Here is a 56576-nt window from a genome sequence, read left to right on the forward strand (position 1 = left end):
GCCGTCGCCAGCCTTTTCGACGAGCGGCTTCCAATCTTCCGGCAATTGCTGGGCAAGCACGCGGCCGAGGCTGCGAATCGACACGTCGCGATAGTTGGCTGCGAAGACCTTGGATGTCTCACAACCCGGGAACTCAGACCGCGAAGCGTTTGCTTCAGCCTGCCGTTTTGCCGTGATCGCGCCGCGCTTGGATTCCGGGATGACGAAGATGACCTGCTGGAGGAAATATTCCGTCGTCACAGGCTTGTTGCCGCCGCCCTCCATCATGCGCTTCACAAGGTCGCCGCCGGTCAGGCGATTGGCATTGCCGTAGCGGAAATTGACGACGCGAGGCCAACTCATCTGGACAGCGATATACTGCTTGAAATGATCGACGCCGACACCGGACTGGTCGAGGATCTTGCCGAGTTGCTCGGGCGACATCTTGTTTCCAGCGGCAAATCGCGCAAAGGCGGCGTCAACGTCCTGGGTACTGACCGACTGCTGGACGCGGGCGATCTCGCCGCGCTTCAGCACTTCGTCGATAAGCTGCTGCTTCGCTTCCTCTGCGCCGCCTCCTTGGCGTTGGAGGCGAAGGAAGGCCACGCGCTTTGCGATGTCGCCGGAAGTGATTACGACATTGTTGACGATCACCTTGACCCCGCTCGCGGCCTGTGCCGGTGCGCATACAGCGACGCTCAGCGTGCCGGCAAGCACCAGCGCCGACATCACCCTCAAGATCGATTTCCCGCCCATCATATTTCCTTGTCCGTCCCGCGCCCCAACCGCCTGTGGTCCGCGTCGGACCGCCAGCCTGCGCCTTCCCTGTGCCAGTTGGAGGAAATGCATAATACATGCGGCCAAACGATGACAAGACCACATGATCAACCTTTAAGTGCTGCGCGTCTTCGGGAGCCGCAGCAGACAGAATAAAGTTACAGGCGTCCGCCTAGAGCATCCCGCTTTCAAGTGGAATTGCTGAAAGCGGATAAGATGCTCTGGAATCAAGGTGCTCGAGCGTCCTTCGTGCGTTCATTTGAACCCACAGCGCTTAGGCCTGGACCTCAATAGAAGTCCAGTTCGTCGAACGTGGTGTCGCCGACGTCAATGTCGCCAAGCGTGCGGAAGCTGATGCGCGCACCGATCGACCAGTCGTTGGCGACCGAACTGTCGGTATCCCGCTCCTGCTGGTAGACGATCGAGAACAATGTATCCTGATCATCATAGGTGACACCGAAGCCGTTGCGGGAAATGACGTCATTGTTGATGTCATAGGTCAATGCGCCGAACACCGACCAATAATCGTGGAATCGGTAGGCAGCGGCCGTCTGGATTTCGTCCTGGTCTGAGGGCGAGCCGTAGACCGGCTGTGCCTCGATCCGCGTATAGGTCAGGGCCGCCTGCCATGTCAGGCCCAGATAACCGACCGTGGCGTCGGCGCGGCGCAGAGCAAGGTCGTCCTCGTCCAGCCGCCCGGAGAGACTTGCCATCAGGCCGTAGGGCGCGTCGATGCCGACCATCGCCACATAATCCGAACTCTTGGTTTCCAGTCCCGAATCCGCTCCGACCTTGACGAGATCGTCGGTTGCGAAGGAATTGAGCCCGCCGAGGTGGAACGACTGGCCCGCGATCGCGCGCAAGCCGTAACCATTGTCGAAGCTTCCGGTATAGCGGATGCCGAGATTGGCGCGCGTTCCACCTTCGATACGATCGAAGCCGGAGAACTTGTCGCGATCGAAAAGGTTGGTCGCATCGAAGACGAAGCTCTGCGCATCTTCGTTGGGCAGCCCGCCGGCATGCTGTTCGTCCGGCCGGACATAGATCTGGCCGATCGGCTCCAGCACGTGGCTGCTGTTCTCGCCGGCAAAGAGGATCGGGTAGCGCGCCTCGAGACCGGCGGTCAGCATGCGCCGCGTGACCGCGTCGCTGTTGGTGTAGTCGCCCGTGTAGGCGGGGCCTGGAGGGTCCATGTTGAGGCCCAAGGCATCCCCGCGTGCAGCGAGCAATGGCGTCAGCACGAGACCGCCGGGCGCAATGAACGTCCGCTTCCATTCGAGGTCCGCGGTCAGGCGGTGAGCGGTGCCTTCGAGGCCGCGGAAACGCTCGACGCCAAGGACGTTGATGCTGTCCAGCCGGTTGCGCTTGACGTTCGTGAAGTTCACGTCTGCGCTGAGCTCCCCGCCCAGCACGGATTCCGGCGCGAAGTAGGAGTAGTCGAGGACCTGAGCCGCAGGCTGCTGATTTTCCTCGATGCTGTCGAGGTCGGCGTCCTGGATGTCGAAATAGAAGGCGCGCAGGTCGAAGTAGTTGCGCTTGCCGAGGCCGGTCAGGTAGGCCTGATTGGTATAGGTCGTGCCGTCGAAGCTCTCCAGATCATAGGTCTTGGCAAAGTTGGCGTCCGATTGGACGAGCACGTTCCAGCCAAAGGTCCAGCGCGGATTGATCTGGAATTCGCCCTTCGACGCCACCATGCCGCGATTGGTTTCCTCGGCATCGACGGTGTCGGGCGTGAACTGGTCCCTGTCGAGCTGGCTGATGCCGGCCACGTTCAGCGTGTGCAAACCGTTATGGAACGATTGGCGGAACTCGCCCTCAAGCAAAAAGCCTTGCCGCGTCAGACCCGTCGCGGTGACAGTTGCGTCCATATAGGGGGAGATCGCCCAGTAGTAAGGGATGCCCACACCGGCGCCAAGTTTCTGCGCATAGCGGAACTTCGGAAACAGAAACCCGCTCTTGCGCTTGACCGTATGGTCCGGGATCTCGATTGCCGGAATATAGGCGATCGGCTTGCCGAAGAGCTCGAAATAGGCGTGTTCCAGCCGAATCGTGTGCGTCCTGCCGTTCTGGATCACACGCTCTGCCTTGATGTGCCACAGGGAACGGTGCTCCGGCTTGATATTGCAGGGCGTGCAAGCGGTGTAGACGGCCCTGTTGAGAATGAACTCCTCGCCGTTGCGGCGCTCACCGCTTTCCGCCGCCAGTCGTGTCAGATCGGTCGTCTCGATCCGCAGGGCCTGGACGAAACCGTTGCCGAAGTCGTCGGTGACATCCATCTTGTCGGCGTAGACAATATTGCCATCCGGTTCGACCAACTGGATCTCGCCGGTCGCGATGATGCGCCCCGACCTCTGGTCGTACACGACTTGACGGGCGACCATCCTGTAGCCGCCATATGCGATCTGAACGTTGCCGCGCACGGTGACGGTTTCCGCGTCGCGATTGTAGAGGAGCTCATTGGCCGACAGCAGCAGCTTTGCGTCAGCCGGAATGTTCGGCTGCAGCGAATCGATTCGCGCCGATGTGTCCTGCGCCTGGACAGGCGCATTCATTCCCATGGCAAGTGTATGCAATGCCACGCCTGCGAGCAGGGCAGCATTGGTCAGCTTGATGCGTTTGCGGTTGCCTGCCGCCACTAGCCATCCTCCTGATGCAGTAGAATCGTCGAGCCCAGCGCCATCGCTACAACAACTGGCAACCAGGCTGCAACGAACGGAGGCACAATACCGCTGCTCCCGAATGCTTTGACAAGCACGGTGACGACATAAAGCACGAAGCCCGAGAGGATTCCACCGAGAATTACGGAGCGCGATTGGTTGAACCGGCTAAATTTCAAAGAGACGCATGCCGCGATCAGAGTCATCGCGACAAGCAGCAACGGCAAGGAGAGCAGGGAGTGGAATTGCGTTTCCATGCCGGCGGTGGAAAAGCCGAAGGATCGGGCCACCTCGATCTTCCGTGGAAGGTCAAAAAACTGAATGGAATCAGCCTTTGCCAGACGCTCCTGAACGAATTCCGCCTTCAGGTTGGTGGGGATCTGTGCCGTTTCCTGACGACGAGGCAGCTGGCCGCCGCCGGTCTCTGTAACGTTATTAAGGAGCCAGTAACCATCTTCCAGTTTGGCGGACTTCGCGTCCTGCCTCTTGATGATGGTGCCCTGTGGATCAAAGTGGATGACGGTGACGTTGATCAGCTCCGTTCCGCCGTTCTGCACGGAGCGCGCTCCGATGATCGTATCGGTGCCGTCGTAGATCTGGCGGAGCCAGGGAATCGAGTTCGCTTGGGCGGAACGGGACGAGCCCCACTCGGCTTCGAGCGCCTCGGCCTTTTTCGTTCCCCAGGCGGCAAGCGGGTTGAGTACGGCCACGGCGAGCAGCCCGAAAATAAACGCGCCGAGCACGAAAGGTCGAAGGAACTGCCAGACGGAGATGCCGGCTGCCCGCGTGACGACCAATTCATAACGGCGGTTCAGCGAGATCAATGCGGCCATCGCCGAAAAGAGCGCGACGAAGGGGACCGTCTGCTGCATGATCGTCGGGATGCGAAACGTCGTCATCAGCAGCGCGCCGCTCACCGTGTAGTGCGGCAGTGCCGACATGCGGCTGGCAAGTTCGCTGAAATCGATGATGAAGATCAGCGCGAATATGCCGACCAGGAACCAGAAGGTCGTGATCGCGTAGCGCTTGAAAAAATAACGTCCGAGCGTGTTGAGGATCATGAAGCCTGTTCCCCGTCAGCGCCCGCCGGCCGCATGAAGCGGAGCCGGATCATGAGTTCGGACAGTTTTTCCCGCCATGTCATCGGTATGTCGAGCCGGCGGTTGCTGACCAGCTGATGGATCGCAAATGCGCCGGCTGCGAGCGGAACGAAATACATGAGCGGAACGAACCAGATGGAATCTTCGGCACTGTTTGCCGCATAGAACGTCATCCACCGGATCACAAGTGCCGCTCCGAGCGCGCTGATCATCGGGTGCACGCGCGCCTCGCGGTGAGAGCGCGCATCGCTGCTGACGACGAGCGCAATGAGGGCGAACAGCAGCGGGTAGGTCCATTCGGTGAAACGCTTGTGGAGCTCCGCCGTGAAGGCCAGCGGCGCCCGCTTGTAGGCCGGATCGTCGGGGTCCGGGTTCAGCAGGTAGAAAAGGTCGCGATCCTTGGCGCGGATGTTGGCCTCGCCCACAGCCTGGGTCATGTCGGTCAGGTCGAAGGCATAGGAGTCGAACTTGATGACGGAGACGCCGCCATCCGGCAGCTTGCGGTGGACCTCGCCGTCCTTCATCACCAGAGCCGAGCTTTCCTCGTCGACGGCGCCCTCGCGAGCGTAATAGACGAGTTCGAAGTTCGGATTGCGCGAATCGGCAACGAAGATGCCTTGCAGGACGCCGCCGCTGCGGCGAGCGCCAACCTGGACATAGAGCCCATCGGTGATCTTGCGGAAGGCGTTCTCCTGAACGACGGCGGAGAGCAGGTCGGCATGGGCCGTCGCGATCATCCGGCGCACGGCGACACGTGAATAGGGCTCGACGAAGTTGTCGATGGCAAAGGACAGCACGCTCAGTCCGGCGGCAAGGTAGATGACCGGCCGGATAATCGACATGCGGGAGCTGCCAGCTGCGTTCAGCACCGTCAGCTCCGAATCGGTATTCATTGCGCTAAGCGTCTGCGTCACGCCGATCACGAGCGCGAACGGGAGTATGATCGGAACGACCGACGGCAGAATCAGCGTCGCAAGTTTCAGGAAGGCGAAGATCGACTGACCGCTGTCCGTGACCAGGTTCACGTTCGTGAGCGCCTGCGTCGTCCAGACGATACCCATGAGCGGCAGGAGTGTTGCGAGGAACATGGTCGTGGCGCGTCGGAGGATGTAGCGTTCAATCAGCTTCATGTCCGTATCCGGTCCAAATCCTGCTCAAGTCTTCCATCCCGCGCTCCCGAGCCTGCTCAATGGCTCACTGCACGACCGATCGGGTCTCCGCCGACAGTGCCTCAAGAATCCAATTCTCGAACAACACGGATAATATAAGGCCAAGAACTGCGGTTAACCGCATGTAAACACGTGTGGGCATCTTGCCAAGCGGCTGAAAAGCGAGAAGGGTGCGCGCCACAGCTTTGACGGTGGCCGGCGTCGCGAATGTTTGCCACTGTAGCCGTCCGGTAACAGAGCGGGCGGATCAAAATCAGGAATGCCCGGAGTGCTAAATGCCGATGAAATTCGAATTCGCTTTCAGTAAGTCCCACCGCCCGGCCGGCGGGGTCGCCGTCCTTCTTCAGGTCGCCGGCGCCAAGGAAGCGGCCGGTGCGGCGGTCGCAGATCCGGAAGGCGTTTTGCCGAAAGCGGCCAAGGTCGGCAAGTTCACGGGCAAGGCGCTCAAGACGCTCGACATCGTCGCTCCTCACGGATCGCCGGCCGACCGGATTCTCCTTCTCGGGCTCGGCGACGGGTCCGCGCTGACGAATCATGACTGGCTGAAGGCCGGCGGCGCGGTTGCCGCGAAGCTGCGTTCCGCTGAAAAGGTCACGGTCTTTCTTGATGCTCCGGGTGTCGATGTCACGGGCAAGGCTGCTGCTGACTTCGCTCTCGGCATGGAGATGAACGCCTATTCCTTCGACAGCTACAAGACCAAGAAATCCGACGACGAGCCAAAGTCTCAGCAAAAACCGGTCAAGGTCACGATCGTCACCGGCATGGTGATCGCCGCCAAGAAGGCGTTCGCTGTCGCTCACGCGATCGGAGAAGGCGTCTTTCTCGCACGCGATCTCGTCAACGAGCCGGCCAACGTGCTCGGGCCGGTCGAATTCGCCGCCAAGGCGAAGGAGCTGGAAAAGCTCGGCGTCGAAGTCGAGGTCCTCACCGAGCGGGAGATGAAGAAACTCGGAATGGGCGCACTGCTCGGCGTTGCCCAGGGCTCATCACGGCCGCCGCGCCTTGTCGTCATGCAGTGGAAAGGCGGAAGGGCGAAGGAGAAGCCAATCGCCTTCGTCGGCAAGGGCGTCGTTTTCGACACGGGCGGCATCTCGATCAAGCCCGCGTCCGGCATGGAGGAAATGAAGGGTGATATGGGCGGCGCCGCGGCGGTCACCGGCCTTATGCACGTGCTCGCCGCGCGGCAGGCAAACGTCAACGCAATCGGCATCATCGGGCTCGTCGAAAACATGCCGGACGGCAGCGCCCAGAGGCCGGGTGACATCGTTACCTCGATGTCCGGCCAGACGATCGAGGTGATCAATACGGATGCTGAGGGCAGGCTCGTCCTGTGTGATGCGCTCTGGTACTGCAACGATCGCTTCAAGCCGCAGGCGATGATCGATCTGGCGACGCTCACCGGCGCCATAATGGTGGCGCTCAGCACCCACTATGCCGGTCTGTTCTCGAACGATGATCGTCTGGCCGAACGGTTGCTCGCGGCCGGCATCACGACGCAAGAGCGCCTCTGGCGGATGCCGCTCGGCAAAGAATACGACAAGATGATCGATAGCAAGTTCGCTGACATGAAGAACACGGGCGGTCGCCACGGCGGCTCTGTGACGGCTGCCCAGTTCCTGAAGCGCTTTGTTAAGGATACTCCCTGGGCGCATCTCGATATCGCCGGAACGGCGATGGGCTCGCCGACCGACGAGATCAACCAGTCCTGGGGGTCCGGTTTTGGTGTGCGCCTTCTCGACGAGCTGGTCCGCGCGAGCTACGAAGCCTGATTGCGTCACAGCCGGTGTCCGGGAGCGATCGGCATGACCGAGATCCTTTTCTACCACCTGACGGAATCGAAACTTGAGGATGCGCTGCCGCCGCTGCTCGACAAGAGTGTTGAGCGCGGCTGGCGGGTGGTCGTGCAAACGGTCGATGCGGAGCGGCGCGACGTGCTGGACACACACCTTTGGGTCTATCGCGACGACAGCTTTCTGCCGCACGGTACCGATGCCGGCGATTTCGCGGCAGACCAGCCGATCCTTATCGTTGCCAATGAAAGCAACCAGAACGCCGCGACGGTACGCTTCCTTGTGGACGGCGCGGAACCGCCGCCCGTTTCAGATTATGAACGGGTGGTGTTCATGTTCGACGGTTATGACCAGCAGCAGCTCGAGGCGGCTCGCGCCCAATGGAAACGATTGAAAGGGGAGGGGCACAACCTCACCTACTGGCAGCAGAACAGGGACGGAAGGTGGGAGAAGAAGGCGTAGACCTGTTTGGCACTGGCAATTCAGAAAGCCCGGCGTACGCCGGGCTTTCTGTTGGAGAAACATCAGTCGTGGAACGCCTCGACGAACTTGCGACGGCCGAGCATGAAGGCGTCGGCGACGTGCCGCAGGGGCGCGAGATCGACGTCCGACTTGCCCGCCTTGATGATCTCGGCAAAGCGCCGGTAAAGCATCGGATACTCCTGCTCGGGCTCCTCGTGGACGAGCTTGCCGTCGATGGCCAGTTTGGCGCCACCTTCGGAGAGAACCATTTCGCCGGCATCGGTTTCCGCGACGATGTCCCAGCTCTGCTTGCCGGTCTGGCGCCAGTCGAATTCAGCCGAAACGCCAAGCTTGCCTGCGTCACTGAAAGCGATCGTTGCAGCGATCGGCGCGTCGCGATTCTCCGGAAACTCCAGCGTCGCCGACGTGATGAAGATCGGGCGGGGGAGGATATGGGTGACGATCGAGAGCGCATTGATGCCCGGGTCGAAGACGCCGAGCCCGCCGGCCGCCCAGATCCATTCCTGATTCGGATGCCAGTGGCGGACATCCTCCTTCCAGATGATCTTGACGTTGCGGATCGCGGTCGACGCGAGAAACGCCTTGGCGGCTTCGACCGCCGGCGCGTAGCGCGAATGCCAGCTTGCAAAAAGCGAAACGCCCTTATCGGCCGCCAGCGCTTCGAGGTCGGCAACCTCGCTCAAGGTCGCGCCCGGCGGCTTCTCGAGGAAGACGTGCTTGCCGGCCTGGAGCGCCGCGTGTGCCGCCTCGTAGCGGTATTGCGGCGGCATGCACAGCGAGACGGCGTCGATCGCCGGCACTGCGTCCAGCATCGCCTCGATAGACTTGAAATTGTCGATGCCGTCGACCGTTCCGTGGCGGCTTGCCGCAGCAATCAGTCGGTAGTCGGCGTTTTTTGAAAGGGCCGGAAGGTGCTGGTCGCGCACGATCTTGCCGACGCCGACAATCGCAATTTGAATGGGGGTCATGGTGCTTCGCTCGAATTAGTATGATTTATTCTCGACCCTTGTAGCAGATTGGAAGCAGCGGGCAAGCGCGGTTCGGGCGCATCACGCTGTCATCCTGAATGCACGAGATGTCGGCGTCCTTGTCGTCGGCGAGGAAAAATCAGTTGTTCGCTGGCAGACGGTACCGGTACCGTAAAGCGGGTTGTTGAGGATTTGCAATGACACAAACCATTCGCCATGCAACGCGTGCCGAACTAGACACGATCATCGACTGGGCTGCGCGAGAGGGATGGAACCCGGGACTGGAGGATGCCAACGCGTTCTGGGCGGCCGACCCGGACGGCTACTGGGTCTCGACCGAGGACGACACGCTTGCTGCGGCGATCTCTCTCGTGCGCTACGGCGCTGGTTACGCGTTTCTTGGTTTTTACGTCGCTCACCCTGCGTATCGCGGCAGGGGCATTGGTCTGGCTCTGTGGAATCGGGCACTTGCTGAAGCAGGCGAGCGGACCATTGGGCTCGACGGTGTTGTGGCGCAGCAGGAGAACTATCGAAAATCGGGCTTCGTCCGGTCTCACGCGAATATTCGCTATGGCGGCGTTGTCGATGTGAAGGAACCGCCGGGCACGAACCTGATCGACGCAGCGCCGATCCATGCGCCTGCCTTGATCGAATACGATAGCGGCTTCAATCCGGCAAGCCGCGATGCTTTTCTGCGCGAATGGACGAAGCAGTTGAAGACGCGCCGAAGCGTCGTGCTGCTGCGGGATGGGACGCTTATCGGTTACGGGACGCTGCGGGCATGCCGGGAAGGCTTCAAGATCGGCCCGCTCTTCGCAGACACGGAGACCGGCGCCGATCTCATTTTTCGCAAGCTTGCGGCAGGTGCCAAAGGCGGTCGGATCTATCTCGACATCCCCGAGCCGAACGCGTCCGCAAAAGCACTTTGCGAACGCTACAACATGAAGCCGGTCTTCGAAACCGCCCGGATGTACCGCGGTCCGACACCGGATCTTCCGCTGAACCGGATCTACGGCATCACGACATTCGAGCTCGGGTGACTACAGCATCACGGTGTCAGAGGCGTGAAGGTGAGTAGCGCCTTGAATTTGCTGCCTGGTTCCTCAGGTCAATTCCGCTTTAAGGAACCATGCAGCGGTCAACTGATCAACGCCTCTTCGTATTCGGTCGATAGCTCCAGCCACTGCTCCTCCGCCTCGGCCAGTTTCGCAGCGGCGTCTGCGCGCTCCTTGGCCTTCTGCGCAGCCTTTGCCGGGGCCTTTTCGTACAAACCCGGATCCGCAAGCTCAGCATCAAGTGCTTGAATCAGTTTCTCCAATTTCCCCGTCAACGATTCGATCTCGTTGATCTTTTTCTTGAGGGGCGCCAACGACGTGCGCTTGTCGGCATTGGCTTTGCGCTGATCCGCTTTCGACAGGACCTCGTCCGATCCATTGATCTTCGGCTTGTCGTCCCGTGGTTTGGGGCCGCCGACGATCAGGCCGCGGTAGTCTTCGAGGTCGCCGTCGTAGCTGGCCACGGTTCCATCGCGCACGAGCCACAGCCGGTCGGCAGTGGCCTCGATCAAATGCCGGTCGTGCGAGATGAGGATGACGGCACCGGAATAGTCGTTGAGTGCGGTGATCAGTGCGTTGCGGCTGTCGATGTCGAGATGGTTGGTCGGTTCGTCGAGGATCAGCAGGTTCGGCGCGTCGAAGGCGGCAAGCCCCATCAGAAGCCGCGCCTTCTCGCCGCCGGAAAGATCCTTCGCGGCGGTATCCATCTTTTCTGTCGCAAGCCCCATTTGCGCGACGCGCGAGCGAACCTTTGCTTCCGGCGCATCGGGCATGCGGCGGCGGACATGCTCCACCGCGCTTTGCGTCGGCACCAGATCGTCTAGCTGGTGCTGGGCGAAGAAACCGATCTTCAATCCCGGGGCAATCCGGACATCACCGGCTTCCGCCTGGAGTCGGCCGGAAATGAACTTCGCGAAGGTCGACTTGCCGTTGCCGTTCGAGCCGAGCAAGGCAATGCGATCGTCTGCGTCGATGCGCAGATTGAGGCGCTTGAGGATTGGCTTGCCCGGTTCGTATCCGACCGCACCGCCCTGGATCGCGACGATCGGAGAGGCCACCTGTTTCTCAGGATCGGGAAAGGAAAAACCCTGGACGTGTTCCTCGATCACGGCCGCCACGGTGCCCATACGCTCCAGCGCCTTGACGCGGCTTTGCGCCTGGCGGGCCTTCGACGCCTTTGCCTTGAAGCGGTCGATGAAACTCTGCAGATGCTTGCGCGCCGCATCGTTCCTGGCCTTCGCCTTCATCTGCAATTCGTCGGCTTCCGCCTTCTGCCGCTCGAACTGGTCATAGGAGCCACGATAGAAGGTGAGTTTCTTCTGGTCGAGATGAACGATCGCATTGACGGCGGTGTTCAGGAGGTCACGATCGTGGCTGATGATGATGACCGTGTGCGGATAGCGGCGGATATAGTCCTCGAGCCACAACGTGCCTTCGAGGTCGAGGTAGTTGGTCGGCTCGTCGAGAAGAAGCAGGTCGGGCTCGGAAAAGAGAACGGCCGCCAGCGCCACGCGCATGCGCCAGCCGCCGGAGAAGGACGAGGCCGGACGGCGTTGCGCCTCATGGTCGAAGCCAAGACCGGCGAGAATGCTCGCCGCGCGCGCTTCCGCGGAGTGGGCACCGATGTCGGCAAGCCGCGTCTGAATGTCGGCAATCCGGTGCGGATCGGTCGCGGTCTCGGCCTCGGCGATGAGCGCCGTGCGTTCCTTGTCCGCCTTGAGCACGATCTCGATCAGCGGCTCCTCTGTGCCGGGCGCTTCCTGCGCCACCTGGCCGATACGCGCATTTTTCGGCAGCGACACACTGCCGGCTTCGGCCGAAAGCTCGCCGGTAATCACCCGGAAGAGCGTCGATTTACCCGCCCCGTTGCGTCCGACGAGCCCCGCCTTCGTGCCCGCCGGTAGCGTCACGGAAGCATTTTCGATGAGAAGGCGGCCCGCGATGCGGGCGGAGAGACCGGCGATCTGGATCATGCCGCGCCTTTTGCCCGGACTTTTCCGGGAAGGCAAGGGGTGCCCGGTGACATCCGGGGCTGCCGCGCGCTGGGAGCCCGGTTGCGTTTTTCAAGGGGTGATTGTTATCGAATCGTGGACAACGTGTTCTGGTAATCAATACTTCCAAACATCATCATGAGGGACCACATGTATCTTGGATGAGCGCTCCCAAGCTCCTCCGACTTACCGGATCAGATCGAACGCTATCGGCAAGGCCACCGCGTTCGAAGGGAACGGTTCCGGCCAATCTTTACGAAATCGTCGTTCAAGCAACGACCCCTCAGGAGAGATGATCATGAAAAATGCTATCCATACTGCGCTTGCTGCAGCCCTGGTTGCCACCGCCCTTCTCGGCGGCGCATCCGCCGCCTTTGCCGGCGGCAGCTACTATGAAGGCGTCAGCGACAAGCCGCTTTTCACCGACCGCGCACCCAAGGCGCGTGAGGCTTCGGGCGATGTCGTCCGTGGCCGCGACGGCTCGCTCGACCGCACGTCCACCGGTTCGGTCTCGAGCTACGGCTCGACGCCTGCCTACATTTCGGGCGGCGAAGGTGAATATTATCAGGGCATTAGCCGCTAACGCAGGACCCTCCCAAGTGCGGGCACGGCGTGAGAACGCCGCGCCCGCATCCGATTCAGCAAGGAACGATCCTATGAACAAATCCATTGCAGCTCTTCTCGTTGCCGTCGCTGTGACTGGCGTCGCTTCTACGGCAAGCGCCGGCGGCAGCTACTACAAGGGCGTCAGCCAGAAGCCGCTTTTCACGGGGCGCGCGGCGGCCTCTGCCGGCACCGGCGTGTCGGCGAACACCGCCGACAATGGCGATTTTTATGCCGGTGTTGACAACAAGTCCGTCGATGCGGCGTCGACCGGCGCGATTGCCAATGGCCGCGCAGCCGTGAACGTCTCCGGCGACGCCGACCAGAACGCCCGCTAATCCACGCCAATACGCGCACCGAGAGACCCGGTCCCGCCGAGCGCGGAGCCGGGTCGCTTCATGAGTGGCGATGGCTGTGTGGTGAGGGCCGTGACAGAGAAGATCAAGGTAGCAGAAACCCTTTTCCGAAACCTGCCGCCGGATCCATTGTCTCAGGCGGCATCAGGCACATAAGCCCTGCCGCTCGCCTTTTCGATGTCTGACGAATAAACCCGAATGCCCCCGTGCGCCCGCGCTGCGGTCAATGCAAGTTCGGCCTGGCCCAGCAGCTCAGCCGCGCTCGTTGCTGCCGGGGTCAGTGCAATGCCGGCGGAAAGGGAGAGTGTTTCGCATGTGAAAGCACGGCCGGGCGGTGTGATTGCCAGCTCTGCGACACTTTGATGGATGCGCCGCGCAATCGCCTCCGCGTTTTCCGCAGTGACGTCGTTACAGACGAAAGCGAACTCCTGCGGGCCAATCCGCGCAACGAAGTCATTCTTCTTGATCGTCTTGCGGAAGATGGTGGCGAGATCGCTCAGCACCTTTTGCGCCAGTGCGCCGCCATGTTGTTCTCCAAGGTCTCGCAATCCTTCAACCGCCGCCAGGACAAGCGACGCGGATTGACCGGATGGCTGATCGAACACGGCCGCCAGCCTTTTCGAAAGGGCCGTCTGGTTCGGCAGACCGGTCAGTCGATCCCGGGTAAGGGCCATGCGGCTTTCTTCGAGATCTCCTTCCAGTTCGCTCAGACGTTGAGAATGCATCTCTATCGCTGCGCGAAGTGCGGTTTCCTCATTCATCAGCAGCCCTGCCGCGTCGCGCAACTGTGCCGCTTCATCGGCGAATTCCGACATGGTTGCGACCGGATCGGAGGCAAGTCGAGCCGCGAACCGTTTGAGCTGACCGTTGAAGGCGTGCTTTCGCGCCAACGTGTCGCCGAGCATCATCGTCAGCTCGCCGAGTGCCTGCTGCGCCTCCGCGCGTGCGCGGTCCGCCGTAAGCGCGCTGTGGCCAATGAGTTTGTGCTTGATGCCGAGCTCGTCCAGCGCGTCCTGCGTCGGCTCCGGACCGAGCGCCGCGAGATCGCGCGACAATTGCGGTATCTGACCGGACAGCGCTTCATAGATCAGCTCGTAGTTGCGGGGGAGGGCGGCGACGCCGAGCCGCATCATTGAGTGCGCCAGTTTTTGGATGATCGCCGCATTTCGTGCCTGCGATCGGCCGCGCGCCGTTGGAGGATGCTGGGTCATGGCGGTGCCTTTGATACCGGTGTCGAACTCGCCTCGCACTATCTCCGGCGCGAATTTAAGAGATCCTGAAAATATCCGGGCAACGGCGGCAAAATGCACGATATGGTTGCTGAATCATGATCGGTCGCCGCAAGGCAATCGGTGCTGCTGTTTGCCGCACCGATTGTCACGGACGTTGTCGCTTTTGCCGTCGCTTTATACTTGACTGCTAAAGTCAGCAAATATATGCCGCCTTGCTGAAATAGGAGGCGGTCTTGAGCGCAGGCGATTTGTCGAAATTCCCCTTGTTCGCTGCGAACCTGGCTGCCTGGGAAGATCGGCCGGCGTTGCTGCTGCCTGGAACGCGGACCATAAGCTATCGCGATCTGGCCGAGCGCGTCGATCGTCAGGCATCGCATTGGCGCGGCGAGCGCGGGCTGGTCATGCTGGAGGCTGATCTCTCGGAGCACGCCATCGTCGCCTACCTCGCGGCGCTCAAAGCCGGACATGCGATTGCCATCCAGGGCCCCGGCACTCCGGATCGAAAATTTCTGGAGCCCGACTTTTGCTATCGCCGTTGTGATGGCCGATGGCGGACGGAACGTCTAGCTGGAAGCAAGTTGCAGCTTCATCCGGATCTTGCGGTCCTGCTCTCGACATCCGGCAGCACTGGGCACGGCAAATGCGTGAGGCTGTCTGCCGCGAACATTCAATCGAATGCACGTTCGATCGCCGATTATCTCGGCCTGACGGCTTCGGATCGAAGCTGCCTTATCCTGCCGTTCCATTATTCTTACGGCCTTTCCGTGCTGAACGCCCACTTGTCAGTCGGCGCAAGCCTATACGTTCCGGGCCTCTCCATCCTCGACGACGGTTTCCTCGATGGACTCGCCGAAAGCGGCAGCACCAATCTTTCAGGCGTCCCCTATTCTTATGAGCTTCTGGAAAAGGTTGGTTTCCGGGAGTGGGAATTTCCTGCCCTGCGGTTCATGACCGTCGCCGGAGGACGTTTGGCGTCCGAGAGGGTCCGTCTCTACAACGAACACCTCACCGCGCGCGGCGCTTCCTTTTTCGTCATGTACGGCCAGACGGAGGCGACCGCCCGCATGGCCTATGTTCCCCCCGACCGCCTCAGAGGCAGGGAAGACCGGATCGGCATTGCCATACCGGGCGGGAGCCTGAGCATCGAGAATGACGAGCACCAACTGGTTACTGGCACGGATACGCCCGGCGAGCTCGTCTATCGGGGCGCGAACGTGATGATGGGCTACGCTTCTTCGCGTGCCGATCTGGCGCGCGGAAGCGAGCTTGCCGAACTGCGCACCGGCGATCTGGCGACGAGGGACGCCGATGGGTTCTTCCGGATAGTTGGACGGACGAAGCGGATATCGAAGATCGCCGGTCTGCGGATTGCGCACGATAGTCTGGAGGTGATGCTCGAGCGCCGGGGCGTCACGGCCGCCGTCGTCGGTGACGATAGCTGCATACATGCCTTCTATGTCGGCGCGGACGATCGCGGCGATATCCGTGGCATGCTGGCTGCCGCGAGTGGGTTGACGCTTTTGCAGGTGAAGGCTTCGCGCGTCGATGCGCTGCCGCGGCTCGCGTCCGGCAAGATCGATTACGAGGCTCTCCGCAAGGCGAGGAGAAAGGACATCGGCTCCGTCGCGGACGGGGACGGTATCGAGGCGCTTTTCAATCAGATCTTCTGCCCGAAAAAGGTTCGATCCGACGATAGCTTCCTGTCGCTTGGCGGCGACTCGCTGCGTTTCGTCCAGCTTTCGATCGGCCTGGAAAAGCTTCTTGGCGATGTGCCCGAGGCTTGGGAAAGAATGTCGGTTGCCGAGCTCGCGGTGATGGGACGACGCGAAACCAAAAGCAGGCGGATCGGCACCGACCTGCTCATCCGGGCATTGGCGATCCTTGTCGTCGTCCTGCACCACGAGACCCTATGGCCCATTCCCGGCGGATCGGCGGCGATGGTCATCCTCGCGGGTTTCGGCCTTGCGCGGTTCCAGCGTGGCGTCTTGATGTCGGGCGCGGTGCTGCGGCTGTTGCGGCCGCTTACGCAGATTCTCGTTCCATATTATCTGATTGTCGCGGCCTACATCCTTGTCTGGGGAGAGGTGCCCTGGGCGTCAGTGTTCCTCGTCGGCAACTTCGGTTTTGCCGATCCCGAACGCCACAGCATGGTGCCTTACCTTTACTGGTTCATCGAGGCATATAGCCAGATGCTTGTTGTGTTCGTGGCATTGTTCGCGGTGCCATCGGTCCGGCGTGCGGCTGCCTTGAGACCTTTCGCGCTCGGAATGGCGTTGCTCGCGGCAGCTCTTCTTGCGCGCCTCGCATTGCCGCTGGTCGTCGAGATGGGCAACCGCCAGATTTTCACGTTGCCGTGGATTTTTTATCTGGCTGTTATCGGCTGGTGCGCTGCGGTCGCCGAAGCCCCGCTTGAGCGCGGCATGCTGATGCTGGCCGGAACAGCCACCTTCCTCTTCTTCGGGCTCTATGAAGGCGTGTGGATCGGGACGAAGATCAAGTATCTGTTGCAAATCGCGGTCCTGGCCGCCCTGCTGTTCGTGCCGCAAGTCAGGATGCCGCAATGGAGCGCGAGACTGATCCTGCCCATCTCGGCCGCCGGTTTTCATATCTATATTCTGCATCGTTTCGCGCCGGAACTCCTGCTGCTGCCGGTGCAGCCACTGGTGTCGCCGACCGTCTTTTCGCTGTGCTCCGTTGTCGGCGGGATAGCGCTGGGAATGGCGGCTTGGTCTGGCCAACGCCGCCTCATGAAGCTGTGGACGCAGATCATGGACGGCGGCGGCAGTTTGGGCGATTGGCAGAATAGGTTCGCCGCGCAGCTTCCTTCAGGCCGCCCACTTCTCGCCATCGGCCCGCAGGAAGAAAACCAGGTCCAGCGTCAATGACGGGCGCCCGAGCGCCGTCAGGGTCGCGTGCGCCTGGCCGCGGTGATGCGTCTGGTGGTTGAAGAAATGAGCGAGCGTTGGTCCGAGCCGCTGCGTGATTTCGCCCGGCACGCTGAGCGGTGAATAGGTGACCGTCGCCGCCAGGCGGGTCTCGTCGAGGCCATCCACCCAGGCGATGATGCGCTCATCTTCCGCCACGCGCGCCGCCGTCAAGCTGGCGAGGTCGTCGTGGAGGATCGCGTCGAGCGTCGAAGGAGCTTCGCCCTCCTTCGTGAACCGCTTCATCCAGATCCGATCCGCCGCCAACAGATGGTTGAGCGTCCCATGGAGCGAGCCGAAGAACGCGCCTTTGTTCTGGCGGAACTCCGTATCCGAAAGCCCAGCCGCCGCGGCGTAGAGCCGCCGGTTGGCCCAACGGTTGTAGTCGGCGAACATGCGATAATGGTCGAGCATTGGTATTTCCCTGTGTGGTGGGGCGAGCCTAGCGCAAATCCGCATTCCTGGGTCAAATGTCACTCATGAAATCTGCTGATTTGATCGCCGCGGCGGGCAGCCGCCTGCATGCTGCACACGACGCCGTTACGGTGCTCCCGAACGCCGCCTCGACTTTCGCTGCGCGTTCAGGCGTTCCGTGACAGCACCATGAAACTCGCGCCGGCCGGGCCGAAACATGGCCGCGCCCCCTTGTTTTGCACGGAATTGGCGGCTAATGAACCGCCACTTCTCAAGAAACAAGGGAATTGAGCCAATGGCGATTGAACGTACCTTTTCGATGATCAAGCCGGACGCGACGAAGCGCAACCTGACCGGCGCCATCACCAAGATGCTGGAAGATGCCGGCCTGCGGGTCGTCGCTTCGAAGCGCGTCTGGATGAGCCGCCGCGAAGCTGAAGGCTTCTACGCTGTGCACAAGGAGCGCCCGTTCTTCGGCGAACTGGTCGAGTTCATGTCCTCCGGCCCGACCGTCGTTCAGGTCCTCGAAGGCGAGAACGCCATTGCCAAGAACCGCGAAGTCATGGGCGCCACCAATCCGGCAAACGCCGCCGAAGGCACCATCCGCAAGGTCCATGCCCTGTCGATCGGCGAAAACTCGGTCCATGGTTCGGATGCTCCGGAAACGGCCGTTGAAGAAATCGCCTACTGGTTCTCCGGCACCGAAATCGTCGGCTGATTCAATTTCTTCGTTTCGGCCGCCAATGGCTTGAAATGATTCCTACAGCGCCGTGCGTCTTTTCAGACGCACGAACATGCAGTGAACCGGGGTGGCGACACCCCGGTTTTTTAGTGCAATATCGTGCAAACATGTGCAGCGGTTTTGGGACAACGACGTGTATGACGCCGCTACGTCGGGCAGGCCGCTGTCTCGAAGCGTTCTGGCGCCCTGCCGCCCACGAAGACCTCCGGGTTCTTGTCGTAGGCCGGTCCTTCGACAAGGGGCTTTGCCGGCAGGACATCCTGATCGACGTCGGAAGTCACCGTCGTCTCCAGTTTCTGCAGCATTGCGCCGTCCGGCCCCTTGACCTCGATCGTCACCGCGTAGGGCCTCTCCTTCTTGACGCAGCTTATCTCCGGGCTTTCCAGCGTCACCTTATCGAGCTTCGGGAAGAGCTTGCGCGTCAGCGTCAGCGGTTCGCCGCCGGCCGGGTTCTCGAAGCTGGCGACGACGACGCTGCCATCCGGCACCGGCTCTGTCTTATTGAGCGTGATCATGTAGGCGGCATAGGCGAGCCGGTAGTTGAAGACGAACATCTTGCCGGTCAGCTTCAGCGGGTCCGGCCCGGTTTCGCGCTGGCAACCGACAAGAACCGCCGCGGCTAGCAGAGCGGATATGATGATGGATTTCATGGCTGAACTCCCTGCCTGTTGCGGCGATAATGGCGTCTTGCTTTCGTGCGGTTGCCGCAAACCGCCATGTCGCACCAGGTGCGGCTTCTGTTGCGGCTGCGGTCGAGGAACAGCCAGCAGCAATTGGGGCATATTTTCAGGCGGTCCGGCTCGGGGTTGGCAATAAGGCTGAGTGCCGAATGCGCGGTCGCGACGTCGAGTGATGTGCCTTTGATGTTGCCCGCCGGCTGACGCAAGATGGCGGCAATCGTCTCGAGCAGGTCTGCCAGCAGATCGAGCCGGTCTTCGGCCTCGACTTGCGCCCGAAAATGGCGGTCCGCTGCCTCGCGCAATCCAATGAGTGATTTCCGCTTCTCGGGCGGCGCCGGAACAAGCATGCCGAAACGCTCTCTCTCGGCGCTGTAGAGACTTGCGGCCTCGGCAAAGGAGTCCATGGCCGCGGGATCCTCGAAGCGATCGACCCGACGCGCGGGATCGAAGCGCAGAACCACGGAATTGGCAACATCCAGCGCCAGCGCGCCGCCCGAGAATCTGTGTGCGGTCCAAGTGAAACTCATGCGGAAATCCTAACTGGTCAATCAGATTTTACCAGTTATATTGCTTCTGTCACCACACGGATGTGCCATGGCCTATTTTCTTCAACAGATCGCCAACGCTGTGCCCGTAGCAGCCCTCTACGCGGCGCTGGCCTTCGGTTACGCGATTGCCTTTGCTGTCACCCGGCGGGCAGACCTCACCTATGGCGCGCTCTTTGCGTTCGCCGGTCAAATGTTCGTGCTTTTCGCAGATTTCGGCTGGACCCGGCTGTGGCTGGTCCTGCCGGCGGCGCTTGGTGTCGGGGCGGCGGCGGCACTGACATTCGGACTTGGCGCCGGTCTCGTCGCAGGGCGCTACGTCATGCGGCCGCTGGCCTTTTCCTCGGCCAATGCCGTCGTCGTCGCTTCGCTCGGCAGTCTGCTGGTGCTCATGGAAACGGCACGGCTCGCGGCGGACACGCGAAGCCTGTGGCTGCCGCCCTTCCTAAATCAGGTCATCGTGTTCTGGCCGAGCCCGGACTTTCCGGTGGCACTGACTGCCGTCCAACTCATCAATACCACGCTGATGGCAGCACTGGTCGCTGGCGGCCATTGGCTGCTCACCCATTCCTATGCAGGGCGGTACTGGCGCGCCGTGTCGGAAGATCGCGACGCGGCGGCTCTATGCGGCATCGACCCTGCAACGGTCTATATCGTTGCCTATGGCGCGGCATCGCTGATCGCCGCGTTCTGCGGGATCCTTGCGGCGTCCTACTATGGCAACATGGACTTCGGCACCGGCTTGACTTTCGGCGTCAAGGTCCTGTTCATTGCCGCAATCGGGGGGCAGACAGCGCCGCTGTACGCCGCTCTCGGCGCGGCCGGGGTCGGCCTGCTCGAGACGCTTTGGAGCGCTTACGGCCCGATCCTGTGGCGGGATTTTGCGATTTTCGGCTTTCTGGTGATCGTGCTCGTGGTGACGCGCCGGGAAAAGGTCATTCCCTGATTAGAGCGCCGTGCGTTCAAGTGAACGCACAAAGGACGCTCTAGCACTTTGATTCTAGAGCATCTTATCCGCTTTCAGTGATTCCACTTGAAAGCGGGATGCTCTAGTCGTTTTGCGACCAGCGATCCCGGGCCGTGTCGTCGGCGTCCTTGGCGCTGACCCAGCCGCCGGCGCTGCCATCGGCACGATGCTCCTTCTTCCAGAAGGGAGCCGAGGTTTTCAAGAAGTCCATGATGAAACCGGCGCCGTCGAAAGCCGCCTGCCGGTGTGAGGATGCCGTCACCACAAGTACAATGTTTTCGCCCGGCATGATCTTGCCGAAGCGATGAATGGCGATCGCCGCTTCCAGGCGGAAGCGTTTGACCGCCTCACGGCAGATGCGCTCGATTTCGGCCTCAGCCATACCGGGATAATGCTCCAGTTCGAGCGCGCTGAGTGCGCCCGCCTCGTCGCGGCAAAGCCCGGAGAACGTCACGACCGCACCGATGTCCGCACGGCCGCGAGAAAGCGCGGAGACTTCGGCGGCGAGGTCGAAGTCTTCGCGCTGGACGCGCACGGTGACGGCGTCGTTCATCGCCTCAGCCGCCCGTCATCGGCGGGAAGAGGGCGATCTCGCGTGCGCCGGCGATCGCTTCGCCGTGATCGACATGCTCCTGGTTGATCGCGGCGCGAATGACGTTCTGGTGTTCGAGCGCCGCCTCATATTGCTCGCCGAGTGTTTTTAGATGCGCAAGCAGATCGGCGACGGTCACGACATTCGCCGGAAGCTCCAGCGTTTCCTCACTCTTGCCGATACGTTCGCGCACCCAGGAAAAATAGACGAGGTTGATGGTGCTCATTCATTGACCACATGTTTCAAACCGGCGCGGAAATAATCATAGCCCGTATAGAGCGTGATTGCAGCCGCGATCCACAAAAGCACGATACCGGCTTCGGTGATATAGGGAACGATCTTGTCGCCGGCCGGCCCAGCCAGCAGGAAGGCGATCGCCACCATCTGGATGGTCGTTTTCCACTTAGCGATGCGTGTCACCGGCACGCTGACCTTGAGCGCGGCAAGGTATTCGCGCAGGCCGGACACGAGAATCTCGCGGCAGAGAATGATGATAGCGGCCCAGATCGACCAACCAGCGATCGTGCCGTCGGCGGCAACGAGAAGCAGGATCGAAGCAACAAGCAGTTTGTCGGCGATCGGATCCAGCATCCGGCCGATGTTCGACGTCTGCTTCCAGATACGTGCAAGATAGCCGTCGAAGAAGTCTGTGATCGAAGCCGTGATGAACAGGACGAGCGCGGTCCAGCGTGCGAAATCCGAGCTGTGGAGGCGGCCCTCGATGAAGAAGCAGAAAACGATCAGCGGCACGATCAGGATACGGAAATATGTCAGCAGATTCGGGACGCTATAGGCGATGGGCGTTGGCATGGACTCGGTTTCTCTGGACACGACAATCCCTCATTTCCCGCGATCTGGGGTTATCGGCGCGATCGATTCTAACAGTCGGATCCGGGATGCGGGCGGAAGGCGCCGGACGCCTTTCCTCATCCCTACCGGGTTTCAGGTGTACAGAATGACTTTGCGACCATAAGGTCAACAGGTCATTATGTACCGGCTGTCATATTTGGCGGATTTCATCTGAACGCAGGCTGAATTGCCCCGCCCTGCATGATTGGATCGAACCTTGATCTAAGGAGCGACGCAGCAGTTCATATTTTGCCGCAGCCAACTTCGGGCGCGCGGCGCCGTCGAACAATTATTTGCTGCCGTCCTCGTGAAAATGCTCGTAGACAAGACGGGCAACCGCCTCCGAGATGCCGCTGACCGCCATCAGGTCGTTGATGCCGGCACGGGAAACAGCCTTGGCCGTGCCGAAGTGCGTAAGCAGCGCGCGCTTGCGCGTCGGCCCAATGCCGGTGATCTCGTCGAGCGGGTTCTTGACCATCTCCCGCTTTCGGCGGGCACGGTGCGAGCCGACGGCGAAGCGATGCGCCTCGTCGCGCAGCCTCTGGATGAAATAGAGCACCGGATCGCGCGGCGGCAACGTGAAGCTCTCGTGGCCCTCGGCGAAAAAGCGCTCGCGGCCGGCGTCACGATCGACGCCCTTGGCGACGCCGATTGCAGTGACGCAGTCCTCGACGTCGAGTTCCTTCAGTATTGCACGGACGGCGGTCATCTGGCCCTGGCCGCCATCAATCAGGATGACGTCCGGCCAGGCCGGGAACGCGCTGTCGTCGCCCGGTTCAGCGCTGCGCTCGGGTTTGCCTTCCTCCTTCAGGAGGCGCGAAAAGCGCCGCGTCATGACCTCACGCATCATGCCGAAGTCGTCGCCCGGCGTGATATCGGTCGATTTGATGTTGAACTTGCGATACTGGCCTTTGACGAAGCCTTCGGGGCCGGCGACGACCATGCCTCCGACGGCATTTGTTCCCATGATATGTGAGTTGTCGTAGATCTCGATGCGGCGCGGCACCTGTTCCAGTTGGAAGGTCTTGGCAAAGCCTTCGAGCAGGCGCGATTGCGATGCCGTCTCGGCGAGCTTGCGGCCATGGGCCTCGCGCGCGTTTGCGAGCGCGTGATCGACAAGATCCTTCTTCTCACCGCGCTGCGGCACCAGGATCGATACCTTGTAGCCGGATTTCTCGCTGAGCGCCTGGCCGAGCAGTTCCTGTTCCTCGACCGCCTCGCAGAGCAGGATCTGCCGCGGACAGGGCTTGTCGTCGTAGAACTGGGCGAGAAAGGCGCTGAGCACCTCCGACGAAGCAAGCGATGGATCGGCCTTCGGGAAATAGGCGCGGTTGCCCCAGTTCTGTCCGGTCCGGAAGAAGAAGACCTGGATGCAGGAAATCCCGCCTTCGTGGTGGATCGCGAAGACATCCGCCTCCTCGACGCCTGCCGGATTGATGCCCTGGTAGCTCTGCACGTGGCTCAGCGCCGCGAGGCGATCACGGTAGAGCGCGGCGCGCTCGAAATCGAGGTTCTCCGAGGCTTCGCTCATGGCGGCAGCGATCGTCGCTTTCACTGCCTGACTTTTACCGGAGAGAAAATCCTTTGCCTCGCGAACGAGCTCGGCATAGTCGGCATCGCTGATTTCGCCGGTGCAAGGCGCCGAGCAGCGCTTGATCTGGTAGAGCAGGCAGGGGCGGGTGCGCGTCTCGAAGACGCTGTCCGTGCAGGTCCTGAGAAGAAACGCCCGCTGCAGCGAGTTGATCGTTCGTCCGACGGCGCCGGCAGAGGCGAAGGGGCCGAAGTAATCGCCTTTGCGGCTGCGTGCCCCGCGATGCTTGAAGAGCGCCGGCGCCCTGCTGTCACCGGTGACGACGATGTAGGGGAAGGATTTGTCGTCGCGCAGCAGCACGTTGAAGCGCGGACGCAGCCGCTTGATGAGGTTGGCCTCGAGCAGCAGTGCCTCGATCTCGGTCCGTGTCGTCACGAACTCCATGTTCGCCGTCTCGCGGACCATGCGCGCGATGCGGTTCGAGTGGACGCGCCCCTGCGCGTAATTGCTTACTCGTTTCTTGAGGCTGCGCGCCTTGCCGACATAGAGCACGTCGCCGGAGTCGTTGAACATGCGGTAGACGCCCGGACCGTTCGGCAAAAGCTTGACGAAGGCCTGAATGAGTTCCGCGCCCTTCAGGCCCTGCGTTTCGGCACGGTTTTCCGCCCAATCGATCGCCGGCGCCGGCCGCTCGCCTTCCGTCACGTCGAGCAGATCGTCATCGTCATCGGTTTCGCTGCCGTCGTAAAGGATGCCGCCGTCCGTGGGCGTTCGCCCGTTCATTCCACTATCTCCCGAATATCCGGCGTCTCCCAGGCTAGATGCTGGCCGCCGTCAAGCGCGATCATCTGTCCGGTAACCGACGGCGTGTCGAAAAGGAAGCGGATCGCGCGTCCAAACTCGTCGAGCGTCGGACCGCGCTTGAGGATCAGTGCGTCGACCTGCGCCTGGAAGTCGCTCTGGTTCTGCCGTTCGTTCGGCAGTGTCGGCCCCGGTCCGATGCCGTTGACGCGAACATGCGGAGCAAGTGCCTGCGCCATCGTCTGGGTTGCCGTCCAGAGCGCGGACTTGGACAGCATATAGGAATAAAATCGCGGATTTGGAGACCAGACGCGTTGGTCTATGACATTGACGATAAGACCGGAAACGTCGTCCGGACGCTGCCGGGCAAAGTCGCGCGCAAGCAGGGACGGAGCCTTGACGTGCAGCGCGAAATGACGCTCCCAAACATCCTCGTCGAACGCGTCCAGGCTGTCCTTCCTGAAAATCGAGGCGTTGTTGACGAGCAGGTCGAGCGGGCCAAGCAAACCCGTCGCCTCCGCGATGACCCGGGATGCGGCAGCGGAATCGGTGAGGTCGGCCTTCAGGGTGACGGCCTTGGCACCGTCCGCGGTGAGGCTCTTGGCCAGCGCTTCTGCTTCGGCGAGCGAGCCGTTCGCGTGGATGGCGACGGCGAAGCCGTGGGCTGCCAGATTTTCAACTATTGCCTTGCCTATGCGCCGGGCGCCGCCGGTTACGAGCGCCGCCTTGAGTGTTCTCGTCAACTTTTTCCCGTCCCTCGAATCCTGTTCTGGCTGGACGAAGATATAGGCAAGAAACGCCAACCTGAAACTATCCCGAAGGATTCATTTCAGAAAAATTAATGCAAAGCGGATAAATTGTATTATTCCAAAGTGTTATAGTATAGATTTCATTAATCTAGAAATATGGTTAATAAATACCCTGTGTCTCGAAGGCAACATCCAATTTCAGCCGCGTTCGTGCCCCCAAAATTTCACATTTTAGCTCTTGAGATTCCGCATTTTCTGATCAACTTCCGCTCGACCGGGCGGGTTAATCACAGAATGTCCGGTGTTCCGCAAAGATACAATTGCATCGGAGCATCGGTTGAAAAGGAGAATAGTATGCGTACGCTGACCACCACCCTCATGGCTTCGGCCATGGCTTTCGTTGCCTTCCAGGCCGCCCACGCCGCAGACGTCGTTGAGGAAGTTCCGGCCGCCCCGGCTGCCGAGTATACCGAACCGGCGACCAAGGACTGGTCGGGCGCCTATGTTGGCGGCACGGCCGACTGGCACCACGGCGAGGCTGACGCCACGGGTGGAAACCCCTCCGTTGGTTTCGGCGGCGGTCTTTACGGCGGTTACAACGTGCAGAGCGGCCAGATCGTTTACGGCGGTGAAGCCGATATCGGCTATGCCGGCAACGATTCGCACTCCAGCGGCCGTCGCGTCGAGCAGGGCGTCAATGGCTCGATCCGTGGTCGCGTCGGTGTCGATGTGAGCCCGGTTCTCCTCTATGGAACGGCCGGTCTCGCTGTCGGCAGCGCCAAGCTCTCGACCCCGAGCGGTTCCGACAAGAACACGATGGTTGGCTGGACGGCCGGTGCCGGTGCGGAAACCCTCGTTACCGACAACATCACCGCACGCGTCGAATATCGCTACACCGACTACGCCTCCAAAGACTTCAATGTTGGCAACAGCACCGTCACGTCCGGCTACGACGAGCACAGCGTCCGCGTCGGCATGGGCGTCAAGTTCTGATCGGCTGACACCGCTTCAGCGAAAAGGCCGGGGCGACCCGGCCTTTTTGTGCCTGAATTTTTTATGCCTTGAATTTCGAATAATCGGGAAAGTGCTTTTCGAACTTCGCGGGCCAGTTCTTGAGTTTCGGTCGTCCTCGCTGCCACTCGCCCGCAAAGCGCAATTCGATATAGCGCAACAGGGCCGCCAGCGCGAAATGTCCTGCATTGAGCTTGCCCCCGGTCTTCGGGAGGTTGGCGTTCAAGTAATCCAGCCCGCGCTCGACCTTCTCCCATTGGCGGTCGATCCAGGGTTGATGCACCTTTTCCGGCGGGTGAAAACGCTTCTCGTAGACGATCGCCAGCAGGCTGTCGCAAACGCCGTCGCAGAGCGCTTCGAAGATTTCCACTTCGGTGCGCTTGGCTGCGTTTTTCGGATAAAGCTTGCCCTTCGTTTCACGGTCGAGGAAATGCATGATCGCGCGGCTGTCGTAGATCGCCTTGCCGTCCGCAGTAATCAAGGTCGGAATCTTGCCCAGCGGATTGTTGCCGATCAGTTCCGGCGGGTTGGCGTTCGTGTCCGTCAACACGCTTTCTGCGGCGATCCCGATATGGTGCGCGGCCATGCGGACCTTGTTCGAATAGGGGGAGGCAGGCGAATAGAGTATCTTCATTCGACGTCTTTCCGTTGTCATGGGGCAGGGGGCAGGGAAACTGCATCCCTTCTGCAGGCTTGGCGATCCACTTCGGGGCACGCCCTGAATTTCAGTGTCTTGTCGAAGCAGATTCTGATTTCTTCAAGAAGTCTGGCTTCGCAGGTAACAGCGATCGTCTCCGGCGTCACGCCGGGATTTTTCGCGATGAGCGCAGCTTCGATCTTCGATACCGGGAGATCCCGCGATCCCTCCGGCGACGCCAGTTCCGGCGGGATCGTGAGCCGTTCGCGCGCGGCGCGTGCAACGGCGAAATAGTCCGCCTGGCTTAAGCCCGAGCAGGTGCCGTGCTTGCGCCACTGGTGACCGATCAGTCCCATCGAGGGAATGAGGTCGAGATACTGCCGGCCAAGCGATTCCGGCACGCGATCCGATTGCCGCGTCGGGCAATATTCCGGATAGCCCTTTTCATTTTGCGGCCAGAGCCCGTGCACGATGAGGCCGCGGCGGCTGCCGGCCTCGCATTGATCGGATTTTCCGGACGGATCGTTGCTGCCACACCAGGTGGGGGACCAGGACAGGGAGAGGACGTAAAAGTCGAAGCCTTTGCCGACCGGCACTGGAGCTGCCGCCACGGTCTTCAGCCCGCCGGTTCCGGAGTTCGGGGCGGTTTTGTCAGCACCTTCATCGCTGCAGGCGGCGATCGTCAGAACGCCGACGACCGCCGGCAGCAGCCTTTTCACTGCGGTCAACGAAGCGAAGCGCAATGGGCGCCGTAGACGTACCAGGGATCGAGGCCGCCGATGCAGAACTCGATGCTCCTGCCGACGCCGGCAAAGCCCCAGGGCCGCTCGATCAGATACCAGAGCGGGCGCCGTACGCCGTCGGTCATCACCGCCGTCGCATAGCAATATTCGCGCTCGACGAGATGCGTATAGTCACGCGGCTCGAACCGGTTTTGGCCCATGTCGCGAATCTCGGCTATGGCGAGGTTGGCATGGAGGTAGTTAGCGGCCTTGTAGTCGAAGCGTCGGGTAACGAAACCCAGAACGGAGGCGTTGCTGCAGACGCCAGCATCATAGGCTGCATGGGGAGCGGGTTCCCCGATATAGTCGGCGGCGGCAGCACCGGTGGTGAGGGAAAGCGAGAGCAGAAGCGATGCGGCAAGCGTACGAGTCATGGCCATCTCCCTGAATCCTTTCAGGAGATTGCCGCCTTCGCCCTCGATCCGTCAAGGCCCCGGGTTGAGAGGCGCTTCACCCCGCAGCCAGAAGCAGCGGGCCGACGCGAAGCGATCATGAGCCAGATGCGTTTTCAGGAACGGCAGCAGCGCATCGAGTTCACCCTTCAGCGTGAAGGGCGGGTTGACGATGACCAGCCCCGATCCGGCAAGCCCGGTCGTGTCGCGATCACTGCGCACCGACAGCTCCACGCACAGCATTTTCGGAATCTCCAGCGCCTTCAGCGCCGCGTGGAAATCCTTTATCGGCGCGCCTTTCTTCAGCGGATACCAGAGGCAGAAGATGCCGCCGGCGAACCTGCGGTATCCCTTCGCAAGTCCATCGACTAGCCGCTCGTATTCGCCCTCGATCTCGAACGGAGGATCGACAAGAATGAGGCCGCGCTTTTCCTTCGGCGGCAGATGGGCGCCGAGCGCCAGCCAGCCGTCGAGATGCGTGATGCGGCTCTGGAAATCGCCGTCAAACAGGCGGTGCAGGGTCTCGTAGTCGTCCGGATGCAATTCCATCGCCGAAAGCCGGTCCTGGGGCCGGAAAAGCATGCGGACGAGTTTCGGTGAGCCGGGATAATGGGTGAGGCCGCCATCGGGATTGAGGTCGCGAACGGCCGCGAGATAGGGTTCGAGGATCGCCGCGATAGGAGCAGGAAGCTCGGCGTCGAGCAATCGGCCGATGCCATCGCGCCATTCGCCGGTCTTCTGCGCTTCTTCGCTCGAAAGGTCGTAAAGCCCGATGCCCGCATGCGTGTCGAGCACCCGAAAGGCTCTCTCCTTCTGCTTGAGATATGTGACGAGCCGCGCCAGCACCGCATGTTTCAGGACATCGGCGAAATTGCCTGCGTGATAGATGTGCCGGTAGTTCATGAGCGTTGCCGATGGCTCTGATCAATTGTTTCGATGGATTGGCGAATGGGGCTTTGAGCCCTTTGGCGGATGCCATATAGAAAAGCCATGAACGTTGCGACCCCCATCAAAGCAGAAAAATCGATCGGCTATTCCGTCTGTCCGCACGACTGTCCGTCAGCCTGCGCGCTTGACGTCGATCTCACGGCCGAAGGCCAGATCGGACGCCTGCGCGGCGCGGCCGGAAACAGCTACACCGCTGGCGTCATCTGCGCCAAGGTCGCGCGCTATGCCGAGCGCATCTACCACCCCGGCCGGCTGATGGTGCCGCAGCGCCGCACCGGCGCCAAGGGCGACGGAGGCTGGCAGCAGATTTCCTGGGAGGCGGCGCTCGACGAGATTGCCGACCAGTTCGTCAAAGCCGAGCAGAAGCACGGCTCGGAAGCGGTCTGGCCCTATTTCTACGCCGGCACGATGGGACAGGTCCAGCGCGACTCCATCGAGCGACTGCGCCACGCCAAGCGCTATTCCGGCTTCTTCGGCTCGATCTGTACGAACATGGCCTGGACCGGCTTCACGATGGCGACCGGAGCCTTGCGCGGTCCCGACCCGCGCGAGATGGCCAAGGCCGACTGCGTCGTGATCTGGGGCACCAATGCGGTCGCGACGCAGGTCAACGTGATGACCCACGCGGTCAAGGCGCGCAAGGATCGCGGCGCCAAGATCGTCGTCATCGACGTCTACGAGAATCCGACCGTCAAACAGGCCGATATGGGGCTCGTCCTGAAACCGGGCACAGATGCCGCGCTTGCCTGCGCGGTCATGCACATCGCCTTCCGCGACGGCTATGCCGATCGCGCCTATATGGCAAAATTCGCCGACGATCCCGCGGGCCTCGAAGCGCATCTCGAGACGCGCGGCCCGGACTGGGCCTCCGCCATCACCGGCCTTTCGGTGGAGGAGATCGAAGCCTTCGCCAAGCTCGTCGGGACCACGCCCAAAACCTATTTCCGCCTGGGCTACGGCTTCACCCGCCAGCGCAACGGCTCCGTCGCCATCCATGCGGCTGCTTCGGTCGCCACTGTGCTCGGCTCCTGGAAGCACGAAGGCGGCGGCGCGTTCCACTCGAACAACGACATCTTCAAGCTGGACAAGCGTGAACTCCTCGGTTCCGCATTCCAGGATCCCGATGTGCGCATGCTCGATCAATCGCAGATCGGCCGCGTGCTGACCGGTGATGCCGAGGCGCTGCGTCATCGCGGTCCCGTGACGACGCTCCTCATCCAGAACACCAACCCCGTCAACGTCGCGCCCGAGCAGCGACTGGTGAAGCAGGGCTTCCTGCGCGACGACCTCTTCGTTGCAGTGCACGAGCAGTTCATGACCGACACCGCCCGGCTCGCGGACATCGTCCTGCCGGCCACCATGTTCCTGGAGCATGACGATCTTTATCGCGGTGGCGGTCACCAGCATATTCTCATCGGTCCGAAGATCGTCGAACCGCCGGCGACGGTGCGCACCAATCTCTTTGTCATCGAGGAGTTGGCGAAGCGCCTCGGCGTCTCCGACCGCCCGGGCTTCGGGCTTACCGAACGGCAGCATATCGACCGGCTTCTGGCCAATTACGGCATCGGTTACGAGCGGATGAAGCAGGAAAAATGGCTCGATTGCCAGCCGGCTTTCGAGGAGGCGCATTTCCTCAACGGCTTCGGGCATCCAGACGGCAAGTTCCGCTTCAAGGCCGATTGGGCCGGCACATCCGCGCCCAACCGCCCGCCGAAATCGATGGGCCTGCAAGGCCCGCACGGGAGGTTGCCGGAGTTTCCGGACCATGTCGATCTGATCGAAGTGGCCGACGAGCGCCATCCATACCGGCTGGCGACGTCTCCGGCGCGCTCGTTCCTGAATTCGACCTTTGCCGAGACGCCGTCCTCCATTCAGAAAGAGGGACGACCGGAGGTCATGATCCACGCCGAAGATGCAGCTGCGCTCGGGGTTGCCGAGGGCGAAATCGTTATGCTCGGCAACGACCGCGGCGAGGTCCGGTTGCACGCGAAGATCGGCGGAGGCGCGCGCCGTGGCGTCGTCATCGCCGAAGGGCTTTGGCCGAACGGCGCCCATCTCGACGGCGAGGGGATCAACGTCCTGACCGGCGCCGATGCCGTCGCGCCCTATGGCGGTGCGGCTTTCCATGATAACCGGGTTTGGGTGCGTCGCGCCTGATTGGTCGGCGATCGCGCCTTGTCGGGTTTCTCAGCCAGGTTCCCTTTTTCAACAAGGATCTCTCATGACGGAACATGCCGACCCGCGCGTCCGGATCATCGACCGAAAAACCCTCTGGAAAGGCTTCATCAGCATCGAAGAGGTCACGCTTGAACAGGAAATGTCCAACGGTCAAACAGCTCGGCTGGTTCGTGAGATTCACGACCATGGTCGCGCCGCAACAATCCTGCTCTTCGATCCGGAGCGGCAGTCAGTGGTCCTCGTCCGCCAGCTTCGCATTCCCGTCTTCCTGCAGGGCGAGCCGGGATATCTGATCGAAGCGCCGGCCGGCCTTCTCGACGGTGAAGAGCCGGCGGTGGCGATTTGTCGCGAAGCGATGGAGGAGACCGGGTACAGCATTGAAAGCGCCATACATCTCTTCGACGCCTATATGACTCCGGGTTCGGTGACTGAACGAACGAGCTTCTTCTTCGGCCGCATCGATACCTCGAAGAAAGTGGCTGCAGGCGGCGGGCTCGCCCATGAGGGCGAAGACATCGAAGTGCTTGAAATTCCCTTCGGGGAAGCGGTGGCGATGATCGGTACCGGCGAAATCTGCGACGCCAAGACCATCATGCTGCTACAATGGGCAATGCTCAACCGCGCCTCTATTTCATCATAGGCCTTTGATTAATCTACATTACCGATATTTCACTTTCTGATTGCGTTCGCGTGGGCTAAAGCGCTTCTTGTCTTCAACAATGACATGGGCGAGCTATGACGTTCCCCTCCGCCTCAGAGCCTGAAGTCAATGAAGAGCAAAGGAACGAAGCGGGGTGGCGGCCGTTTCTGAGGCGCAATCAGCGCTATTTTTCCGCCGTCGGTACGCTTCTCATCATCGCGCTCTTCGGAGCGGCCATCTTTCATCTGACCGCCGAGGTGCACTATGACGAGGTCGTCTCGGCATTGGCGGACACCAGTTGGAAATCGGTCGTAGCCGCAGTCCTGTTCACAGGCCTGAGTTTCCTCGCGCTGACTTTCTACGATGTCGCCGCCCTCGACTACATCAAGCGCAAGCTGCCTTACGCCGACGTAGCGCTTACGGCCGCCTGTGCCTATGCCGTCGGCAACACCGCCGGCTTCGGGCCCTTGAGCGGCGGGGCGATCCGCTACCGGTCCTACTCCCGGCTCGGCCTGCAGCCGGAAGAGATAGCCCGTGTCATCGCCTTCGTGACGCTTGCCTTCGGGCTCGGCCTTGCCACTGTCACTAGCCTCAGCTTGCTGACCGTCGGCGAATACGTCGCTCCGCTGACGGGGCTCGAACCGTTCTGGCTGCGGATCATCGCCATGGTCGTGCTCGGCGGCCTGTTGATCACCTTCATCCTGGCCGGAGAGGGCCGCGAAGTCAGCATCGGACGTCTCGCCCTGCGTCTGCCCGACTCGAGAACCGCCTCCCGACAGTTCCTGGTGACAGCGCTCGATCTTGCCGCATCCGCAAGCGTTCTCTACGTTCTGTTGCCATCGGGAACGATTGGCTGGCCCGCCTTCCTGGCGGTCTATTCGTTCGCGGTCGGCGTCGGCGTGCTCAGCCATGTGCCGGCGGGGCTCGGCGTCTTCGAAGCGGTGATGATCGCAACACTCGGCCGCGCGGTCGACGTCGATACGATCCTCGGTGCGCTGGTTCTCTACCGCCTTGTCTACCACGTGCTGCCGCTGCTGATGGCGATTGTGGTGATTGTCGGCGTGGAGGTTCGTCAGTTCGCCGGTCACCCCGCTGCATCGAACGTCCGCCGCATAGGCGGCCGGATCGCTCCATCGCTCCTCGCCACGCTGGCACTCGTGCTCGCCATCATGCTGGTGCTTTCGAGCGTGACGCCGACGCCGGACGAGAATCTGGCGTTTCTTGAAAGCTATGTTCCGCTACCACTTGTCGAAGGCGCGCATTTCCTCGCGAGCCTGCTCGGCCTGGCGCTGGTCATCGTCGCACGGGGACTGGCGCTGCGCCTCGACGGTGCCTGGTGGGCCTCGATCGTGATCGCGGCGGCTGCATTGTTGCTGTCGTTGCTGAAGGCGGTGGCGTTGGCGGAAGCGGGCATGCTCGCATTCTTCGTCGTCGGACTGCTTGCGAGCCGCCGGCTTTTCGTTCGCCCTGCATCACTGTTCGGTCAGGCCCTGACCCCGCCGTGGCTGACCGCGATCGGGGTCATCTGCCTGGGGGCGTTCGTCGTCCTGCTCTTTGTCTATCGCGATATCGAATATAGCCATGAACTCTGGTGGCAGTTCGAGTTTTCGGCCGAAGCGCCGCGCGGACTTCGCGCCTTGCTGGGCGTCACGATCGGGGCGAGCGCCATCGCCATCTGGAGCCTGATGCGTCCGGCCACGACGACGGTGGAGCCGGCATCGGAAGAGGCGTTGGACCGGGCGATCGCCATTGTCGATGCCCAGGACATGTCGGATTCCAACCTCGTGCGGATGGGCGACAAAAGCGTCATGTTCTCCCCCGACGGCAGCGCCTTCATCATGTATGGTCGGCGGGCGCGTTCCTGGATCGCTCTCTTCGATCCCGTCGGTCCCCTGGAAGCTTGGCCGGATCTCATCTGGCAGTTCATGGAGACCGCCAGAGCCAAAGGCTGCAGGGCCGTCTTCTACCAGGTTTCGCCGCTGGGGCTCGCGTACTATGCGGATGCCGGTTTGCGGGCGTTCCGTCTCGGCGAACTCGCCGAGGTCGATCTTACGCGGTTCGAGTTGAAGGGTGGAAAATGGGCAAACCTGCGCCAGCAGGTCAGCCGCGGCCAGCGCGACGGACTGGAATTCTCCATAGTTGAGCCCGAAAGCGTGCCGGCAATCCTGCCGGAGCTTGCGGCAGTTTCGGATGCCTGGCTCGCGCATCACAGCGCACGCGAGAAGGGTTTCTCCCTCGGAGCCTTCGATCCCCAATACCTGGCAGAGCAGCCGGTCGCTGTCCTTAAATGCGCCGGACGCATCGTTGCTTTCGCCAATATCCTCACGACTGCGACCAAGGCAGAGGGTTCGATCGACCTGATGCGCTTCTCGCCCGACGCGCCCAAAGGTTCGATGGACTTCCTGTTCGTTCAGCTGATGGAATACCTCAAGGCGCAAGGCTACCGGCGCTTCAATCTCGGCATGGCGCCGCTCTCCGGCATGTCTTCCAGGCAGATGGCGCCCGTATGGGATCGCGCCGGCCGGGCATTTTTCGAGCACGGCGAACGCTTCTACAACTTCAAGGGCCTGCGCGCCTTCAAATCCAAGTTCCACCCGCATTGGCAACCGCGCTACCTTGTGGCGAGCGGCGGGCTCAATCCGATCCTGGCTTTGATGGACGCGACGTTCCTCATCGGCCGCGGCCTCAAGGGAGTGATAAAAAAATGACCGGCATGCGAAAGATCTGGAAGCTCGCCCTTTCCGCGGCCCTGGTTGCGGCAACCTCGTTGCATGCGTGGGCCGGCGACACACCGCAGTTCGATACCGGCATGATCCCGTCGCCGCATGTCCTTTTCCCCAAGGGAGAGGCTTCCGCGGTTGTCGTGCTCCTTTCGGATGCCGCCGGGTGGACGGCGAAGGAAGACGGGGTCGCGCGTGCGCTTGCAGAGGACAAGGCACTCGTCATCGGCGTCGACCTCAAGGCCTATCTCGCTTCGCTTGCGAAGGATGACGGCGACTGCATTTACACGGTCTCGGATATCGAATCGCTGAGCCAGCAGGTCCAGCGCGCCGACAAGAGTAGCGCCTATCGACCGCCGATCGTCGCGGGCGTCGGCGCCGGCGGGGCGATGGCGCTGGCGATCGCCGCGCAGTCCCCGGCTGCGACCATCGGTCAGACGGTTGCGGTCGATCCCGAAGAGGGCATCTCATTGACGAAGCAGCTCTGTACGCCAGCTGAGAAGGTTCGAAAGGGCGACCGCATGGTCTACGGCTTGACCGACGGGTTGTTGCCCGATCCCGTGACCGTCATGTTTTCGCCCGCTGCCTCCGCTGCGGGGAAAGATCACGTGACTGCACTTGTCGCCAAACATCCGGAGATCGAAACGCGCGATATCGGGGATGATGCCCATACGGCGCTTTCGGATGCGCTTTCAGGGTCGATCGCCGAGGGCGGCGAAGCCGAAAACCCTTTCGGACTTCCGCTGACGATCCTCGATGCGAAGCCCACGCGCGACACGATGGCCGTGATCTATTCGGGCGACGGCGGCTGGCGCGACATCGACAAAGAGGTCGGCAATATCCTGCAGCGAGAGGGCGTTCCGGTCGTCGGGGTGGATTCGCTGCGCTATTTCTGGTCCGAACGCCAGCCGCAAGCGACCGCCGACGATCTTGCGCGGATCATCACCTATTATCGAAAGCGGTGGAATGTCCGAAACGTCCTGCTGATCGGCTATTCCTTCGGTGCCGACATCCTGCCGCGCACATACAACCTGCTCCCGTCAGCGGATAGTCAGCGCGTGCGCCAGCTCACGCTCATGGCACTCTCGCATCATGCTGACTACAAGATCTCGGTTCTTGGCTGGCTGGGTGCGGAGGGCGAGGGGGGTGACCCGATCAACGATCTCAAGGCGATCGATCCCGCGCTCGTCCAGTGCATCTACGGTACCGACGAAGACGACGACGCCTGCCCGGGTCTGAAATCTTCGGGCGTGGATGTGGTCGCCATCGAGGGTGGCCACCATTTCGACGAGAACTACCCCGCCTTGACAGGCCGTGTGCTCGACGCGCTCGACCGCCGCCTTGCGGCGGCGAGGTGATGCGCAAGGACCTCTGTCAGATCGCGGGAGAAACGAGGACGCCCGATGCCTCGCCTACCGCATGGCTTGCAGCCCGCCCGTCTTTCATTTCGACCTTGCCCTCGGCGACGAGCCGCAGCGCCAGCGGATAGGTCTTGTGTTCCACCGTCAGAACGCGTGCGGCGAGCGTTTCCGCCGTATCGCCGGCGAGGATTGGAACCGCGGCCTGCGCGATGATCGGGCCGTCGTCCATGGCTTCGGTGACAAAATGGACCGTGCAGCCGGCAAGCCTCATGCCGGCGTCGATTGCGCGCTGATGGGTGTGAAGCCCGGGAAACAACGGTAAAAGCGACGGATGAATATTGAGGATGCGGCCTTCATGGCGCTGAATGAACGTTGCCGACAGCAGCCGCATGTAGCCGGCAAGGCAGATGATGTCCGGCCGGAGGCGATCAAGTTCCGCGAGGATCGCCGCTTCGTGCGCTTCCTTGCTGTCGAAATCCTTTCGGACGAACGAAAAGGTCGGGATGCCGAGTCTGGCTGCTTTGGCCAGGCCACCGGCCTCCGCCTTGTCGGCGATCACCGCAATGACTTCGGCGGGGAAGTCCGGTTCCGCTGCTGCTTTCGCCAGTGAAAGCATGTTCGAGCCGCCGCCGGAAATGAAGACGACGACCTGCTTCTTAGCCGTAGTCGCGTTCATAGGGAGAGGCTGCCCTTGTAGATCGTGCCCGCGGCGCCTTCGGCACGCGCGACCATGCGGCCGAGCGTGAAGACCGTTTCACCTTCGCCCGAAAGTATCGTCGCGACCTTTTCAGCCTCTGTCGCCGGAACGACGACGATCATGCCAACGCCGCAGTTGAACGTGCGCAGCATTTCGTTGGCGGCGACCCCGCCGGTCTTGGCAAGCCAGGAGAAGACCGCCGGCGGCTTAATCGCGTCGAGGTCGATCTCTGCGGCAAGGTGCTTCGGCAGTACGCGCGGAATGTTTTCGGGAAATCCGCCGCCGGTGATGTGCGCGAGCGCCGTGAGCGCTCCCGTCTCGCGGATCGCTTTCAGGAGCGGCTTTACGTAGATGCGCGTCGGTGTCAGCAGAAGATCGGCAAGCGTGCCTTCGCCGAACGGGGCGGGCGCGTCCCAGGCCAGTCCGGAAAGCGCAACGATCTTGCGGACCAGCGAATAGCCGTTTGAGTGCACTCCAGAAGAGGCGAGCCCGAGGATGATGTCACCTTCGGCAATGTCGCCTGCCGGCAGCAACTGGCCACGCTCGGCCGCGCCGACGGCAAAGCCGGCGAGGTCGTAGTCGTCGCCGGAATACATGCCCGGCATCTCGGCTGTTTCCCCGCCGATCAACGCGCAACCCGCGTCGCGGCAGCCGGCGGCGATACCGGCAACGATCGCGGCACCCTGGTCCGGGTCGAGCTTGCCGGTCGCAAAATAGTCAAGGAAGAACAGCGGTTCCGCCCCCTGCACGACGAGATCATTGACGCACATGGCGACGAGATCGATGCCGACCGTGTCGTGCTTGTTCGCGTCGATGGCGATCTTGAGCTTGGTGCCGACTCCATCGTTCGCGGCAACAAGGACCGGATCGGTGAAACCGGCAGCCTTCAGGTCGAAGAGACCGCCGAAACCACCGATCTCTCCATCGGCGCCCGGGCGTCGCGTGGAGCGCACATGGGGTTTGATCTTCTCCACCATCAGGTTGCCGGCGTCGATGTCGACGCCTGCGTCGCTATAGGTGAGACCATTCTTGCCCGACTGGCTCATGCTCGTTCTCCAAGGCTCGTCGTATTTTGCGGATGCGATTGGCACGGCGGGGCAAGGAGTGCAAGCCAACTGCCAACGCTTGCCGGCTTTTTTTGCCATTTTACCCGCATCTCACGGCCTTTCGAGCGGCGAGGGGCCGATTTGCCTCCGCATCAAAGGCGGCGGGCTTGACCAGCGTGCGCACCGCGCCCTATCTCGTGCAAATGGATGGAACGCGAGGCGTTTGCGCCGGACGCGGGACGGGGAGCGCAATGGGCAGTCAGGTCAGCGGTGTGAGTCTCAAGCGCCAGATCGTCTTCTGGCTGCTGGTGCTCGCCGGCTTCATCGCCTTCCTCACGCTCTTCAGTTCGATCCTGCTGCCGTTCCTCGCCGGTATGGCGCTCGCCTATTTCCTCGATCCTGTCGCCGACCGGCTGCAGCGTTTGGGCCTCAGCCGGCTGATGGCGACGATCCTCATTCTTGTTGCCTTCGTCGTCGTGCTGGCGCTGTCGCTGATGATCATCATCCCATTGATCTTCACGCAGGCGGCCGACTTCGTCCAGAGGATGCCCGGCTATATCGCCAGCCTTCAGGCCTTCCTCACCGATAGCCAAACGACGCTGCTCCCGGACTGGCTTGCGGACCAGATGGCGGCGATCAAGCAGAATTCCGCCAAGCTGCTCGAACAGGGCGCAAGTTTCCTCGGCACGCTGTTCCAGCAATTGTGGAACTCCGGCATGGCACTGCTGGACATTCTTTCGCTCTTCATCATCACGCCGGTGGTGGCCTTCTATCTGTTGCTCGACTGGGACCGCATGGTCGATAAGGTCGACAGCTGGGTGCCGCGCGATTACGTCGACATCGTCCGCCAGATCGCCCGCGAGATGAACACGACCATTGCCGGCTTCGTGCGCGGCCAGGGTTCGCTGTGCATTATTCTCGGCCTCTACTATGCCATCGGCCTGTCGCTCGTCGGCCTCAATTTCGGACTGCTGATCGGCCTTTTCGCCGGTATGATCAGCTTCATCCCCTATGTCGGCTCGATGGTGGGTCTCGTGCTCGCTGTTGGCGTGGCGCTGGTCCAGTTCTGGCCGAATTACATTACGATCCTGCTCGTCTTGGCTGTGTTCTTCAGCGGCCAGTTCATCGAGGGCAACATTCTGCAGCCGAAGCTGGTCGGCAAGAGCGTCGGTCTGCACCCCGTCTGGCTGATGTTCGCCTTGCTTGCCTTCGGTGCCCTCTTCGGCTTCGTCGGCCTTCTCGTCGCCGTGCCGGCCGCCGCCGCGATCGGCGTCCTTGTTCGTTTCGGCATACAGCGGTACCTTGATAGTGATCTCTATCACGGGCATAGGACAGCCGCGGAGAAGCAGCCGGAAGGCCAGGAGCCCCGCTGAGTCGCGCCATTGTCCAGAGTACAGCATGACAAGACGTCCGTTCGAACAACTGCCGCTCGCTTTCGGCCATGATCCGGCCACCGGTCGCGAGGATCTGCTCGTTTCCGATCGGCTGAGCGCTGCCATCGCTATCGTCGACCATTGGCCCGACTGGCCATCGCCTGTCGTCATCATCGCGGGACCGGTCGGCTCCGGGAAGTCGCATCTTGCCAGTATCTGGTGTGAGAGGGCGGGAGCCGAGGCGATTCATCCCGTCGCCGGCTCGGATGCCGCCGACATAGCGGCCCATAAGCCAGTTCTCTTCGAGGATGCCGATCGCCAGGGCTTTGATGATACGGCGCTCTTCCATGTCATCAACAGCGTGCGCCAGCACGGCACCGCGCTGTTGATGACATCGCGCCTGTGGCCCATGTCATGGCCGGTGACGCTTCCGGATCTCCGCTCGCGCCTGAAGGCGGCCACGGTCGTCGAAATCGGTGAGCCGGACGACGAACTGTTGACGCAGGTGCTCGTGAAGCTCTTCGCCGACCGCCAGCTCTTCGTCGATGAGCGTCTTGTCGGTTACATCGTGGCGCGCATGGAGCGCTCGCTGGAGGCGGCCCAGACGATCGTCGAGCGACTGGATCACCTCGCGCTTGCCCGTGGCACGCGGCTGACACGCGCCCTGGCGGCGGAGGTGCTGGCGGAGCTTGGAAATCCCCACCCGCCGGATTGACTGTCACAGTTCCGTCGTCAAACTGGGATAGCTCGTGCATCTGGAGTAATGGGGTCTGATGGGTATGGATAAGGCGACGTCGGCAATCATCGAACATGAGACGTCTGCGGAGCAGATAGACCTGCTGACGAGCCCCGAGCGCTTCATCAATCGCGAATTCTCCTGGCTTCAGTTCAACCGCCGCGTCCTCGAGGAAACGCTGAACACGGCGCATCCCTTGCTGGAGCGCGTCCGCTTCCTGTCGATTTCGGCCGCCAACCTCGACGAGTTCTTCATGGTCCGCGTCGCAGGTATCGAAGGCCAGGTGCGTCAGGGGATTGCGCTTCGCAGCCCCGACGGCAAGACGCCGGCCGAACAGCTCGACGATATCCTCAAGGAAATCGACAACCTGCAGATGGAGCAGCAGGCGTCGCTCGCCGTCCTGCAGCAATACCTCGCGAAGGAAGACATCCTCATCGTCCGGCCTGCCTCGTTGTCCGCTCAGGACCGGAGCTGGCTCGCCAACGAATTCGATCAGTCGATCTTCCCGGTGTTGACGCCGTTGTCGATCGATCCGGCGCATCCTTTCCCGTTCATCCCCAACCTCGGCTTTTCGATCGGGCTGCAACTCGTCAGCAAGACGGGCCGCGAGCCGATGACGGCGCTGTTGCGCCTTCCGGTGGCGCTCGACCGGTTTATCCGCCTGCCGGATGTGAAGAACGTCATCCGTTACATCACGCTCGAGGACGTTGTCAGCCAGTTCATCGACCGCCTCTTCCCAGGTTACGAAGTGCAGGGTTCGGGAACCTTCCGTATCATTCGTGACAGCGATATCGAAGTCGAGGAAGAGGCAGAAGACCTCGTTCGCTTCTTCGAGACGGCCCTCAAACGGCGCCGTCGCGGTTCGGTCATCCGCATCGAGACCGACTCCGAAATGCCGGCATCGCTGCGCCAGTTCGTGGTGCAGGAGCTCGGGGTTCCGGAAAACCGTATCGCGGTGCTTCCAGGCCTTCTTGCGCTGAACACGCTTTCGGAAATCACCAAGGCGCCGCGCGAAGATCTGCGCTTCGAGCCTTACAATCCGCGCTTCCCCGAGCGCGTGCGCGAGCATGCCGGCGATTGCCTGGCGGCGATCCGCGAAAAGGACATGGTGGTCCATCACCCGTACGAATCGTTTGATGTCGTCGTGCAGTTCCTCCTGCAGGCGGCGCGCGATCCGGACGTGCTGGCGATCAAGCAGACGCTCTACCGCACCTCGAACGACAGCCCGATCGTGCGTGCCCTGATCGATGCCGCCGACGCCGGCAAGTCGGTGACGGCGCTTGTCGAGCTCAAGGCGCGATTCGATGAAGAGGCAAACATCCGCTGGGCGCGTGACCTTGAGCGTGCGGGTGTCCAGGTCGTCTTCGGGTTCATCGAACTCAAAACGCACGCCAAGATGTCGATGGTCGTTCGTCGAGAGGAAGGCAAGCTCAGGACCTATTGCCACCTCGGCACCGGCAACTATCACCCGGTCACTGCGAAGATCTACACCGACCTGTCGTTCTTCACCTGCAATCCGGTGATCGCTCACGACATGGCGAACATCTTCAATTTCATCACGGGCTATGGTGAACCGGAAGCGGGCATGAAGCTGGCGGTCTCGCCGCACACGCTGCGGCCGCGGATCCTCAAGCATATCGAGGAAGAGATCGGGCATGCAGCGGCGGGCCGTCCTGCCGCGATCTGGATGAAGATGAATTCGCTTGTCGACCCGGAAATCATCGACGCGCTCTACAAGGCGAGCCGTGCCGGCGTCGAAATCGATCTCGTCGTACGCGGCATCTGCTGCCTGCGTCCGCAGCTTCCCGGTCTTTCCGAGAACATCCGGGTCAAGTCGATCGTCGGACGTTTCCTTGAACATTCGCGCATATTCTGCTTCGGCAACGGTCATGGCCTTCCGTCCGAAAATGCACTTGTCTATATCGGCTCGGCGGATATTATGCCGCGCAATCTGGATCGGCGGGTCGAGACGCTTGTGCCTCTCATCAACCGGACTGTGCACGAACAGGTTCTTTCGCAGATCATGCTGGGAAATCTCATCGACAACCAGCAAAGCTACGAGATACTTCCGGACGGGACGTCACGCCGCATGGAAGTCGGCAAGGATGCCGAGCCGTTCAATGCGCAGCATTATTTCATGACCAACCCCAGCCTCTCGGGTCGGGGGGAGGCTCTGAAGTCCAGTGCACCAAAGCTGATAGCCGGCTGGAAAAGCGGTTGGCGCAAGTAAACTGGAATTGCATGGTAGAATCTGAAGCGCAGGGGCGTCTGCCCGGCATCCGGCCGGTCTCCGTTGTGGATATCGGTTCCAACTCTATTCGCCTTGTCATCTACGAAGGGCTCAGCCGCGCGCCGGCGGTGCTTTTCAACGAGAAGGTCATGTGTGGCCTCGGCAGGGGCATCGATGCGACTGGCCGGATGGCGGAAGAGAACGTCGAACGGGCGCTGAAGGCGCTTCAGCGCTTTCGGGCGCTGTCGGATCAGGCGCGGGCCACCACGATGTATGCGTTGGCGACGGCCGCCGCGCGCGAAGCCTCCAACGGTCCGTCTTTCATCGAAAAGGCGGAGGCTATCCTCGGTTGCAAGGTTCGCATCCTCAGCGGCGAGCAGGAGGCCCATTTCTCGGCCATGGGCATTGTCAGCGGCTATCACGATCCCGACGGGATCGTGGGCGACCTCGGCGGCGGTTCCCTCGAACTCGTCGACGTCGAGGGCAAGCGCATCGGCAAAGGCATTACACTACCGCTCGGCGGCATCCGTCTCTTCGAACACAGCAACGGCTCGCTGCCGAAGGCGCGGACCTGGGTCCGCAAGTTCATGAAAGAAGCGGCCGTGCTGAAGGGCGGCACGGGGCGCACGTTCTACGCCGTCGGCGGTACATGGCGGTCGATCGCCAAGCTTCATATGGAAGCTCGCAACTACCCGCTGCATATGATGCAGGGCTATGAGATTTCCTATGACGAGGCGATGTCTCTCCTGCCCGAAGTGATCGAGCCCAAGAACATCAAACCGTCTGCCTACGCGACAATCTCCAAGAGCCGCCGCAGCCTGTTGCCCTTCGGGGCCGTAACGATGCAGGAAGCCCTCTCGATCATGAAGCCGGGGCGGATCTCTTTCTCTGCGCTCGGCGTTCGCGAGGGCTATCTTTTCTCGCTGCTTTCCGAAGCCGAACGCGTGCTGGACCCGTTGCTGACGGCCGCCGACGAGATCGCGATCCTGCGCGCCCGCTCGCCCGAGCACGCCCGCGAACTTGCGGAATGGACCGGGCGCATGGTGCCGCACTTCGGTGTGGAGGAGACGGAAGAGGAGAGCCGATACCGCCAGGCTGCCTGCCTGCTCGCCGACATCAGTTGGCGGGCCCATCCGGACTATCGGGGACTTCAGGCGCTCAACATCATCGCGCACTCGTCCTTTTCCGGCATCACGCATGCCGGCCGGGCCTATATCGCCCTTGCGAACTATTACCGTTTCGAAGGCCTTAACGACGACGGTGCCACCGAGCCCCTCGCGGGTATCACGACGGAGCGGTTGCTCGAACTCGCCAAGCTGCTGGGCGGCCTGCTGCGCGTCGCCTATCTTTTCTCGGCGTCGATGCCGGGTGTCACGCGCCACCTCGGCTTGCGGCGATCGCCGCGTCCGGATGTCGATCTCGAATTCGTCGTGCCGGCGGCCTATTCCGAGTTCGAGGGCGAACGGCTGGATGGCCGTCTTCAGCAGCTCAGCAAGCTGACAGGCAAGCGACTCGCCTTCCATTTCGAAAACTGATCGGGGTTACGCAGCTCCATTGCGAAGAGACGGCTGCGCTTGGATCGCGCAGCCGCCGTACAGCGCCGCGCGTCTTGTCAGACGCGCAAAGGACGCTGTAGCGCTTTGAATTTCTGCATGTTTTTATCCTTAAATCGGCTAGGATTTAAGGAAACCGAAACTGCAGTTGATTCATTCGGCCTTCAGGAATTCGCGGACTTCGAGCAACACGAACTCATCGTCGTCCGCCTTGTTGATGGCGCGGCCAGCGGAGAAGGGCAGGTTGTTGTCGTTGCCAACGATGATATGCGTGTCGTCGACGCGATCGACGTTCTCGATCGTAACGAAGGGCATGTCGTAGTAGCCATCACCGCCGCCCTGGCGCTTTCTGCCTTCCGGATCGGCGATCTTGAGAAGATCGATGTAACCGATCTTGCGCACGGCCTTGCCGGCGTTCTCGTCGCTGATCTCGATCTTGTAGATGCGCTTGAGCTTCGAGCCGACGGCGAAGCAGTCAGGTTTCGGATCCTTCGGGTCTGCGCATGCCTTGTCGACAGTGCCGGCCCCGTTGTCGCGCTCGATGACCAGCGCAGTCTTCTCGTCGAGCATGTTGAAGTCACCGATCGCCTCGCCACCTTCGGAGAGCGGATAGAGCCAGCTGCGGCCGGTCCAGGCTTTGCTGGCGACATCGAGTTCGATGATTCTGAGCGCCGGTCGACCGTCGGCCTGCTCGACCGATTCATTATCGGTCCAGATCGGCCCTTCCAGCAGGCCGTAGAGCTTGCTGCCGTCCTTGGACATCGCCAGGCCTTCGTAGCCGCCGGAACGCTTCAGGTTGAAGGCGGGCATTTTCTTGGAGGGGTCCGCCTGCAGCGTCAGCGTTGGATTGTCGGGCGACATCACCGGCTTGCCGTCAGCAACGGTCGGAATGACATCGGTCAGTTTGCCGGCCGTATCGAATTTCAGGATGTAGGGGCCGAACTCTTCGCCTACCCAGAAGCCGCCTTCGACCGGCTGGATCGATTCCACGTCGAAATCGGCGCCGGTGAGATAACGGTTGGCTGAGCCTTCCATGACGGTCGGGAAGGGCGCTTTGCGGTCCGGATCGGACAGGAAAACGGTTTGCAGCGCTTCGACCTTGCCGGCATCCCAGTCGATCTTGAGGTGATGCAGCATCAACATCGCGTCGGTCGAGTTCAGCTTGTTGCCGAACCCGTTGTCGGAAAGGCTCCAGAAGGTCCCGTCCGGCATCGTCTTGATGCCGGAAAAGCCTTGCATCGGCTGACCATTGAAAGGCAGCGACAAGCCGGTCGGCCGCACACCGTCCGTGCCGGGCACGCTGCCGAGTTCGACGGCACGCTTCCGGTCGGCCGTCGTGAATTTGCCCGAGGTCTTGAGATAGTCCGCCGCGTCAGCCGGTGCTGCGATGATCGTGTTGGCCGGCAGGATGGCATGCGCCTTCAGCGTTGCCGGAAACACCTTCTCCTCGGCAAGTGCCGTTGTCGTCATTACAAGTGCCAGCGCCGCGGAGGCGAAAAATGCTTTCGTCATGAAGTTCACCATGGGTTGGAGGTCTGAGACCGGTCCCCGATAGGCGCGTTTGATGACGGCTGATTGATGCTTGTTTTACAGCCTCGTGAAGCTTTGGTGACACTCGATACCTTGCTCAAACGTTCAAGATCTACAGTCACTTCGAGCGTTAATGTTGCCGGGAAAAATGCGGAGATAAAGTGATCACGATGTTCGAGACGAAGTTTGCAATCGTCCTGCGGGACGACCTCGCCATGTGGCAGAAACTGAACGTCACAGCCTTCCTTGCCACCGGCATTGTCGGGCAGAAGCCGGAGATTATCGGAGAGGCGTATCGCGATGCCGCCGGCCATGTCTACAACGCGCTAAGCATCCAGCCCATCATCGTCCTCTCGGCAGGCGGTGTCACGCTCGGAGATATTCAGCGGCGGGCTTTGGCGAAGGGTGTTCGCACCTCCATCTACATCGACGAAATGTTCTCGACCGGCCACGACGCCGCCAACCGGGAAGTCTTTTCCAAGTCGGCACCCGACAATGCCCGGGTGGCGGGGATCGCGATCCATGCGGAGAAGAAGCTCGTGGACAAGATCACGAAGGGGGCAAAGCTGCACGGTTAGTCTCGGCGGAAGCCTTCGACCCGCCGTCAAGGAGGTTGGCAGTGCGAAGAGAAAACACATCAAGCTTCTGGCCGCGCCCTTTGACCTCGTGCTCGCCAAGGTCTTCGCTTCGCAGGAAGGCGGGCAGGCGCATGCGCCGCAGCAGGTCGGCGGAAATCAGGATCTGCCGATCGAGCGTTCGACAAAGACCTTCGAGGCGCGCCGTGGTGTTCACCGTGTCGCCGAAGTAGGTGATCTTGTGCCTGTCGACGCCGATTTCGGCCGCAACGATGGTTCCGCCGTGCAGTGCGGCGCGAAGGCGAGGAACCTCGCCGTAATCCTTGCGCCAGCGGTGGGCATCCGTCTCGATCCGGTCGAGAATATCGAAGGCGCAGCGGATGCAGGCGGCGTCGGCGATGGCGCGATCGAAGGGCCAGGTAATGACCGCCGCGTCGCCGACATAGTCATCGATGGAACCGCCGTAGCGAAGCACCGGATCGGCCATGGTTGCGAACAGCCTTCCGAGGTATTCCTGAGTGCGCAGATCGCCAAAGCGCTCGGCGAACGAGGTTGAGCCCGCGAGGTCGACGAAGAGGAACACACGCTCCTCATGCACCGGCTTGCGGTAGCGCCCGGTCAGCAGGCTGAGGAATACGTTGCGGCCGAGCAGTTCCCGCACCCTCAGGACAAAGATGATCGGGCCGGAGATCGCCAGTGCGATGAGGAGTACATTCAGCGATGGCATCATCTCGCCGGGATGGCCCACCAGACGCAGAAGCGATCCTGCGATTGCAAATCCGGCATAGACGAGCGCGACATAGACGGCAATGGAAGACATCAGAAAGCCTGGCGTCGAAAGGCCGTGAATCTTCCTGTAGAGGCGCCGGAAGATGATCCGCCGTTCGAACGCGAGGATCGGCATACAGACGAACAGCGCATAGATCGCGCCGATCAGTCCGCCGTCGCCGTAGATCACCCAGGCATAGGCCACGCCGCTGCCCGCGACGACGAGCAGCAACAGGATGAACTCAAGCGTGGAAAATCTCCAGCGCATGCGCGGAAGCCCCGGAACCGGAAAAACATACAGGACAATTGCGGATCGGGCGGCGATCCGCAATGCATTGAGAGGGCTTATCCAACGCCGTTCGGCCCGGATCAGCTCTTTTGATGCGTCCTCGCTATGGCTGGATTCAGGCGGAAAGTTGTTTTCTCACCTGCGACATTTCAACCGCCTATTTCCATCGCCTCGATCCGCTTGCCGACGAAGCGCAGTGCGACTTCGCCGTTGATGAGCTTGAGGGCCATCTCACCAAAAAGCTCCCGCCGCCAGCCCTTGAGCGCGTCCACATCGGCCTTCTCGCCTTCGGCGGCGATCCTGTCGAGGTCCTCGCTGTTGGCGATGATCTTGGCGGCGACGCCTTCCTTTTCGGCGATGAGCTTCAAGAGTACCTTCAGCATTTCGCCGGCTGCCGCAGTACCCTCTGGAGCATGGTTCTGGCGCGGCAGGCGCGGCAGTTCCGCCTTCGGAATGGCAAGTGCCTCGTTCACGGCCTCGACGACGGCCGTGCCCGCGCTTGAACGTTCCCACCCCTTGGGAATGGTTCTGAGCCGGCCCAGCGCCTCGGCGTCCTTGGGCTGCTGCTGGGCGATCTCGTAGATCGCATCGTCCTTGAGTATCCGCCCGCGCGGAACGTTGCGCGCGCGCGCTTCGCGTTCGCGCCAAGCCGCGACCTTCTGCAGGACCGCGAGCTCTATCGGTTTCTTGGTGCGCATCTTGAGCCGCTGCCAGGCGTTGTCCGGGTGGAGGTCATAGGTTTCCCGGCTTTCCAGGACAGCCATCTCTTCGGCCAGCCAGGACGAACGACCCTCGCGGGCGAGTTCCGCAGTCAGATACTGGTAGATCTCCCGCAGATGCGTGACGTCGGCGAGTGCGTAGTCGAGTTGCTTGTCCGTGAGGGGTCGGCGGCTCCAGTCGGTAAAGCGCGAGGACTTGTCGATCTGCTCGTTCTTGATGCGGTTGACCAACTGGTCGTAGGAAACGCTGTCGCCGAAGCCGCAAACCATTGCCGCGACCTGCGTGTCGAAGAGCGGATGCGGGATAAGGTTGCCGAGATGATGAATGATCTCGATGTCCTGGCGCGCGGCGTGGAAAACCTTGATCACGTCCGGGTTGCCCATCAGCGCAAAGAACGGCGCGAGGTCGATGCCCGGCGCCATCGGGTCCACGATGACGGCCAGATCGGGGCTCGCCATCTGGATCAGGCAGAGCTCCGGCCAGAACGTCGTTTCGCGCAGGAATTCGGTGTCGATCGTAATATAGCTTGATTGGGCCAACCGTTTGCAGGCGGCCTCTAGATCTACTGTGGTTTGGATCATCGGGTTTTTAATCACTGTGGCAAGAATGCGGCTTGCCCTTCCGTGTATCGTTTCGCGGCCGCCGTCACAATCGAAATTGTCAGACCACCTTGAAATAACCGGTCATGCCGGTCTTTTGATGTTCGATGATGTGGCAGTGGATTACCCAGTCGCCAGGGTTGTCCGCAACCAGTGCGACTTCCGCCTGTTCGTCCGGCAGGAGAAGGATGGTGTCCGTCGGCGGCGGCAGGAAGCTCCGCTTGTTGGAATTCAGGATGCGGAAGCTCAGGCCGTGCAGGTGGATCGGGTGCGCGTGCGGCGTGCGATTGGAGATCTGTAGCACATAGCTCTTGCCGAGCTTCAATTCCTCAATCGGCGTGATCGGATCCGGCGTATCGCCAGGCCACGGAACCTTGTTGATCGCCCAGAAGGTGTAGCCGAGCGAGCCGCAGATCGAGGGCGCTGCCTTGTGCTCGGCCGTTGCAGTCAGTTCGAGCGGAATCCGTTTGGCGGTGGAGAGGTCGGCTTCCGCGATCGGATTGGCGGGCAAGGGAGCGATGCCGCGCAGGTCGCGCTTGAGCGAGGCTCCCACCGCCCGGATCGTCGCGATGGTCCAAGGCTGCGAGCCACGGTAATTGCCGAGCCTTGCTGTCTGCCCCTCCGCCTCCGGCATCCGCACGACGATATCCATGCGCTGCCCGGGGCCGACGTCGAGGCGATCGAGCGGGAAGGGGACTTCGACCGGATTGCCGTCGAGCGCGATCACCTTTGCGGCCGCACCCTCGAGCGCTATCGTGTAGATGCGCGTTACGTCGATGGCGGCAATCCTCACGCGGACCAGGCTGCCGGCGGGCGCCTCGAACACCGGCTCGCGCTGCCAATTCGTCGTCCTGACCGTGCCATAGGTGCCGCCCCGGGCGGCATCGCGGGGCTTGAACGGGTCGATGAACTTGCCGCCCGCACCGAGCCGCCAGTCCCGGAGGTTAAGGATGATTTCGGCGTCGAAGACCGGGTCATCGGGGTTCTCGACGACGATCACACCCGCGAGCCCTCGGCCGATCTGCGTGAGCGTGTTGCAATGCGGGTGGTACCAGAAGGTACCGGCATCGGGTGGCGCGAAGACATAGTCGAAACTGTCGCCGGGATAGACGTAAGGCTGGGTCATTTCCGGCACGCCATCCATCGCATTGGCAATCCGCAAGCCGTGCCAATGGACCGTGGTCGGTTCGTCCAGCCGGTTCACCAGTCTTGCCGCATAGGTCTCGCCTTTGCGCATTCTCAAGACCGGGGGCACGTTCGCGTGTGGGGCGTCGCCGAGGCCGTAGGTCATGATTTTGGGCGTCACGCCATCGGCCGCGATCCTTGCTTCCGCGAATTGCGCCGTCAGGACTTGCGGATCGGGAGAGGCGCCGGCTCGAGCGGCAACGCCGGCGCCCAGCGCGAAAGCGCCTCCAAGCGCGGCCGAGCCCTGGAGAAACGTTCGGCGGTTGAGCATCGGCATCGTGATGTCCCATGGTGCACATAAGCGATCGGGCTGTTTCTAAACCTGATTTTCATAATCAGCAATTCGCCCCGCCGGTCATCTTGCCGCCGCCGCCGCTACCGCGTGTCTTCTCGCTGCTGGCCGCCAGCGAGCTTGTTGAAGAAGGATGAGGTCCGCAGGAGATTGCGAAACGGCATGGCGCGCTCTTCCGTCGGGACCGGCCCACGCGCTGTCATGCGCTGGAGCGTATAGAGCATGAAGAGGGCGAGGATCGCCGCAGTATAGATGAAGAGGGCCTGTGGTCCGAAGAGATCGAGCATGAAGGAGGCGAAGAGTGGGCCGATGATCGCGCCGAGCGACCAGAAGAACAGCATGCCGGCGGAGACCAGCGCGTGCTGCCCCTCGGCCGCATGATCGTTGGCATGTGCGGAACAGAGCGAGTAGAGCGGCATCGCGAAGGCGCCGAAGGCGAAGATGCCGGCAAAATTCAGCCACTCGTCGCTGCCCGCGCAGAAGGCGAGGAACAGCCCGGCCAGAAGCGAACCGAGCGTCGCGATCAGGATGATCAGCCGCCGGTCGATCTGGTCGGAATAGTGCCCGAGCGGGTATTGCAGCACCACGCCGCCGATGATGCCCGCACTCATGAAGGTCGCGATTGCGGTCACAGAGAGGCCGATACCCTGCGCATAGATCGGCCCCAGCGACCGGAATGCCGCGTTGGTGAGGCCGACGACGATGCAGCCGACCGTCGCGAGCGGCGAGATGTTCCATAGCGCCTTGACGTCGAACCGGATCGCCTCCGGGGCGACAGGACTTGACCGATCGGCAAAGGAAATCGGTACCAGCGAGAGCGTCAGCGCCATCGAGATGATTGCGAAAAGCTCGAACCCACCGATGCCGACACCCGGGATCACATATTGCGCGGCGGTAACGGAGCCGAGGTCCACGAGGCGGTAAATTGAAAGCGTGCGCGCCCGGTTGGCGTTGGTGACACTGGCGTTCAGCCAGCTCTCGACGGTTGCAAAGAGGCTGGCAAAACAGATGCCGGCAAGAAGCCGCATCAGGAACCAGAACCACGGGTCGATGAGCAGCACCATCGAGATGGCCGCTGCCGATGCAATCGCGGCCATCGCCGAGAAGGTGCGGATATGGCCGATTGCCCGGAGAATGCGAGTGACATAGACGCAGCCGATCGCAAAGCCGATGTTGTAGCCGGCACCGACGAGCCCGATCAGCGAGGTCGAGAATCCCTCCTCGAGCGCTCGCAGCGAAATGAACGTTCCCTGTAGACCGTTGCCGCCGATGAGAATGCCTGCGGTGACAAGAAGCGGGATGAGCGGGCGGATCTGGGACATGGGGGCAGGAAGCATCCGGATAATGGCCGCGACTCAAGGGGAATACCGGCCTGCTTCCTGTTTAGCGGCGGCCCACCGTCGGGGACAGTCGTGATTTGTGGCCTTTTGCCTTCTTTTTGCGCCACCTGCCTGCAATGACCGTGGCGACAGCAGCGCGCCGGCTCGCTACTCTGATTGCCGGAACAAGCCGCGGCCTTGACAAAACCGGCGCATCATGCGCTTTTCCGCCCGATTTTGATCTGCCGCGCGCCCCCATGCGGCCTGCGCGGTTTTCAGCAATTCCAGGATTAGACGATGCACCGTTACCGCAGCCACACCTGTGCCGCCCTCCGCAAGTCGGATGTCGGCTCCACCGTTCGCCTTTCCGGCTGGGTTCACCGCGTCCGCGACCATGGCGGCGTGCTCTTCATCGACCTGCGTGATCATTATGGCATGACCCAGGTCGTTGCCGACCCGGATTCTCCGGCCTTCAAGACGGCAGAAACAGTGCGCGGCGAATGGGTCATCCGCATCGACGGAACGGTTAAGGCGCGCACCGACGAAACCGTCAACAAGAACATGCCGACCGGCGAGATCGAACTCTATGCCCGCGAGATCGAGGTTCTGTCGGCGGCCAAGGAATTGCCGCTGCCGGTCTTCGGCGAGCCGGATTATCCGGAAGACGTCCGCCTCAAATACCGCTTCCTGGATCTCCGCCGCGAGACGCTGCACCGTAACATCGTCAAGCGCACCGAGATCATTTCGGCCATGCGTCGGGGCATGAGCGAAATCGGCTTCACGGAATATACGACGCCGATCCTGACAGCCTCCTCGCCGGAAGGCGCGCGCGACTTCCTCGTGCCGAGCCGCATTCATCCCGGCGCCTTCTACGCGCTGCCGCAGGCGCCGCAGCAGTACAAGCAGCTTCTGATGGTCGCGGGCTTCGACCGCTATTTCCAGATCGCGCCCTGTTTCCGCGACGAGGATCCGCGCGCCGACCGATTGCCGGGCGAATTCTACCAGCTCGACCTCGAAATGAGCTTCGTCGAGCAGGAAGACGTATGGGACACGATGGAGCCGATGATCCGCTCGGTCTTGACGGATTTCGCCGGCGGCAAGCCGGTGACCGAAAAGTTCCCGCGCATTCCCTATGACACAGCGATCCGCAAATATGGCTCCGACAAGCCGGACCTCAGGAACCCGATCGAGATGCAAAGCGTGACCGAGCACTTCGCTGGTTCGGGCTTCAAGGTCTTCGCCAACATGATCGCGTCCAACCCGCGGGTCGAGGTCTGGGCGATTCCGGCCAAGACCGGTGGCTCCAGAGCGTTCTGCGACCGCATGAACGCCTGGGCACAGAGCCAGGGCCAGCCCGGTCTCGGATACATCTTCTGGCGCAAGGAGGGCGAGAAGCTCGAAGGCGCCGGTCCGCTTGCCAAGAACATCGGCGAGGAACGCACCGAAGCGATTCGCACGCAGCTCGGTCTCGAGGACGGTGACGCCTGCTTCTTCGTCGCCGGTGAACCGGCGAAGTTCTACAAGTTTGCCGGCGAAGCCCGCACCAAGGCGGGCGAGGAACTGAACCTCGTCGATCGTGACCGCTTCGAACTGTGCTGGATTGTCGACTTCCCGTTCTACGAATGGCTGGACGAAGAAAAGAGGATCGATTTCGCTCACAACCCCTTCTCGATGCCGCAGGGTGGGCTCGAGGCGTTGAACGGCGACGACCCGCTCTCCATCAAGGCCTACCAATATGACATGGTCTGCAACGGCTTCGAGATTGCGTCCGGCTCCATCCGTAACCAGCTGCCGGAACTCATGGTCAAGGCTTTTGAGTTGACGGGTAAATCCCGGCAGGAAGTCGAGGAGCAGTTCGGCGGGCTCTACCGCGCCTTCCAGTACGGCGCGCCGCCGCATGGCGGCATGGCCTTCGGCATCGACCGTATCGTCATGCTCCTGGTAGGTGCCAAGAACCTGCGCGAGATTTCGCTCTTCCCGATGAACCAGCAGGCCCAGGATCTCCTGATGGGCGCGCCGTCGCCGGCGACGCCGACGCAGTTGCGCGAGCTGGCAATCCGTCCGATTCCTCAGAAGAAGGACTGAGGTCCTTCAGCGTGCAAGCACGGCCCGGCGGTTTCTACCGCCGGGTTTTTTTGTGGTCGAGCGGGCTCGCCGTCGGCCACACTGCCACACTGCCACGCAGCCAAATTCGGCTGCTGGGCCTGCAGCAATCTGGTTCAGACGAGATAAGCTCGGTCCCTCGCACCCTCCCACCGCGACGCCGCCCCAAACGTTGCGGTGCCGTTGCTCGCCTTGACAGGATTTCTCTCAAGGCGTCTCCTTTCTCCGCTGCGCTATGGCAGCGTTTTGGGTGGAGTGAGCGATGGCGAAGAACGTCAAGGACCTACTGGCGGAAGCAAATAGTGTTGTCCCGAAATTGTCGCCCACCGAGGCGGCCGAGAAGATGCGTTCCGGCGATGTGCTTATCGTTGATGTCCGCGATCCGACCGAGGTTCAGCAAACCGGAAAGATCAAGGGTGCGCTGAACGTCTCGCGGGGGATGCTGGAATTTCGCGCAGACCCGGAAAGCCAATACCACAATCCGGCCTTCCAAAAGGACAAGACGGTCCTGCTGCATTGTGCGTCCGGCGGCCGTTCGGCCCTTGCCGGAAAGACGCTGCTGGACATGGGCTACACGTCAGTATTCAACATCGGCGGCTTCAAGGAGCTGGTCGAGGCGGGCATCGATACTGAACCAGCTTGAGGCGCGTGGATCGATTAGGTAGCCGAGGCTCCTCGGGAGCTCTGGACCTGCTCAGCGCATAACATGAAGGCGCCGGGGCGCAGCTGCGCCCCGGCGTTTCTGGGTGTCGAGGTTGCTTTTTAGAAATCCATTCCGGGCGCGGGCATCGGAGGCGGCGCTTCCTTCTTCGGTTTCTCGGCGATCATCGCTTCCGTCGTCACCAGCAGGCCTGCCACGGAGGCGGCGTCCTGCAGTGCTGCGCGCACGACTTTGGCCGGATCGATTACACCCATGTCGTAGAGGTCACCGAATTCTCCGGTCTGCGCGTTCCAGCCGTAGGCGAAGTCCGATTTCTCACGGAGTTTGCCCACGACGATCGAGCCTTCGGCGCCCGCATTCTCGGCGATCTGGCGCACGGGCGCCTCGACTGCGCGACGGACGATCTCGACGCCGACGCGCTGGTCGTCATTGGCAGTCGGCACGTTGCCGAGTGTCTTGACGACGCGCAGCAGTGCGACGCCGCCGCCGGGAAGGATGCCTTCCTCGACCGCCGCCCTCGTCGCATGCAAGGCGTCGTCGACGCGGTCCTTCTTTTCCTTGACCTCCACTTCGGTCGAACCGCCGACGCGGATGACCGCGACGCCACCGGCGAGCTTGGCGAGCCGCTCCTGCAGTTTTTCACGGTCATAGTCTGATGTCGTGTCCTCGATCTGCGCCTTGATCTGGCTGATGCGTCCGCCGATATCGGCCTTTTCACCAGCACCATCGACGATGGTCGTCGTCTCCTTTTCGACGATTACCCGCTTTGCCCGCCCGAGCGTATCCATCGTCACGTTCTCGAGCTTGATACCGAGATCCTCGGAAACCACCGTGCCACCGGTGAGGATCGCGATATCCTCGAGCATGGCCTTGCGGCGGTCGCCGAAGCCGGGCGCCTTGACCGCAACGATCTTCAGGCCGCCGCGCAGTTTGTTGACGACGAGCGTTGCCAGCGCTTCGCCTTCGACGTCTTCGGCGATGATCAGGAGCGGCTTGCCGGACTGGATCACCGATTCGAGTATCGGGATCATGGCCTGGAGATTGGAGAGCTTCTTTTCATGGATCAGGATGTAGGGATCTTCAAACTCGACCCGCATCTTGTCCTGATTGGTAATGAAGTAGGGAGAGAGATAGCCTCTGTCGAACTGCATGCCTTCAACGACTTCGAGCTCGATCTCGGCGGTTTTGGCCTCCTCGACGGTGATCACGCCCTCGTTGCCGACCTTCTCCATCGCCTCGGCCAGGTAACGCCCGATCTCGGCATCGCCATTGGCGGAGATCGTGGCCACCTGGGCGATTTCCGCATTCTTTGAAACCTTGCGGGAGTGGGTCTTGAGTTCCTTGACGATGGCCTCGACGGCAAGGTCGATGCCTCGTTTCAGATCCATCGGGTTCATCCCGGAAGCGACGGCCTTGGCGCCTTCCTTGACGATCGCCTGGGCAAGCACGGTCGCAGTGGTCGTGCCATCGCCGGCAATGTCGCTCGTGCGCGAGGCCACTTCGCGCAGCATCTGTGCGCCCATGTTCTCGAATTTGTCCTCGAGTTCGATTTCCTTGGCGACCGACACACCGTCCTTGGTGATCCGCGGTGCGCCAAAGGATCTGTCTATGACCACGTTCCTGCCCTTGGGGCCCAAGGTGACCCGAACGGCATTGGCCATGATGTCGACGCCGCGCAGCATGCGGTCGCGGGCATCGGTATTGAATTTGACTTCCTTGGCAGCCATGTGCTCCTCCCTCGACACGGAAACTGTAAGGTGATCGGTAATCGCCCCCGCAACGGGCTACCGGATCACCGTTGTCATCACGTCTTCCACGTTCTTGCGTCCACCGGCTCCAAGGCGCACGCCGCCGTCCGCTCCCTGAAAAGCCGGACTGCTACTACAATTCCTCGTCGTCTTCCTCCGGAGTCAGGATGTCGATCAACGCCGCAACGCGGCCGGCCGGAAGATGGCGGCCTTCGCCGATCAGGGCCTCGTCATTGTTGACCCAAGCAATCGCCTCGGCGAGTTCGCTCGCTGTCGCGCCCGTCGCAAGTAGCTCGGCCATCAGTGTTTCGTCGACTGGGCCGAGGATGGCGGTGATATCCGAATGCTTCAGTCCCATGGCGTCCTCCTTCCGTTTCATCGGTCGGGAATGCGCAATTGTCGGCAACCATACGTAAAAATAGATAGGCGACCGCCTCAGAGCATCAAGCAGTGGATGATATCATTAATCAATCGGGATAGAAAAAGCCCGGCGGCGCATCGCCGGGCTCGATCGGGATCGAACTTGAGCTTTCGCGGGCGTCTACAGCGCCGCGCGTCTTATCAGACGCGCAAAGGACGCTGTACCACTTTGAATTGCTGCGGGAGGCGTTAGTCGTTCGCCGTCACTTTCACGCCGAGTACCGAGGGAATCGTGTTCGGCGCGCCCATGGCGGCGCCCATGATCATCGGGAAGGGAACCGGCTTCTCCGGCTTGGCGCTGATCGTCAGGCTCTTCGGTCCATCAAGATAGGCGTTGACGGCGGCCGAAACCTGGTTTTGCAACTCCGGTACGTTGAGCTGAGCCATCATGATCGGCACTAGGCCCTTTAGCGATTGCGCCAGTTGATCGCCTGTGACGCCCTGCTGGCTGCCGGCGTAGTCGAGCGCTTTCTTGGTGATCGAAGCATCGTCGAAGCGGATCGAGGCGCTGTTGAACGTCAGCTGCTGCATGAGGCCCATCATCGCGAGGCCCATCGCCTGATTGGCCTCTTCCTTGTTCGGGTTCGCTTCTGCGGCTTTTGTCGCTTCCTGCAGCGCCTTCATGAACTGCAGCGTATATCCGGAAAAGTCCATGGCAATGTTCAGGCGGCCGACATTCTTGAAGTCGAGGGCATATTCACTGAGGGCAAGGTTGCCGCTCTGCAGTTCCCAACTGCCCTTCATGGTGACTTCGCCGTCGAGCTTGGTCAGCCCCAGCTTTTCGATAGCTTCCTTCGCCTTGGCGTCCTCGACGTCAGAGAGATCTGCCTTGAGCCCGGCGAGAGATGCGTCGAAGTCGAAGCCGGCATCGTTTTCCTGCCGCGTCAGATTGGCTTCCGTGCTCTCGACCGTGAAGACGTCCTTGCCCTCGACATTGATCACGATCGGTCCGGTTCCTGCCGTCTCGTAAAGCAGGATGTCGTTGATCGTGTCGCCGGCCGGATTGCCCGGGATCGACAATCCGCCGATCGACAGATTCCGTGCCGAGAACCTGGAGCCGTCTTGGCTGACATTGATATCCGGGAGCGTAACGGTCTCGGCGTAATAGC

The 56576-nt window shown here is 61.6% G+C and carries 49 protein-coding genes (2 of these 49 only partly in view); 20 read left to right on the forward strand and 29 right to left on the reverse strand.

What is annotated here, in order from left to right; all coding sequences use genetic code 11:
• The 4 genes from RB548_RS04885 to lptF form a co-directional block, all read right to left on the reverse strand.
• A protein-coding gene (locus tag RB548_RS04885) for a peptidylprolyl isomerase (RefSeq protein WP_331373905.1) crosses the window boundary here: on the reverse strand, positions 1–738 show its 5' portion. Its footprint begins 201 nt before the window's first position; only the first 738 of its 939 coding nucleotides appear in the window; its start codon is at positions 736–738; the stop codon falls past the left edge of the window.
• A gap of 305 nt (positions 739–1043) precedes the next feature.
• A complete protein-coding gene (locus tag RB548_RS04890) occupies positions 1044–3392 on the reverse strand; it encodes an LPS-assembly protein LptD (RefSeq protein WP_331373906.1) in 2349 nt (782 codons plus the stop codon).
• The gene (lptG, locus tag RB548_RS04895; protein ID WP_331373907.1) at positions 3392–4474 is read right to left on the reverse strand and encodes an LPS export ABC transporter permease LptG; all 1083 of its coding nucleotides are present in this window, start codon (positions 4472–4474) and stop codon (positions 3392–3394) included. Before lptG ends, RB548_RS04890 begins: the two co-directional genes overlap by 1 nt.
• The gene (gene lptF / locus RB548_RS04900) at positions 4471–5643 is read right to left on the reverse strand and encodes an LPS export ABC transporter permease LptF (RefSeq protein WP_331373908.1); all 1173 of its coding nucleotides are present in this window, start codon (positions 5641–5643) and stop codon (positions 4471–4473) included. Before lptF ends, lptG begins: the two co-directional genes overlap by 4 nt.
• A 314-nt stretch (positions 5644–5957) precedes the next feature.
• Here lptF and RB548_RS04905 point away from each other — a divergent pair, with 314 nt between their 5' ends.
• Positions 5958–7451 (forward strand): leucyl aminopeptidase, encoded by a 1494-nt coding sequence (locus RB548_RS04905; protein ID WP_331373909.1) that lies wholly within the window; start codon positions 5958–5960, stop codon positions 7449–7451.
• Between the two features lie 33 nt (positions 7452–7484).
• Positions 7485–7934 (forward strand): DNA polymerase III subunit chi, encoded by a 450-nt coding sequence (locus RB548_RS04910; RefSeq protein WP_331373910.1) that lies wholly within the window; start codon positions 7485–7487, stop codon positions 7932–7934.
• A 62-nt stretch (positions 7935–7996) separates the two neighbouring features.
• On the opposite strand, the gene RB548_RS04915 is transcribed toward RB548_RS04910, so the two are convergent.
• The gene (locus RB548_RS04915) at positions 7997–8923 is read right to left on the reverse strand and encodes a Gfo/Idh/MocA family protein (RefSeq protein ID WP_331373911.1); all 927 of its coding nucleotides are present in this window, start codon (positions 8921–8923) and stop codon (positions 7997–7999) included.
• A gap of 197 nt (positions 8924–9120) precedes the next feature.
• Here RB548_RS04915 and RB548_RS04920 point away from each other — a divergent pair, with 197 nt between their 5' ends.
• Positions 9121–9963: a GNAT family N-acetyltransferase gene (locus RB548_RS04920; RefSeq protein WP_331373912.1), complete on the forward strand. Its 843-nt coding sequence runs from the start codon at positions 9121–9123 to the stop codon at positions 9961–9963.
• Positions 9964–10061: 98 nt separating this feature from the next.
• Here RB548_RS04920 and RB548_RS04925 read toward each other — a convergent pair whose 3' ends face one another.
• Positions 10062–11951 carry an ABC-F family ATP-binding cassette domain-containing protein gene (locus RB548_RS04925; protein WP_331373913.1) on the reverse strand — a complete coding sequence of 630 codons (1890 nt, stop codon included), beginning with the start codon at positions 11949–11951 and terminating at the stop codon, positions 10062–10064.
• Between the two features lie 310 nt (positions 11952–12261).
• Between RB548_RS04925 and RB548_RS04930 the strand changes: the two genes are divergently transcribed.
• Positions 12262–12552, forward strand: coding sequence for a hypothetical protein (locus tag RB548_RS04930; RefSeq protein ID WP_331373914.1), 291 nt, complete (start codon positions 12262–12264; stop codon positions 12550–12552).
• A 73-nt stretch (positions 12553–12625) separates the two neighbouring features.
• Complete coding sequence (locus RB548_RS04935; RefSeq protein WP_331373915.1) at positions 12626–12910, forward strand: hypothetical protein; 285 nt, start codon at positions 12626–12628, stop codon at positions 12908–12910.
• A 152-nt stretch (positions 12911–13062) separates the two neighbouring features.
• Here RB548_RS04935 and RB548_RS04940 read toward each other — a convergent pair whose 3' ends face one another.
• The gene (locus RB548_RS04940; protein ID WP_331373916.1) at positions 13063–14139 is read right to left on the reverse strand and encodes a GGDEF domain-containing protein; all 1077 of its coding nucleotides are present in this window, start codon (positions 14137–14139) and stop codon (positions 13063–13065) included.
• 254 nt (positions 14140–14393) lie between these two features.
• On the opposite strand from RB548_RS04940, the gene RB548_RS04945 reads away from it, so the two are divergent.
• Entirely contained in the window at positions 14394–17045 is a 2652-nt protein-coding gene (locus RB548_RS04945; protein ID WP_331373917.1) for an AMP-binding protein, read from the forward strand.
• Here the strand turns inward: RB548_RS04945 and RB548_RS04950 are convergent.
• On the reverse strand, positions 16986–17498 hold the full coding sequence (locus RB548_RS04950) for a DinB family protein (RefSeq protein WP_331373918.1): 513 nt from the start codon (positions 17496–17498) through the stop codon (positions 16986–16988). The genes RB548_RS04945 and RB548_RS04950 overlap by 60 nt on opposite strands.
• A 295-nt stretch (positions 17499–17793) precedes the next feature.
• On the opposite strand from RB548_RS04950, the gene ndk reads away from it, so the two are divergent.
• The gene (gene ndk, locus RB548_RS04955) at positions 17794–18216 is read left to right on the forward strand and encodes a nucleoside-diphosphate kinase (protein WP_331373919.1); all 423 of its coding nucleotides are present in this window, start codon (positions 17794–17796) and stop codon (positions 18214–18216) included.
• A 170-nt stretch (positions 18217–18386) separates the two neighbouring features.
• Here ndk and RB548_RS04960 read toward each other — a convergent pair whose 3' ends face one another.
• Both RB548_RS04960 and RB548_RS04965 read right to left on the reverse strand, forming a co-directional pair.
• Complete coding sequence (locus RB548_RS04960) at positions 18387–18890, reverse strand: hypothetical protein (RefSeq protein WP_331373920.1); 504 nt, start codon at positions 18888–18890, stop codon at positions 18387–18389.
• Positions 18887–19447: a CGNR zinc finger domain-containing protein gene (locus RB548_RS04965; protein WP_331373921.1), complete on the reverse strand. Its 561-nt coding sequence runs from the start codon at positions 19445–19447 to the stop codon at positions 18887–18889. Before RB548_RS04965 ends, RB548_RS04960 begins: the two co-directional genes overlap by 4 nt.
• A gap of 67 nt (positions 19448–19514) precedes the next feature.
• On the opposite strand from RB548_RS04965, the gene RB548_RS04970 reads away from it, so the two are divergent.
• On the forward strand, positions 19515–20411 hold the full coding sequence (locus RB548_RS04970) for a branched-chain amino acid ABC transporter permease (RefSeq protein ID WP_331373922.1): 897 nt from the start codon (positions 19515–19517) through the stop codon (positions 20409–20411).
• Positions 20412–20514: 103 nt separating this feature from the next.
• Here the strand turns inward: RB548_RS04970 and RB548_RS04975 are convergent, their stop codons facing one another.
• The 5 genes from RB548_RS04975 to RB548_RS04995 form a co-directional block, all read right to left on the reverse strand.
• Complete coding sequence (locus RB548_RS04975; RefSeq protein ID WP_331373923.1) at positions 20515–20985, reverse strand: molybdenum cofactor biosynthesis protein MoaE; 471 nt, start codon at positions 20983–20985, stop codon at positions 20515–20517.
• Positions 20986–20989: 4 nt separating this feature from the next.
• Complete coding sequence (gene moaD, locus RB548_RS04980; RefSeq protein WP_331373924.1) at positions 20990–21250, reverse strand: molybdopterin converting factor subunit 1; 261 nt, start codon at positions 21248–21250, stop codon at positions 20990–20992.
• On the reverse strand, positions 21247–21834 hold the full coding sequence (gene pgsA / locus RB548_RS04985; RefSeq protein ID WP_225105020.1) for a CDP-diacylglycerol--glycerol-3-phosphate 3-phosphatidyltransferase: 588 nt from the start codon (positions 21832–21834) through the stop codon (positions 21247–21249). The genes moaD and pgsA overlap by 4 nt, the downstream gene beginning before the upstream one ends.
• Positions 21835–22162: 328 nt before the next feature.
• Positions 22163–24187, reverse strand: a complete 2025-nt coding sequence (gene uvrC, locus RB548_RS04990) for an excinuclease ABC subunit UvrC (protein ID WP_331373925.1) — start codon at positions 24185–24187, stop codon at positions 22163–22165.
• A complete protein-coding gene (locus tag RB548_RS04995) occupies positions 24184–24948 on the reverse strand; it encodes an SDR family oxidoreductase (protein ID WP_331373926.1) in 765 nt (254 codons plus the stop codon). The genes uvrC and RB548_RS04995 overlap by 4 nt, the downstream gene beginning before the upstream one ends.
• Positions 24949–25308: 360 nt before the next feature.
• Between RB548_RS04995 and RB548_RS05000 the strand changes: the two genes are divergently transcribed.
• The gene (locus tag RB548_RS05000; RefSeq protein ID WP_331373927.1) at positions 25309–25947 is read left to right on the forward strand and encodes an outer membrane protein; all 639 of its coding nucleotides are present in this window, start codon (positions 25309–25311) and stop codon (positions 25945–25947) included.
• 61 nt (positions 25948–26008) lie between these two features.
• Here the strand turns inward: RB548_RS05000 and RB548_RS05005 are convergent, their stop codons facing one another.
• Genes RB548_RS05005 through RB548_RS05020 form a run of 4 tightly spaced genes read right to left on the reverse strand, consistent with a single transcriptional unit; the run spans position 26009 to position 28679 of the window.
• The gene (locus RB548_RS05005) at positions 26009–26599 is read right to left on the reverse strand and encodes a glutathione S-transferase (protein WP_331373928.1); all 591 of its coding nucleotides are present in this window, start codon (positions 26597–26599) and stop codon (positions 26009–26011) included.
• A 17-nt stretch (positions 26600–26616) separates the two neighbouring features.
• Positions 26617–27330 carry a ribonuclease T2 family protein gene (locus tag RB548_RS05010; protein ID WP_331373929.1) on the reverse strand — a complete coding sequence of 238 codons (714 nt, stop codon included), beginning with the start codon at positions 27328–27330 and terminating at the stop codon, positions 26617–26619.
• Positions 27327–27758, reverse strand: a complete 432-nt coding sequence (locus RB548_RS05015) for a hypothetical protein (protein WP_331373930.1) — start codon at positions 27756–27758, stop codon at positions 27327–27329. The genes RB548_RS05010 and RB548_RS05015 overlap by 4 nt, the downstream gene beginning before the upstream one ends.
• 51 nt (positions 27759–27809) lie before the next feature.
• Positions 27810–28679 (reverse strand): 23S rRNA (adenine(2030)-N(6))-methyltransferase RlmJ, encoded by an 870-nt coding sequence (locus RB548_RS05020; RefSeq protein WP_331373931.1) that lies wholly within the window; start codon positions 28677–28679, stop codon positions 27810–27812.
• Between the two features lie 69 nt (positions 28680–28748).
• On the opposite strand from RB548_RS05020, the gene RB548_RS05025 reads away from it, so the two are divergent.
• The 4 genes from RB548_RS05025 to RB548_RS05040 all read left to right on the forward strand — a co-directional run bounded on the left by RB548_RS05025 (position 28749) and on the right by RB548_RS05040 (position 35620).
• Entirely contained in the window at positions 28749–30881 is a 2133-nt protein-coding gene (locus RB548_RS05025) for a molybdopterin-containing oxidoreductase family protein (RefSeq protein WP_331373932.1), read from the forward strand.
• Between the two features lie 64 nt (positions 30882–30945).
• Complete coding sequence (locus tag RB548_RS05030; RefSeq protein ID WP_331373933.1) at positions 30946–31542, forward strand: NUDIX domain-containing protein; 597 nt, start codon at positions 30946–30948, stop codon at positions 31540–31542.
• A 95-nt stretch (positions 31543–31637) separates the two neighbouring features.
• The gene (gene mprF, locus RB548_RS05035) at positions 31638–34250 is read left to right on the forward strand and encodes a bifunctional lysylphosphatidylglycerol flippase/synthetase MprF (protein WP_331373934.1); all 2613 of its coding nucleotides are present in this window, start codon (positions 31638–31640) and stop codon (positions 34248–34250) included.
• The gene (locus tag RB548_RS05040) at positions 34247–35620 is read left to right on the forward strand and encodes a virulence factor family protein (RefSeq protein WP_331373935.1); all 1374 of its coding nucleotides are present in this window, start codon (positions 34247–34249) and stop codon (positions 35618–35620) included. The genes mprF and RB548_RS05040 overlap by 4 nt, the downstream gene beginning before the upstream one ends.
• Positions 35621–35636: 16 nt before the next feature.
• Here the strand turns inward: RB548_RS05040 and purN are convergent, their stop codons facing one another.
• The gene (gene purN, locus RB548_RS05045; protein WP_331373936.1) at positions 35637–36299 is read right to left on the reverse strand and encodes a phosphoribosylglycinamide formyltransferase; all 663 of its coding nucleotides are present in this window, start codon (positions 36297–36299) and stop codon (positions 35637–35639) included.
• Positions 36296–37366: a phosphoribosylformylglycinamidine cyclo-ligase gene (gene purM, locus RB548_RS05050; protein WP_331373937.1), complete on the reverse strand. Its 1071-nt coding sequence runs from the start codon at positions 37364–37366 to the stop codon at positions 36296–36298. Before purM ends, purN begins: the two co-directional genes overlap by 4 nt.
• A gap of 251 nt (positions 37367–37617) precedes the next feature.
• Here purM and RB548_RS05055 point away from each other — a divergent pair, with 251 nt between their 5' ends.
• The 4 genes from RB548_RS05055 to ppx all read left to right on the forward strand — a co-directional run bounded on the left by RB548_RS05055 (position 37618) and on the right by ppx (position 43240).
• On the forward strand, positions 37618–38739 hold the full coding sequence (locus RB548_RS05055) for an AI-2E family transporter (protein ID WP_331374885.1): 1122 nt from the start codon (positions 37618–37620) through the stop codon (positions 38737–38739).
• Positions 38740–38764: 25 nt separating this feature from the next.
• The gene (gene hdaA, locus RB548_RS05060) at positions 38765–39454 is read left to right on the forward strand and encodes a DnaA regulatory inactivator HdaA (protein ID WP_331373938.1); all 690 of its coding nucleotides are present in this window, start codon (positions 38765–38767) and stop codon (positions 39452–39454) included.
• A 64-nt stretch (positions 39455–39518) separates the two neighbouring features.
• Complete coding sequence (locus RB548_RS05065; RefSeq protein WP_408642410.1) at positions 39519–41705, forward strand: RNA degradosome polyphosphate kinase; 2187 nt, start codon at positions 39519–39521, stop codon at positions 41703–41705.
• 11 nt (positions 41706–41716) lie between these two features.
• Positions 41717–43240, forward strand: a complete 1524-nt coding sequence (ppx, locus tag RB548_RS05070) for an exopolyphosphatase (RefSeq protein ID WP_331373940.1) — start codon at positions 41717–41719, stop codon at positions 43238–43240.
• 171 nt (positions 43241–43411) lie between these two features.
• Here the strand turns inward: ppx and RB548_RS05075 are convergent, their stop codons facing one another.
• Entirely contained in the window at positions 43412–44770 is a 1359-nt protein-coding gene (locus RB548_RS05075; protein ID WP_331373941.1) for an esterase-like activity of phytase family protein, read from the reverse strand.
• A 188-nt stretch (positions 44771–44958) separates the two neighbouring features.
• On the opposite strand from RB548_RS05075, the gene RB548_RS05080 reads away from it, so the two are divergent.
• Complete coding sequence (locus tag RB548_RS05080) at positions 44959–45366, forward strand: DUF2000 family protein (RefSeq protein WP_331374886.1); 408 nt, start codon at positions 44959–44961, stop codon at positions 45364–45366.
• Here RB548_RS05080 and RB548_RS05085 read toward each other — a convergent pair.
• From RB548_RS05085 to RB548_RS05100, 4 genes are all read right to left on the reverse strand, one after another.
• Positions 45338–46399 carry an adenylate/guanylate cyclase domain-containing protein gene (locus RB548_RS05085; RefSeq protein WP_331373942.1) on the reverse strand — a complete coding sequence of 354 codons (1062 nt, stop codon included), beginning with the start codon at positions 46397–46399 and terminating at the stop codon, positions 45338–45340. The two genes, RB548_RS05080 and RB548_RS05085, sit on opposite strands and share 29 nt — an antisense overlap.
• Positions 46400–46569: 170 nt before the next feature.
• A complete protein-coding gene (gene rnd / locus RB548_RS05090) occupies positions 46570–47721 on the reverse strand; it encodes a ribonuclease D (protein WP_331373943.1) in 1152 nt (383 codons plus the stop codon).
• 79 nt (positions 47722–47800) lie between these two features.
• Complete coding sequence (locus tag RB548_RS05095) at positions 47801–49201, reverse strand: multicopper oxidase family protein (RefSeq protein WP_331373944.1); 1401 nt, start codon at positions 49199–49201, stop codon at positions 47801–47803.
• Between the two features lie 98 nt (positions 49202–49299).
• Entirely contained in the window at positions 49300–50538 is a 1239-nt protein-coding gene (locus RB548_RS05100) for an MFS transporter (RefSeq protein ID WP_331373945.1), read from the reverse strand.
• 294 nt (positions 50539–50832) lie between these two features.
• Here RB548_RS05100 and aspS point away from each other — a divergent pair, with 294 nt between their 5' ends.
• Positions 50833–52620, forward strand: a complete 1788-nt coding sequence (gene aspS / locus RB548_RS05105; protein WP_331373946.1) for an aspartate--tRNA ligase — start codon at positions 50833–50835, stop codon at positions 52618–52620.
• A gap of 280 nt (positions 52621–52900) precedes the next feature.
• Positions 52901–53281, forward strand: coding sequence for a rhodanese-like domain-containing protein (locus RB548_RS05110; protein WP_331373947.1), 381 nt, complete (start codon positions 52901–52903; stop codon positions 53279–53281).
• Between the two features lie 119 nt (positions 53282–53400).
• Here the strand turns inward: RB548_RS05110 and groL are convergent, their stop codons facing one another.
• The 3 genes from groL to RB548_RS05125 all read right to left on the reverse strand — a co-directional run.
• Positions 53401–55026: a chaperonin GroEL gene (groL, locus tag RB548_RS05115; protein WP_331373948.1), complete on the reverse strand. Its 1626-nt coding sequence runs from the start codon at positions 55024–55026 to the stop codon at positions 53401–53403.
• 154 nt (positions 55027–55180) lie between these two features.
• On the reverse strand, positions 55181–55405 hold the full coding sequence (locus RB548_RS05120; protein WP_136504214.1) for a hypothetical protein: 225 nt from the start codon (positions 55403–55405) through the stop codon (positions 55181–55183).
• Between the two features lie 251 nt (positions 55406–55656).
• Positions 55657–56576, reverse strand: partial view of a hypothetical protein gene (locus RB548_RS05125; protein ID WP_331373949.1) — the 3' portion only. The gene runs 274 nt beyond the window's last position; 920 of the gene's 1194 nt are visible here — the last part of the coding sequence; its start codon lies beyond the right edge, outside the window; the stop codon is at positions 55657–55659.

This window comes from Sinorhizobium chiapasense, assembly GCF_036488675.1.
Taxonomy (GTDB): Bacteria; Pseudomonadota; Alphaproteobacteria; order Rhizobiales; family Rhizobiaceae; genus Sinorhizobium; species Sinorhizobium chiapasense.

What these genes read in the sequence shown, in the direction of transcription:
- lptG (WP_331373907.1), bottom strand. Translation starts at nt 4,474, where the DNA reads ATGATCCTCAACACGCTCGGACGTTATTTTTTCAAGCGCTACGCGATC.
- lptF (WP_331373908.1), bottom strand. Translation starts at nt 5,643, where the DNA reads ATGAAGCTGATTGAACGCTACATCCTCCGACGCGCCACGACCATGTTC.
- RB548_RS04905 (WP_331373909.1), top strand. Translation starts at nt 5,958, where the DNA reads ATGCCGATGAAATTCGAATTCGCTTTCAGTAAGTCCCACCGCCCGGCC.
- RB548_RS04910 (WP_331373910.1), top strand. Translation starts at nt 7,485, where the DNA reads ATGACCGAGATCCTTTTCTACCACCTGACGGAATCGAAACTTGAGGAT.
- RB548_RS04915 (WP_331373911.1), bottom strand. Translation starts at nt 8,923, where the DNA reads ATGACCCCCATTCAAATTGCGATTGTCGGCGTCGGCAAGATCGTGCGC.
- RB548_RS04920 (WP_331373912.1), top strand. Translation starts at nt 9,121, where the DNA reads ATGACACAAACCATTCGCCATGCAACGCGTGCCGAACTAGACACGATC.
- RB548_RS04925 (WP_331373913.1), bottom strand. Translation starts at nt 11,951, where the DNA reads ATGATCCAGATCGCCGGTCTCTCCGCCCGCATCGCGGGCCGCCTTCTC.
- RB548_RS04930 (WP_331373914.1), top strand. Translation starts at nt 12,262, where the DNA reads ATGATCATGAAAAATGCTATCCATACTGCGCTTGCTGCAGCCCTGGTT.
- RB548_RS04935 (WP_331373915.1), top strand. Translation starts at nt 12,626, where the DNA reads ATGAACAAATCCATTGCAGCTCTTCTCGTTGCCGTCGCTGTGACTGGC.
- RB548_RS04940 (WP_331373916.1), bottom strand. Translation starts at nt 14,139, where the DNA reads ATGACCCAGCATCCTCCAACGGCGCGCGGCCGATCGCAGGCACGAAAT.
- RB548_RS04950 (WP_331373918.1), bottom strand. Translation starts at nt 17,498, where the DNA reads ATGCTCGACCATTATCGCATGTTCGCCGACTACAACCGTTGGGCCAAC.
- ndk (WP_331373919.1), top strand. Translation starts at nt 17,794, where the DNA reads ATGGCGATTGAACGTACCTTTTCGATGATCAAGCCGGACGCGACGAAG.
- RB548_RS04960 (WP_331373920.1), bottom strand. Translation starts at nt 18,890, where the DNA reads ATGAAATCCATCATCATATCCGCTCTGCTAGCCGCGGCGGTTCTTGTC.
- RB548_RS04965 (WP_331373921.1), bottom strand. Translation starts at nt 19,447, where the DNA reads ATGAGTTTCACTTGGACCGCACACAGATTCTCGGGCGGCGCGCTGGCG.
- RB548_RS04970 (WP_331373922.1), top strand. Translation starts at nt 19,515, where the DNA reads ATGGCCTATTTTCTTCAACAGATCGCCAACGCTGTGCCCGTAGCAGCC.
- RB548_RS04975 (WP_331373923.1), bottom strand. Translation starts at nt 20,985, where the DNA reads ATGAACGACGCCGTCACCGTGCGCGTCCAGCGCGAAGACTTCGACCTC.
- moaD (WP_331373924.1), bottom strand. Translation starts at nt 21,250, where the DNA reads ATGAGCACCATCAACCTCGTCTATTTTTCCTGGGTGCGCGAACGTATC.
- pgsA (WP_225105020.1), bottom strand. Translation starts at nt 21,834, where the DNA reads ATGCCAACGCCCATCGCCTATAGCGTCCCGAATCTGCTGACATATTTC.
- uvrC (WP_331373925.1), bottom strand. Translation starts at nt 24,187, where the DNA reads ATGAACGGGCGAACGCCCACGGACGGCGGCATCCTTTACGACGGCAGC.
- RB548_RS05000 (WP_331373927.1), top strand. Translation starts at nt 25,309, where the DNA reads ATGCGTACGCTGACCACCACCCTCATGGCTTCGGCCATGGCTTTCGTT.
- RB548_RS05005 (WP_331373928.1), bottom strand. Translation starts at nt 26,599, where the DNA reads ATGAAGATACTCTATTCGCCTGCCTCCCCCTATTCGAACAAGGTCCGC.
- RB548_RS05015 (WP_331373930.1), bottom strand. Translation starts at nt 27,758, where the DNA reads ATGACTCGTACGCTTGCCGCATCGCTTCTGCTCTCGCTTTCCCTCACC.
- RB548_RS05020 (WP_331373931.1), bottom strand. Translation starts at nt 28,679, where the DNA reads ATGAACTACCGGCACATCTATCACGCAGGCAATTTCGCCGATGTCCTG.
- RB548_RS05025 (WP_331373932.1), top strand. Translation starts at nt 28,749, where the DNA reads ATGCCATATAGAAAAGCCATGAACGTTGCGACCCCCATCAAAGCAGAA.
- RB548_RS05030 (WP_331373933.1), top strand. Translation starts at nt 30,946, where the DNA reads ATGACGGAACATGCCGACCCGCGCGTCCGGATCATCGACCGAAAAACC.
- mprF (WP_331373934.1), top strand. Translation starts at nt 31,638, where the DNA reads ATGACGTTCCCCTCCGCCTCAGAGCCTGAAGTCAATGAAGAGCAAAGG.
- RB548_RS05040 (WP_331373935.1), top strand. Translation starts at nt 34,247, where the DNA reads ATGACCGGCATGCGAAAGATCTGGAAGCTCGCCCTTTCCGCGGCCCTG.
- purN (WP_331373936.1), bottom strand. Translation starts at nt 36,299, where the DNA reads ATGAACGCGACTACGGCTAAGAAGCAGGTCGTCGTCTTCATTTCCGGC.
- purM (WP_331373937.1), bottom strand. Translation starts at nt 37,366, where the DNA reads ATGAGCCAGTCGGGCAAGAATGGTCTCACCTATAGCGACGCAGGCGTC.
- RB548_RS05055 (WP_331374885.1), top strand. Translation starts at nt 37,618, where the DNA reads ATGGGCAGTCAGGTCAGCGGTGTGAGTCTCAAGCGCCAGATCGTCTTC.
- hdaA (WP_331373938.1), top strand. Translation starts at nt 38,765, where the DNA reads ATGACAAGACGTCCGTTCGAACAACTGCCGCTCGCTTTCGGCCATGAT.
- RB548_RS05065 (WP_408642410.1), top strand. Translation starts at nt 39,519, where the DNA reads ATGGATAAGGCGACGTCGGCAATCATCGAACATGAGACGTCTGCGGAG.
- ppx (WP_331373940.1), top strand. Translation starts at nt 41,717, where the DNA reads ATGGTAGAATCTGAAGCGCAGGGGCGTCTGCCCGGCATCCGGCCGGTC.
- RB548_RS05075 (WP_331373941.1), bottom strand. Translation starts at nt 44,770, where the DNA reads ATGACGAAAGCATTTTTCGCCTCCGCGGCGCTGGCACTTGTAATGACG.
- RB548_RS05080 (WP_331374886.1), top strand. Translation starts at nt 44,959, where the DNA reads ATGTTCGAGACGAAGTTTGCAATCGTCCTGCGGGACGACCTCGCCATG.
- RB548_RS05085 (WP_331373942.1), bottom strand. Translation starts at nt 46,399, where the DNA reads ATGCGCTGGAGATTTTCCACGCTTGAGTTCATCCTGTTGCTGCTCGTC.
- rnd (WP_331373943.1), bottom strand. Translation starts at nt 47,721, where the DNA reads ATGATCCAAACCACAGTAGATCTAGAGGCCGCCTGCAAACGGTTGGCC.
- RB548_RS05095 (WP_331373944.1), bottom strand. Translation starts at nt 49,201, where the DNA reads ATGCCGATGCTCAACCGCCGAACGTTTCTCCAGGGCTCGGCCGCGCTT.
- RB548_RS05100 (WP_331373945.1), bottom strand. Translation starts at nt 50,538, where the DNA reads ATGTCCCAGATCCGCCCGCTCATCCCGCTTCTTGTCACCGCAGGCATT.
- aspS (WP_331373946.1), top strand. Translation starts at nt 50,833, where the DNA reads ATGCACCGTTACCGCAGCCACACCTGTGCCGCCCTCCGCAAGTCGGAT.
- RB548_RS05110 (WP_331373947.1), top strand. Translation starts at nt 52,901, where the DNA reads ATGGCGAAGAACGTCAAGGACCTACTGGCGGAAGCAAATAGTGTTGTC.
- groL (WP_331373948.1), bottom strand. Translation starts at nt 55,026, where the DNA reads ATGGCTGCCAAGGAAGTCAAATTCAATACCGATGCCCGCGACCGCATG.
- RB548_RS05120 (WP_136504214.1), bottom strand. Translation starts at nt 55,405, where the DNA reads ATGGGACTGAAGCATTCGGATATCACCGCCATCCTCGGCCCAGTCGAC.